This is a genomic window from Streptomyces sp. NBC_01198, from assembly GCF_036010485.1.
Classification (GTDB): domain Bacteria; phylum Actinomycetota; class Actinomycetes; order Streptomycetales; family Streptomycetaceae; genus Actinacidiphila.
Genome location: NZ_CP108568.1, coordinates 5,232,501 through 5,290,171, shown reverse-complemented (window position 1 = coordinate 5,290,171; position 57,671 = coordinate 5,232,501). Strand labels below are relative to the sequence as shown.

Genomic DNA, 57,671 nt, shown 5'->3' with positions numbered 1-57,671 from the left:
GGCGTAGAGCCGGTTCCCGGCGGCGACGGCGTCCGGGCGCGCGGTGGCGTCGAGGCCCTGGACGACGGTGGCGGGGCGCCAGGCGCCGTCGGAGTACGGGAGCTGCAGGACGGCGCCGTCGGCCTTGCGGACGACGAAGGCGTCGAGGGTGCCGCGGGCCCGGGAGACCAGGGCGGGGGCGGCGGTGACCCGGCCGGCGGTGGGGACGACGGCCCAGGCGTTCCAGCGGCTGCCGACCAGCGAGGCGGTGACCAGGTCGCCGCCGACCCTGCCGACCAGGTCGATCCGGCCGGGTTCGGAGGACGCGGCGGCCGGGGCGGCGTCGAAGTGGGTGCGCTCGTCGACCTGCGACCAGGAGTTCCAGTGGCTCCCGGACATCGTCCTGCGGTAGAGCAGGCCGTCGGTGCCGAGCGCGAACAGGTCGATCCGGCCGGCCCTGGCGGAGACCGCGGCCGGGTCGTCGGCGACGTTTATCCCGCTGAGCTTGTGCCAGGGGCCGTAGCCGGAGCGGTCGCGGACGACGTACCAGACGTTCTTGTCCTGGCCGCGGGCGAAGACGTACGTGGCGCCGTCCACGACGAGCGCGCGCGGGCCGCCGACCAGCGGGACGCCGGCCGCGGGGACCCCCTGGAAGGCGGACCAGCGGGGCAGCGCCAGCGGCTGTCCGATACGGCTCTGCGGGGCGTCGGCGCCCCCCGTGGGGGCGGCCGGGGTGGTGGCCCGGTGGGAGGTCGTGGGGTCGGCCCCGGGGTCACCGGCGGGCGGGGCGTCGTCGCGGGAGGTGCCGGGCCCCGGGGAGCCCGAGGAGCCGGCCTGGGAGATGCCCCAGCCGCCGATCCCGGCGACGGCGAGCGCGGCGGCGGCCGCGGCGGCGAACCGGATCCGCCGCTGCCGTATGGCGTCGGAGACCGCGCGGTGCCGGGGGCTGGCGGGCCGCCCGGGCGCGGAGGCGCGGCCCTTGGCGGCGCCGCGGGAGGCGCCGAAGCCGGCCAGCTCCTCGGCGGTGGGCAGCTTGATGCTGGTGTGGGTGTCCCGGCTGGAGTCCGGGGCGGCGCCCCGCACCAGCGGTACGGCGCCGCGCCTGCGGTCGCCGCCCGGCGGCACGGGAGGCGCGGGCGGTGCGGCGGCGGGGGCCGGCTCCGTGCCCGGCTCGGCGTACCCGCCCTCCTCGCCCGCGTCGCCCGGCGCTGCCACGTCCAGCGCGGGCAGTCCGGCCAGCTGCGGCAGCAGGTCGCGCAGCCGGGTGCCCAGCTCCCCTGCGGTGAGCCGGGAGGCGGGGGCCTTGGCCAGGCAGGCGGTGAGGATCCGTTCGAGCTCGGCGGGCAGCCCGGGCAGCGGCTGTACGGCCTCGGTCACGTGCCGGCGCAGCACGGCGCCGGGGTGGCCGCCGCCGAAGGGGGTGAAGCCGCCGAGCAGCTCGTAGAGCACGGTGGCCAGCGCGTAGATGTCCACCGAGGCGCGCGGTGGCAGGCCCTCGATGATCTCCGGGGCCAGGTAGTCCGGGGTGCCGATGATGCGGGTGGCGCGGGTGCGGCGCGGGGAGTCGACCAGGCGGGCGATGCCGAAGTCGGTGAGCAGCGCGGGCGGGGCGCCGCCGGGGCCGGCCGGGGCGGCGGAGTCGAGCAGGACGTTCTCCGGCTTGACGTCGCGGTGGACCACGCCCGCGCCATGGGCGGCGGCGAGGCCGTCGGCGACGTCCGCGGCGATGGCGACGGCGGCCTCGGGGACGAGCCGGCGTTCGCGCTCGAGCCGGGAGCGCAGGTCGGTGCCGCGGACCAGGTCCATCACCAGGGCGAGGTCGCTGCCGTCCACCACCAGGTCGCGGATGCCGACGATGTGCGGGTCGTCCAGCGACAGCAGCGCGGTGCGCTCCTGCACGAAGCGGCCGACCAGGTCCTGGTCGGACGCCAGGTCCTCGCGCAGCAGCTTGATGGCGACCGGTCCTTCGGGGCCGTCACCGAGCCACACCGTCCCCGCGGATCCCCGCCCGAGCACCTGGTGGGCGGTGTAGCGGCTGCCGATCTTCCTGGCCAAGGCTTGCTCCGACTCCTCCGGCGGTCCGTCGCGTGGGCGACAAAGCGTTGCCGACAAAGCTACGCGGATCAGGGGCTGTTCGGGGTACGGGAGACCGGTGAGTGGGCGTTCCGCACGAGAAATCACCCTTCGGAAGTCGACAAATCCCCACAGTGGGCGCCGGAATGGGCAGACGGCGGTGATCGGCCGGTACGTGGGAGGGGCGCGGCACCCCCGGGAGCGAGGGTGCCGCGGCGGGCGCTCCGGCTGTCGCCGCCGGGGCCGTCGCCGGTGGAGCCGGTCAGGCGGTCCAGGCCGATCAGGCCGGTCAAGCCCCTTCAGGTCAGGGGGTGTTGCTCAGGCCGGGGGCGTTGTCGCCCTGGCCGCCGCCGGAGTCGCCGGTGATCGAGGAGATCTTGTCCCACGCCGAGTGCGCCCAACCCGACGTCGCGTGGAACAGGTTGCGGGTGCTGTCGACCCAGTCCGGCAGCGGGGTGGTGTACCAGACGACGACGAAGAGCACCACGATCACCAGGATCACCGTCAGGCAGCCCTTGAGGCAGCCGAGGCCCGGGATCTTGACCGGGTTGGCGCTGCGCCGCCGCGGCTCGTGCGGGCGGGGCGGCTCGGGGGCCGGGGCCGGCGGGCGCTGCTGCGGCTCGTAGCGCTGCGGCTGCGGCTGCTGGTAGCGCGGCTGCTGCGGGGGCGCGGACTGCTGCGGCTGGGGCTGCGGCTGCTGGCGGCCCTGCTGCGGGTAGCCGTAGCCCTGGCCGCCGGCCTGTTGCTGCTGGGGATAGCCGTAGCCCTGGCCGCCCTGCTGCTGCTGCGGGTAGCCGTAGCCCTCCTGGCCCTGGCCGCCGGGGCGGCCCTGCTCCTGCTGGCCCGGCTGGCGGCGGGGGCGGCGGAAGAGCGGGTCCATCTCCGGCGGCAGGTAGCGCGCCTCGGTCTGGTCGTTGCGCTGCCGGGCGGCGCTGAGCTGCGACTCCCAGGGGTGCGGGCCCTGTGGCCGCCCCGACTGCGGGGTGTCGTCGGACACCGGCGGCAGGACGCGGGTGCCGTCGGCGGCGGGCCGGCCCGAGCGGTCGGCGTCCGAGGGCAGCACGCTGGTCGCGGCGTTCGGGTCGTAGGAGCCGCCCTGGCCCGAGGGCAGCACCTGCGTGGGGTCCGCGTCGCCGCTGCCGAGCCCGGCGTCCTGAGCGCCGCCCTGGCCGGTGCCCGGCACCAGCGTCGGGGTCTCGTCGGGGGCGAGCAGCGCGCCGACGCCCAGGGCCGCCTCGGCGGCCGCCGGGGTGGCGTGCACGCCGACGCCGGCCGCGACCACCCGCAGCGCGCGGGCCAGGCTGTCGGCGCTCGGCCGCTGCGCCGGCTCCTTGCGCAGGCAGCGCTCGATGACCGTCCACAGCGGTTCCGGCACGGTGCTTGGGCGGCGCGGCTGCTGGTTGAGATGGGCCTGGAGCACCTCGATGGCGTTCTCGCCCTGGAAGGGCGTCCGGCCGGTGACCAGCTCGTACAGCAGGATCCCGGCGCCGTAGACGTCGACCGCGGAGGTCTGCGGGCGGCCCTGGGCGGACTCCGGCGCCACGTAGGCGGGGGTGCCGACGAATTCGTGGGTCCTGGTGACGCCCGGCGAGTCCGCGAGCCGCGCGATGCCGAAGTCGGTGAGCATCGGGTGCATCCGCTCGGTGCCGTCGTCACCTCTGAGGGTGGCGAGCAGCACGTTGGCGGGCTTCAGGTCCCGGTGCACGACGCCGTCGGCGTGGCTGGCGGCGAGCGCGTCGGCGACGGCCGCGGTCAGCAGCGAGGCGGCCACCGGGGTGAAGGGGCCGTTGTCGCGCAGGTAGCGGTGCAGGTCGGGGCCGTCGATGAGATCCATCACCAGGGCGAGCAGATCGCCCTCGACGACCAGGTCGCGGACGCGCACGATGTGCGGGTGCCGCAGCCGGAGCAGGACGGAGCGCTCGCGCAGGAAGCGCATCACCACGTCGGGGTCGCCGGCCAGCTCTTCCTTGAGCACCTTGACGGCGACCGTGCTGCCCTGCTCGTCACGCACCCGGGCACGCCAGACGGTGCCTGTGGCGCCGCGTCCGAGCGGCTCCTCCAGGAGGTATTTGCTGCCTACCGGCCGCACGTCATGCGCTCCCTGCTCCGTAGTGACCGGGCGTCCCTCGCGGTGCCCGGTTCCGGCCAAGCGTAGTGCCGCGCGGCGGACGGTGGCCGGGCGGCGCCGCCGGGATTCCCGGGTAGGACGCCGCGGGGCGGCCTGTGGTTGCGCGCCCGCAGCGCGGTCACCAGCGGAACGTCCGGTGCCCGATCACGGCACAGGACCGGCGGAAAACGGTCGGGAGACGGTCGGACAACGGGTGGAGAACGGGTGGAAGGCGGTCGGAAACGGCCTCCGTTCCGGGCCGGGGTCGGCGCGGACGGGACCCGGATCCCGCGCGGACGGGGCCCGGTTCGGGCACGGTTCGGGCACGGATGCGGCTTCGGGGCGGCCGGGACACGGGCGCCAGGCGGTCCGCTCCGGCCACTTCCCGCCCGGCGGCGGGCGGCGGGCGGCCGGTGAACGGTCCGCTCGGCGGTACGACAAGATCACCTGAGGTGGTACCGGCGTCAGGATGTCGGTGGCGGGTGGGAGGATGCACCCCGTACGGTCCGGTGGGGGCAGCGGGGGGCGGTCCTGCCGCTCGTGCCTGCGCGCCGCCGGACACCGTCCGGTCCGGTGCGCGGTCGGTAGATGTCGGTAGGTGTCAGTGTCAACGCGCTCTGGCGCGGTCCGGGAGGGGTCTTCCCGCCGCATGCCCGGGCAGAAGGGACCGCGGACGAGATGCAGATCCGGCTGACCGTCCTCGGGCCGCGCAGCGGCCGGGCAGCACGCGGCAGTGACGTGCTCGTCACCGCGCCCGCGGGCACCGTGCTCGGCTCGGTGGCCGGCGCGCTCGCCTCGGCCGCGGGATCCGGGCAGCCGGGCCGCTCCGCCGGGTCCTCGGTGGCCCTCTACGTCGGGCAGGACCGCGTACCGCCCACCGCCGTGCTCGGGGTGCCCCCGCTGGTCGACGGCGCCGTCCTGTCGCTGCACGCGTCCACCGGCCGGCCTGGCGAACCGCACGACCACGGGCAGTACGGCAGTTTCGGGGAGTACGGCCGCCCGTCCGCCGAGGTCGCGCGGCTGCTGGTGGTGGGCGGGCCGGACGCGGGCGGGGTCCACCTGCTGCCCGGCGGCCGGGCCACGATCGGGCGGTCGGCCGACGCGGACGTGCCGCTGGACGACCCGGACGTCTCACGGCTGCACTGCGAGGTGGCCTTCGGCCCGGACGGCGGGCTGACCGTCGCCGATCTGGGCTCCACGAACGGTACGACGCTCAGCGGGCGCGCGGTCGGCGCGCAGCCGGTGCCACTGCCGCCGGGCGCGCTGCTCCATCTGGGTGAGTCCACCCTGCGCCTCGACCCGGCCGGCTCACCCGCCGCCGCGCCGCTGCCCACCACCCCCGACGCCGACGGCCACCTGCGGGTGTCCCTGCGCGACGCCCCGTGGCCCGGACGGCAGGCGCACGACACCGCGACGGTGCCGGCGCAGCGGGACGGGACGGCGGCGGACGACGACGCTTCGGCGGGCGGGCGGTCCCCGGGCCCGGACGGGGGTCCGGGGGACGCCGTCGACGCCTACGGCGGGCCGCAGGCCGGCTCCGGGGCGGCGGGCCGCCCGGACGCACCCGGACACGACGCAGGACGCCCCGGATACGGCCCCGCGGGGCAGCCGGGCGACGCCCACGCCAGGACCGGCACCCCGGGCGGCCCCGGGCACCCGGCGCCGCCCGACGACGCGCCCGCCGCAGCCGGACACCCGGGCGAGGGCGCGGGCACGCGGCGCGACACCGGGGGCGCGGCGGCCCCCGGGCGGGTCGACGGCATCGACGGCACCGCCACCCCCGGGCGGCGGGACACCGGCCAGGCGCGGCGCCCGGGAGCCGGGGCCGGCGGGCGCAACGGCGTCGTCGGCTCGATAGGGGCCTGGGCGCGGCGGCGGCTGAGCGGCGCGGGGCGCGACGAGGGCGAGGAGGCGTTCGCCGGCGGCGAGGCCGAGGCCCTGCGGGAGCGCTGGCCCGACCCGGCGGCCGTCCTGCTCACGGCGCTGGGCCCCGGCAGGCGGCTGTGGGAACGGGCCCCCGGGCACCCGGACGCGCTGACCGTACGGCTCGGCACCGCCGACCTGCCGTCGGAGTACGGCAACCGGCGGCTGGCCGGGGTGCCCTTCACCGTGGACCTGCGCCGGCCCCGCACCTCGGCGCTGACCCTGGTCGGGCCGCGGCCGCGACTGGCCGGGCTGGCCCGCGCGGTGCTCGCCCAGCTGTGCGCGCTGCACTCCCCCACCACCTTGGAGGTCGTGCTGCTCAGCGCGGACCGCGCCAGGCCCGCGGACCAGCGGGCCGAGGAGTGGTCGTGGCTGAACTGGCTGCCGCACCTGCGGCCCGCCCACGGCCAGGACTGCCGGCTGCTGCTGGCCTTCGACCGCGACCAGGCACAGGCCCGTACGGCCGAGCTGGTCCGCAGGATCGAGGAGGGGCCGGCCGCCGCCGGACACCCCGGGCCGTACTCGCTGCTGGTGGTCGACGGCGACCCCGGGTCCGCCGCGCTGCGCGAGACGGTCGCGCGGATCGCGGCCGCCGGACCGGCCGTCGGCATCCATGTGCTGTGCCTGACCGAGCCGGGCGAGCGGCCCGCGGTGGACGACGGGGTGGTGGCCCGGCTGTCGGGGGACGTCGCGACGACGCTGCTGGTCGAGCCCGCCGGACAGCCGCCGGCCGGGGCGGACGGGGGCGGCGCCGACGAGATCGTGCTGGACGCGGTGTCCGGCGCCTGGGCCGAGCATTTCGCGCGGGCGCTGGCCCCGCTGCGGGAGGCCGACGCGGACGCCCCGGGCGCCGGTTCGCGGCACGCGCTGCCCGGCACCGTACGGCTGCTCGACGAGCTGGACCTGGCGCTCGCCACCCCCGCGAAGATCGCCGCGCGCTGGGCGGCCGCGCCCGCCGCGGCGCCGTCGGCGGTCGCCGTGCTCGGCGCCGGGGCCGGCGCGGGTTCCGGCGGGCGGGTGGCGGTCGACCTCGTGGCCGAGGGGCCGCACCTGATGGTCGGCGGGGCGCCGGGCGCGGGCAAGACGGAGCTGCTGCGGTCCGTCGCCGCCGCGCTGGCCGCCGCGGAGCGGCCGGAGCGGCTGACCCTGATCCTGCTGGACGGCGCCGGCCAGGACCGCGGCGAAGGGCTGGCCGTCTGCGCGGACCTGCCCCACGTCAGCGGGCACCTGGTGGCCTCCGACCCCGTCCGGATGCGGGAGTTCGCGCAGGCGCTCAGCGCGGAGCTGAAGCGGCGCGAAGGGGTGCTCGGCGGGCGGGCGTTCGCCGCCTGGCACGCGGACCGGCTCGTCGCGGCGACCGTGCCGCACCAGGGCGGGCGGGCGCCGGCCGCGCCCGCTCCCGAGGCGCCGGGGCTGCCGCGGCTGGTCGTGCTCGTCGACGACTTCGACGCGCTCGTGGCTCCCGCGCTCGGCGCCCCAGGGCGGCCCGCGGCCGGCAGCGTCGTCCGGGCGATCGAGGCGGTCGCCAGGGACGGCGAACGCCTCGGCGTCCACCTGGTGGCCGCCACCGGGCGGCCCGAGCGGACCGCCGGCACCGAGGCGGACGAGCGGGCGCCGCTGCGGGTCGCGTTGCGTATGCCCGACACGGAGTCCGCGGCGCTGCTGGTGAACGTCGAGGATCCGGCGGGCCTCGACGAGTCCGTTCCCGGCCGGGGGTATCTGCGCCGGCCCGGCGGGGCGGTGACGGCCTTCCAGGCCGGCCGGGTCAGCGGGCGCATCCCGCGCACGGCGACCTTGCGGCCGACGGTTGTGGGGCTGGAGTGGGAGCGGATGGGGGATCCGCCGGCCCGCCGCCAGGTCCGCGAGCTCGGCAACGGGCCGACGGATCTTGCACTGCTGGCCAGTGCGTTGCAGCGTGCCGCTGAGGCTGAACCGGCGACGTAGCCTCCACCCCGGGGCCCCCGGGGGGTGCCCCTTCCCCCGACCCGGGACCTTCCCCCGGTGGGTGCCTTGTCGCGCAGTTCCCCGCGCCCCCAGGTGATTGCCCCTTGCGCTGGGCGGTCGCCTGCAGCCCGGCGGGGGCTGAGGGCGCAGTTCCCCGCGCCCCTGGGGGGTTGCCCTTTGCGCAGAGGGTGCGCGTTTTTCAGGGCGCGGGGAACTGCGCGACAAGCCACGACGGCGCGGCAGACAAGCACGCCACCGCAGATGGCACCCACCCCCCACGCAGCCGTGGACGGCGTCGCATGGCCGGCCCGCCGGGCAACGGCATTGGGCGGAGGGAGGTTTGGGGCAAGATCACGGCGTGGTCACATTGCGGGCAGCGACTGGCACCGACCCTTGCCGGAGGCAGTTCAGCGGGCGTAGGACAGGACGCCACGGGACTGAGGGGATGTCAGATGCACAGGTTGAAGGGTAAGACGCAAACCGCCCAGAGCGGCAGCGGCATGCGCCGGACAACGCGCGTGGCGCTCGCCGTCGTGTCGGCGTCGGCGCTCGCGCTGACCGCGGCGGCCTGCGGGGGCGACGACGACGGGGGCAAGAAGGACGCCGCGCCGACCTCCAAGGCGGCGTCTGGCGGCGGTGACGCCCTGCAACTGCCTGACCTGCACGGCCAGAAGCTGGAAGTGGCCGCGGTGTGGACGGGCCCCGAGCAGAAGAACTTCCAGAAGGTGCTCGACGAGTTCGACAAGCGCACCGGCGCGAAGACCACGTTCGTGCCGACCGGCGACAGCCAGTCGACCTTCCTGGGGACGAAGATCCAGGGCGGCGCGCCGCCGGACGTCGCGTTCCTGGCGCAGAACGGCGTGCTGCACCAGTTCGCCGACAAGGGCTGGGTCAAGCCGCTGGGGCCGCAGGCGCAGGCCCAGCTGAGCAAGAACTTCTCCCCGGGCTGGCAGAAGCTCGGCGCGTGGAAGGACAAGCAGTACGGCGTCTACGCCAAGGTCTCGAACAAGTCGATGATCTGGTACAACGCCGCCGCGTTCAGCAACGCGGGCGCCACCGAGCCGAAGACCTGGGCGGACTTCCTGAAGACGGCGGAGACCGTCTTCGAGTCGGGCACCACCCCGGTGTCGATCGGCGGCGCGGACGGCTGGACGCTGACCGACTGGTTCGAGAACATCTACCTGTCGCAGGCGGGCCCGGAGAAGTACGACCAGCTGGCCGCGCACAGCATCAAGTGGACCGACCCGTCGGTGAAGGCGGCGCTCACCACGCTGGCCCAGCTGTTCGGCAACAAGGACCTGATCGCCGGCGGCGCCAAGGGCGCCCTGGGCACCGACTTCCCGAAGTCGGTGACGCAGACCTTCACCGGCAACCCGCCGGCCGCCGCGATGGTCTACGAGGCGGACTTCGTCTCGGCGTTCATCTCGGCCAACACCAAGGCGAAGGTCGGCACGGACGCCAAGGAGTTCGCCTTCCCGGCGGTCGGCGCCGGCAAGGCGCCGGTGGTCTCCGGCGGTGACGTCGCGGTGGTGCTCAAGGACGGCCCCGGCGCGCAGGCGCTGCTGACGTTCATCGCGTCGACGGACGCGGCCAAGATCTGGGCGCAGGGCGGCGGTTACCTCTCGCCGAACAAGTCGCTCGACCTGGCGGCGTATCCCGACGCGGTGCAGCGCGACATCGCCAAGTCGCTGATCGCCGCGGGTGACGACTTCCGGTTCGACATGTCGGACCAGGCGCCGGCGGCCTTCGGTGGCACGAAGGGCGAGGGCGAGTGGAAGGACCTCCAGGACTTCCTCGCCAAGCCGTCCGACGTGGCGGGCGCGCAGGCCAAGCTGGAGGCCGACGCCGCCAAGGCGTACGGGAGCTGAGGCACGTGTCCCCGGCACAGGTGGCTGGTGCCACCGCGGGGGCGGGGGGCGGCGGTTCCGCCGCCGCCGTCCCGCCCCCGCCGGGTCCCGGTAAGGGATCCCGTCGCAGTGTGATGGGCACCCGGCCGTGGGTGGCCGCGGTGTTCCTGCTGCCCGCGCTGGTCCTGCTGGGCGCGCTGGTGGCGTATCCGATCGTCTTCACCGTCAAGCGGAGCCTGTACGACGCGGACGGCAGCGCCTTCATCGGGCTGAAGAACTTCGGCACGGTCTTCACCGACCACGGCATCCTCACGGCGGTGCGCAACAACGTCATCTGGGTGGTGGTCGCGCCCGCCGTGGCGACCGCGCTCGGCCTGGTGTTCGCGGTGCTCACCGAAAGGGTGCGCTGGGGCACGGCGTTCAAGCTGATCGTCTTCATGCCGATGGCGATCTCGATGCTGGCGGCCGGGATCATCTTCCGGCTGGTCTACGAGCAGGACCCCTCGCAGGGGGTGGCGAACGCGGTGGTGGTGGCGGTGCACGACACCTTCACCGACAACGCGGCCTATCCGGGGGCCAGACCGCGGCCCAACGGCGATCTGGCGCCGACCGCGGGCGGCTCCTTCACCTCGAAGTCCGCCGCGAGCGCCGGCACTCCGGCCGACCTGCCGCTGGTCGGCATCCCGCAGAACAAGGTGCCCTCCGGCGCGCAGGACGCGAAGCCCGCGCCCTCGCAGCCGGGTGCGGTGACCGGCACCGTGTGGCTGGACTTCCGGCCCGGCGGCACCGGCAAGCCGGGGGTGATCGACCCCGGTGAGAAGGCGCTGTCCGGGGTGAAGGTGCAGGCGGTCAAGGACGGCAAGGTCATCGCGTCGGCGAAGTCCGCCAAGGACGGCACGTACAAGCTGCCCGCCGAGGCGGTCGGCGCCCAGCTGCGGCTGCCCGGCTCGAACTTCGCCGGGAAGTACGAGGGCATCAACTGGCTCGGCCCGAGCCTGGTGACGCCGTCGATCATCGTGTCCTACATCTGGATGTGGGCCGGTTTCGCGATGGTGCTGATCGCGGCGGGCCTGGCCGGGGTGCCCAGGGAACTGCTGGAGCAGGCCCGGGTGGACGGCGCCAACGAGTGGCAGGTCTTCCGCCGGATCACCGTGCCGCTGCTGGCTCCGGTGCTTGTGGTGGTCACGGTCACGCTGATGATCAACGTGCTCAAGATCTTCGACCTGGTGTACATCATCGCGCCGGGCAGCAGCCAGCAGAACGCCAACGTGCTGGCGCTGCAGCTGTATCTGTCGTCGTTCGGCGGCGGTGACGACCAGGGCGTCGGCAGTGCGATCGGTGTGATCCTGCTGCTGCTGGTGCTGCCAGTCATGATCTTCAACATCCGGCGGCTGCGCAGGGAGGGACGGCGATGAGCGCGGATGTGACCGCGGGCTCCGGTCCGGCGGGGGCCGCGGCCCCCGCCGAGGATTCCGGGCGCCCGGTGACCGTACGGCCCAAGGAGAGCCTGGGCACCCGGCTGGCGGCGCTGGCCGGCGGCGGGGTGGTGCGGGTCGTGCTGCTGGTGGTGGGCCTGTTCTGGCTGCTGCCGACGGTGGGGCTGCTGCTGTCGAGCCTGCGGACGCCGTCCGACATCTCGGCGAGCGGCTGGTGGAAGGTCTTCACCTCGCCCTCGCAGCTGACGGTGACCAACTACCGCACGCTGCTGGACAACCACGCCATCACCGACTCGCTGGTGAACACGGCGCTGATCACCGTCCCGGCGACGCTGCTGGTGGTGGTGATCGGCTCGCTGGCCGGTTACGCCTTCGCCTGGATGGACTTCCCCGGCCGCGACTGGTGGTTCATCGCCGTGGTGGCGATGCTGGTGGTGCCGGTGCAGGTGGCGCTGATCCCGGTGGCGAAGCTGTTCGGCGACATCGGGATCTTCGGTGACATCTCCGGGGTGGTGCTCTTCCACACCGCCTTCGGGCTGCCGTTCGCGATCTTCCTGCTGCGGAACTTCTTCGCGGAGATCCCCCGGGAGCTGCTGGAGGCCGCGCGGCTGGACGGCGCGGGCGAGCTGAGGCTGTTCACCCGGGTGGTGATGCCGCTGGGCGGGCCGGCGATCGCGTCGCTGGGCATCTTCCAGTTCCTGTGGGTGTGGAACGACATGCTGGTCGCGCTGATCTTCGCCGACAGCGACTCGCAGCCGGTCACCGTGGCGCTGCAGCAGCAGGTGCGGCAGTTCGGCAACAACATCGACATCCTGGCGCCCGGCGCCTTCGTGTCGATGGTGATCCCGCTGGTGGTCTTCTTCGCCTTCCAGCGGCAGTTCGTGTCCGGCGTGATGGCGGGCGCGGTGAAGTAGCGGTCCGGTCGCGGACGGCCCGGCGCCACACCGGCGGCGGGGCCCGCGACACGGTGGACACGGCGGGCGGACCCGGCCGCGGAGGGCGTTTACACTGACGCCCCCCGCAGCCGGGAGCCGCCCGTTCCGGGGTCTCCCACCGTTCGAACGGATCCCCATGACGCTCACCCCCACCGCCACCGATCCGGCCGGCGAGGAGCTTCCCGCGCCCACCTCGCTCGCCGAGGTCAAGGGCTGGTTCTTCCCCGTCGACCAGGTGCTCTTCGACTGGTTCCTGACCCGCCAGGACGAGCTGACCGAGCCGGGGGACCTGCTGGAGATCGGCGCGTACATGGGCAAGAGCGCGATCTTCATGGGCAGCTACCTGCGGGACGGCGAGACGTTCACGGTCTGCGACCTGTTCGATTCACCGGCCGAGGACGACGCGAACTCCGCGGAGATGAGGTATTCCTACTCGACGCTCACCCGTCGCTCGTTCGAGTCGAATTACCTGTCCTTCCACGACGAGCTGCCGCAGGTGATCCAGGGCCTGTCATCCCTCGTGCGGGACCGGGTGCAGGCCGCCAGCTGCCGCTTCGCGCACATCGACGGCTCGCACCTCTACGAGCACGTACGCGGCGACATCGAGGACACCAAGGCGCTGCTGCACCCGCACGGCATCGTCGCGCTCGACGACTACCGCTCCGAGCACTGCCCCGGGGTGGCCGCCGCGGTGTGGGAGGCGGTCGCCACGGGCGGGCTCAGCCCGGTGTGCGTGACCGGCACGAAGCTCTACGGCACCTGGGGCGATCCGGCGCCGGTGCGCGAGCAGCTGCTGGAGTTCCTGGCCGGGCGGGAGGACCTGTGGCACGGCGTGGAGGCGGTCGCGGGCAGCGTGCTGGTGCGGGTCAGGGGCATCAGCACCGAGCCGCCGGCCCAGCCGGTCTCCCGGCACCACGTCGAGGAGCCGCCGCCGGTGGAGGAGGTCCCGCAGGTCGTCCTGGTGGAGCAACCGGCGCCCGCCCCCCGGCGGCGCTCCGCGACGCGCCGGCTGGTGCTCAACGTGCTGCCGCCGTTCGTGTCCAAAGGCTTCGTAAGGCTTCGCGGCGCACTGCGCCACCAGGCGTAACCAGCGGGGCGGCCGCGCGTTCGCAGGATATATAGCGTCACATACCGCATTTACCGCGGATGTGGTCGTAGTGTCCCGTGTCCCCGCGTCGAACCTGGATGTGCTGCTGTGCCCCGCTTCAGCGTCATCGTGCCCGTTTACCACGTGCAGGCGTATCTGCACGCCTGTCTGGACTCCGTGCTCGACCAGTCCTTCGGCGACTTCGAACTGATCGTGGTGGACGACTGCTCGCCGGACGGCAGCGGTGAGATCGCCGACGCCTACGCGGCCCGCGACCGCCGGGTCAGCGTCCTGCACCTCGCCGAGAACGTCGGCCTGGGCCGGGCCCGCAACGCCGGTCTCGCCCGGGCCACCGGCGACTACGTGCTCTTCCTGGACAGCGACGACACCTACGCCCCCGGCGCGCTGCAGGCCATCGCGGCCAGGATCGACCGCACGGGCCGCCCCGACCTGCTGATCTTCGACTACGACCGGACGTACTGGAACGGCGAGGCGGAGCGCAACCAGTTCAGCGGGCTGCTCGCCCAGACCGACCCGCAGGTCTTCTCCCTCGACGAGCGCCCCAGCCTGCTGCGGCTGATCATGGTCGCCTGGAACAAGGCCTACCGGCGGGACTTCCTCGCCAGGGTCGGGGTGACCTTCCCGGCCGGCTACTACGAGGACACCCCGTGGACGTACCCGGTGCTGATGGCCGCAGGGACCATCGCGCTGCTCGACCAGGTGTGCGTGCACTACCGGCAGCGCCGCAAGCGGGGCATCCTGCACACCACCAGCCGCCGGCACTTCGAGATCTTCAAGCAGTACGACCTGCTCTTCGCCTTCCTCGACAGCCGCCCCGACCTGGACCGCTGGCGCACCGTCCTCTTCCGCCGGATGCTCGACCACCTCACCACGGTCTTCAACCTGCCCGACCGGCTGCCCCGCTCCTCCCGCCCTGAATACTTCCGCCGCTGCCGCGCGCAGTACCGCAGGCTGCGGCCCGCGGGCTTCCGCTTCGCGCTCGGCCGGCGCAGCGGGGTGCGCTACCTGCTGGTCGCGCTCGGCGCCCGGCGGACCTTCCAGGCCCTCGGCGGCCTGCACCGGCTGCGGCTGCGTACGGTACGCAGAGCCAGGGTCGCGGCCGGGCGGCTGCGGACAACGGCGCTGCACGCGTACTACCTCGCGCAGCGGCGCCGGCCGCTCGACCCCGACCTGGCGGTCTTCTCCGCCTACTGGGACCGCGGCTACGTCTGCAACCCGGCCGCCGTCGAGGGCGCGCTGCGCGACCTCGCCCCGCACATGCGGACCGCCTGGGTCACCACCGAGCAGTACGCGCACACCCTGCCGCCCGGGGTGACCCGGCTGCAACCGGGCTCGGCCGGCTACTGGAAGGCCATGGCCCGCGCGTCCTACCTGGTCAGCAACGTCAACTTCCACCACCGCTACGCCAAGCGGCCCGGCCAGATCAACGTCCAGACCCACCACGGCACCCCGCTCAAGCACATGGGCGTCGACCTGCTCCAGCACCCGGCCGCCGCGTACGGCATGGACTTCGAACGGCTGCTGCGGCACGTCGACCGCTGGGACTACAGCGTCTCGGCCAGCCGGCACTCCAGCCTGGTCTGGGAACGCGCCTACCCGGCGGCCTTCACCTGCCTGGAATACGGCCAGCCGCGCACCGACGTCTTCCACCGGGCCACCCCCGAGGACGTGCTCGCGCTGCGCGACAGCCTCGGCATCCCCCGCACCGCGACGGCGCTCCTCTACGCCCCCACCCACCGCGACTACCAGAGCGGATACCTTCCGGCGCTGGACCTGCCGCGACTCGCGGACGAGCTGGGCCCCGGGATGGTGCTGCTGCTGCGCCCGCACTACTTCTACCCGCCCGGCGAGGCGGCCGGCGCCGCCCACCCGCGCATCATCGACGTCTCCGGGCACCCCTCGGCGGAGGAGCTGTGCCTGGCCTCCGACGGGCTCATCACCGACTACTCGTCGATGATGTTCGACTACGCCGGGCTGGACCGGCCCGTCGTGCTGCACGCGGCGGACTGGGAGACCTACCGGGCCACCCGCGGCGCCTACTTCGACATCACCGCGCACCCGCCGGGGCCCGTCGCCCGCACCCAGGACGAGCTGACCGACATCCTCGCGACCGGCTCCTGGTCAGGGCCGCGCTCGGCCCAGCTCCGGGCGGCCTTCCGGGCGAGATTCTGCCCCTACGACGACGGGCACGCGGCCGAGCGGGTGGTCCGGCGCGTCTTCCTGCGGGAGGACGGCGGGCTGCCGGCCGTCGTCCCCCTTCCCGACCGCCGTCCGGCCGCGTCCCCGCTGCACGGCGGCCCGGTGACGGACCCCCAGCTGCGCTGAGCCCGCCCGCCCCGGTCAGGGCGCCGGGACCGCGGGGACGGCGGCCGTCAGGGCCGAGGGGGCGGGGGCCGGGTGCCGGTCGGAGAGGGGGCGGTAGGGGAGCAGCGGCTCCTCGTGGAGGAAGACGCGGCGGACGACCCGCTCGGCCGCCAGCCCGTCGTCGTAGGAGCAGAACCTCGTGCGGAAGGCACCGCGCAGCGCCTCCGCTTCCGGGCCGTGCCACGCCCCGCCGCGGAAGGCCGCGGCCAGCGAGGCCTCGTCCTGGGCCACCACGCCCGGCGTCTCGCCGGGCCGCCCGGACAGCAGGTCGAAGTAGACGCCCCGGGCCGCCTGGTAGGCCGCCCAGTCCGCCGCGTGCACGACGATCGGCCGGTCGAGGTTGGCGTAGTCGAACATCAGCGACGAGAAGTCGGTGACCAGCGCGTCCGAGGCCAGGCACAGCTCCTCCACGCTCGGGTGCGCGGAGACGTCCACCACCGCCCCGGCCGGATGCAGCGCTTCGAACTGCGGGCTCTGCCCGTAGAAGTAGTGCGCCCGCACCAGCAGCGTGTAGCCGGGCCCGAGCTCGCGGGCGAGACGTTCCAGGTCCAGCGGGAGGACGAACTCCCGCTGGTAGTCGCGGTGGGTGGGCGCGTAGAGGATCGCCGTCGTGCCGTCGGCGAGGCCGAGTGCCCGCCGGGCGCGGCGGACGTCGTCGGGGCCCGAGGTGTAGAAGACGTCGTTGCGCGGGTAGCCGGTGGGCAGCGTGCGGTAGCCGCTGGGGTAGACCCGGTCGAAGACCTCGGCGGAGTGCTGGTTGGAGACCAGCGAGTAGTCCCACTGGTCGGCGTGGTCGAGCAGCCGGCCGAAGCTCATCCCCTTGCCGACCGCGGGCCTGGCTCGCAGGTCCATGCCCATGTGCTTGAGCGGCGTGCCGTGATGGGTCTGCACGTACCTCTGCTCGGGCCGCTTGGTGACCTGCCCGGTGAAGTTCGCGTTGTTGACCAGGAAACCGGCCCTGGCCAGGACGTCCCAGTAGCGGCGCGAGTTGACGACGACATGGTCGACGCCCGGCGGCAGCGCGTCCCGGTCGCGCTTGTTGACGACCCAGACGCCGTGCAGGTGCGGGGCGATCTCCACGGCCTTGCGGTAGATCGCCGCCGGGTTGCAGGAGACCCCGCGGTTCCAGTAGGCGGCGTAGACGACCAGGTCGGGGTCGACGGGACGGCGCAGCCGCAGCCGGTAGTAGCTCTGGTAGAGGGCGCGGGCCAGACCGTTCTTGCGGGCCCTGAGCTTCTTGGCGATCCGCATGGCGAGCGAGCGGGTGCCCAGGGCCGCGCGGTAGCGGCCGTAGGAGCCGGTGCCCGCGGCCCTGACCCAGCGGGCCTCCTTGGGTTCCGGCGCGATCCAGCCGGCCGGGCGGTGGTCGGTGAGCAGCCGGCCCGCCCGGCGGACGAAGTCCGGTGCGGCCTCCGGGTTCAGCCGGTCCTCGCCGACCGCCATCAGCAGCGCGGCCATCTGCCCGTACAGTGCGGCCCTTCCGGCCGCGCCCGGCAGGCCCTTGTCGGCCATGATCTCGCCGTAGCGGTCGAGCACGGCCAGGTGGTGGGCGCCGCGGGTGGTGGTGAGGCTGCCGGAGCGGCGCTTGCGCCAGCGCACGCACACCCGGTCCAGGCACGCGATGCGCGGGGCCGCGGTGAGCACCCGGGTGGCGACGGCGACGTCGGCGTAGGGGGCGTCACCGAAGGCGAAGCCGCCTGAGGTCCAGAACTCCCGGCGGATCGCGCGGTTCCAGGCGGCCGGGTAGCAGGCCAGGCAGTCGGGGAGGTCGGCGGCGGTGAAGACGCGCTCTCCCGCGGCGGCCAGGAAGTCGCCGTCGCCGCTCTCCTGGACGTTCTCCCACACGGTGAAGCGCTCGTGGTCGTAGAGCAGCACGTCGGGGTCGCCGGTGCGGCCGAGCCGGGTGTCCAGGGCGGCCAGCGTGCCGGGCGCCATGAGGTCGTCGGCGTCCAGGAAGAGCAGGTAGTCGCCGGTGGCGCGGGCGGCCCCCGCGTCCCTGGCCGGCCCGGTGCCGCAGGTGCGGTCCAGGCGCACCGGCACGACGCGGGGGTCGGCGGCGGCCAGGTCGGCGATGATCGCGCCGCACGCGTCGGGTGAGGCGTCGTCCACCGCGACCACCTCGACGTCACCGCCGGATTGGTCGAGTACGGACTCCAGGCAGCTGCGCAGGAAACCCTGCGCGCGGTGGGCGGGGACGACGACGCTGAAACGGGGCATGACCATCCTGGACAGATCGGTGGTTACCGGCACGGGATAACGTCCGAGGGTAATTGCCCGGGAACTCTGTGTCGATCCGCGGGGTCGTGTCGCTCGTTCGGCCTACCTTCGGTGACCCCTGCGGACGGGGCGAGTTGAACACACGGCATGGTCTGCCACCGCCGTCCAGAAAGGAGCGTTGTCCCCCATGACGCCCCGCCTGACCGTCGTCGTCCCCGTCTACAACGTCGAGCAGTACCTGGAGGAGTGCCTGCGGTCGATCGCCGCGCAGACGCTGGCAGAGCTTGATGTGGTGATGGTGGACGACGGCTCGACGGATACCAGTGCGGACATCGCGCGGGCGTTCGCCGCCGGCGACCCGCGCTTCCGGCTGGTCTCCCAGGACAACGGCGGCCTCGGCCACGCCCGCAACACCGGGGCGCGCCACGCCGATCCGGCGTCGCCGTACCTGACCTTCATCGACAGCGACGACGTGCTGCCGCCGCGCGCGTACGAGCAGCTGACCGGGCTGCTCGACCGGTCGGGGTCGGACTTCGCCACCGGGAACGTCTACCGGCTGACGACCGCCGGCCGCAGCCAGGCCTGGCAGCACCGGGGGATGACGAGGACGGTCAGCCGCACCCACATCACCCGCGACCTGGGCCTGCTGTCCGACCGGGTGGCCTGGAACAAGGTCTTCCGCCGCACCTTCTGGGACAAGCACGACCTCGCCTTCCCCGAGGGCGTGCTGTACGAGGACACCCCGCTGACCATCCCGGCGCACTTCCTGGCCGACGCCGTCGACGTGCTGCACGAGCACGTGTACTACTGGCGCATCAGGGAGGGCTCGATCACCCGCCGGCGCACCGACGTCCGGGGCGTGCGGGACCGGATCGCGGCCGTGGACGGGGTCTCGCGGTTCCTCGCGGAACCGGCCAACACCCGCTGGAGCAGGCACAAGCGCGACTACGACCGGTCGGTGCTCACCGACGACCTGCTCTACTTCATCGAGGCGCTGCCGATGGCGGGCCCCGAATACCACCAGGTCTTCATGGACCGCGTCGGCGACTACCTCAGCCGCGTCGACCCCACGCTCTACCCGGGGCTGCCGGTGGAGCTGCGGCTGCGCTGGGAGCTGATCCGAGAGGGCAGGCTCGACGACCTGCTGACCGTGCTGCGCCACGAACGGCACGGCGGCCGTACCGTCTTCGACCTGGCCGGGCTGCCGCTGCGCAAGCGGGCCGTCGTCGTCGGCGTCGACGGCTCGCCGGTGAGGCTGTCCCGGGCGGCGACCGCGGCCGGCGCCACCGACCTGCCGGTGGTCGCCCGGCTGCGGGACCTGGAGTGGCGGGACGGCAAGCTGGTGCTCAAGGGCTTCGCCTACATCCGCAACGTCGACGCCCGCACCCGGCGCTCCTCGCTGAAGACCGCGGTCGCCACCTGCGGGCGGCGCAGGCTGCTGCTGCCGGTGCGCACGGTGAAGGTCGCCGACGTCACCGACGAGCAGACGCAGGAACGCCACTGCTACGACTGGTCCGGTTTCGAGATCACCATCGACCCGGCCCGGCTGCGTACCGACGGCGGCTGGAAGGCGGCGCAGTGGCGGCTGGGCATCGTGGTGGCGGGCGGCTCCGCGGTCCGCCCGGCCGCGCTGCGGGCCGCCGAGGCCGGCGCCGGATCCTCGCCGGTGCCCTTCGCGCTGGACGACGACACCCGGCTGGTGCCCTGGTACAAGGACGGCCGGCTGCACCTGTCGGTCGAGCCGGTCACCCGCCGCCTCACCGCCCACCGGCCGTCCGGCGACGGCCTGCTGCGCCTGGACCTCGCGGTCCGCGACCGTACGCTGCCGGTCGCCGCCCGGCTCACCCAGCAGACGACGGGCGCCGCCTTCGACTACCCGCTCGCCGCGGGGGCCGCCTGCGACGGCTGGACGGCGCTGAGCGCCGACGTCGTGCTCGCCGACCTCGGCGGGGCGCGGCCGCCGATGACCGGGCTGCCCAAGGAGGTCGCCCCCGAGACGACCGCGACCTGGACGGCCGAGGTCGTCTTCCCCGACGGCGGCAAGGCCCGGGTCAGCCTGGACCGCGACCTGCCGGCCGGCCGCTACGCGCTGCCGCCCGACGAGCGGCTCGCCGCCCCCGCCGCCCGCGAACTGTCCGTCGAGGGCACAGCGGCGGGCAACCTGGTGCTCCGCGACCGCACCCCGCAGGCCGTCGCCGACCGGGTGTCCTTCACCCCGGACGGCCGCCTACTCGTCGCCGGCCTGCTCCCCGAGCAGGCCGCAGCACCCGGCGCGGGCGTGCGGCTGATGCTGCGGCACGGCACCTACGCCGCCGAGACCGGGGCCGAGGCCGTCACCGACGGGGAGCCAGGCCGGTTCTCCGCGTCCGTCGACGTCGGGGCGCTGCCGCACGCCGGGCGGTGGTATCTGCATCTGCGGGCCGCGGGGGCCGACTCGCCCGTGCGGGTCGCGCCGAGCGCGATGCCCGGGCTGCCGCTCGAGCTCGCGGTGAGCGACGGGGAGCGGCCGGTGCGGCTTGACCGCCGCTTCCACGACCACCTGTTCGTGGCCGCCGGCTCCGCCGTCCCCGCCGCGGACCGCGGGCCGTACCGGCAGCGGCTGCTGCGCGAGCGGCGCTACCCGGTGCTGGCCCGCCGCCAGCTCACCGACACCGTCCTCTACAGCAGCTTCGACGCCCGCCGCTGCGACGACTCGCCGCGCGCCGTGCACGACGAACTGGTGCGGCGCGGGGCCGCGCTCGACCACGTGTGGGTGGTCGCCGACCGGACGACGCCGGTGCCGGCCGCCGCGCGGTCCGTGGTGCTGGGCAGCCACGGCTGGTACGAGGCGCTGGCCCGCAGCCGGCACATCGTCACCAACTCGCACCTGCCGGCCTTCTTCCGCCGCCGGGACGAGCAGCACGTGGTGCAGACCTGGCACGGCACCCCGGTCAAGCGCTTCGGCCAGGAGCTGGCGGGCACCCTGTGCGCCGACCTCACCCACATGTGGCCGCAGCCGCTGCTCGGCGGCCAGTGGACCGTCCTGCTGTCGCCCAACGCGCAGAGCACCCCGGTGCTGCGCCGCGCCCTGGCCTTCGCCGGCGAGGTCGCCGAGACCGGGCTGCCGCGCACCGACCCGCTCAGCGGCGAGGACCGCGACAAGGCCGCCGCGGACGTACGCGACCGGCTGGACCTGCCACCGGGGCGCACGGTCGTGCTCTACGCGCCGACGGTACGCGACGACGAGGCGTACGACGCCGGCCACCAGCGGCTGCACCTGGCCGCCGACCTCGCCGCGCTGGAGGCGGAACTCGGCGACACCCATGTGCTGCTGGTCCGCGCCCACCCGCTGGTCGCCGACACCGTGCCGGCGGCCGGCGGCTTCGTCCGTGACGTGACCGGCCACCCCGACCTGGCCGAACTGCTGCTCGCCGCCGACGTCCTGGTCACCGACTACGCCTCGCTGCTCGCCGACTTCGCCGTCACCGGCCGCCCGGTCCTGCTGTACACCCCCGACCTCACCCACATGCGCGACACCCTGCGCGGCTTCACCTACGACTTCGAGGCGCAGGCGCCCGGGCCGCTGCTGTCGACCACGCCGGAGCTGATCGCCGCGCTGCGCGACCCGGCCGCCGCGGTCGCCCCGCACGGCGCGGCCTACGACGCCTTCCGCGCGGCCTTCTGCCATCTGGACGACGGGCGCGCCGCCTCCCGCGTGGCAGACCTGATTCTGCGCGGACCGCGCATCTGATGAAACGGGGCGGCCCGGCCGGCCGCACGCGGCACCCGACAGCGGAACGACGCAGCAACGCACTTCCCGCAGGACCCCCAGGAGGCCTTCACCGTGCACCTGTCCGTGGTCACCTCGCTCACCGGACTGGCCCTGCTGGCCTGCATCCTGGAGCTGCTGCGCCGGCACCAGCTGCGGGAGAAGTACGCGGCGCTGTGGCTCGCGGTGGGCTCCGCGGTGGTACCACTGGGGCTCTTCCCGCAGATGCTCGACTCGCTGGCGCGCGGCCTCGGCATCGTGTCCGGCGCCAGCCTGGTGCTCTTCGCCGGGATCGTCCTGCTGTTGCTGGTGTGCCTGCACCTGAGCTGGGAGTCCAGCCGGCTGGAGGAGGAGACCCGGACGCTGGCCGAGGAGATCGCGCTGATCAGGACCGCGCTGGAGGAGCAGCACCGACCGCCGACGGTGGCCGCCCGCCGCACGGAGGGCGGCGCCGGATGACGCCGGGCGCGGGCCCCGGCGGCATCGCGGACGTGGGCGCGGGCCCCGGCGGGACGGCGGGCGCGGGCGCGGGCCGGTGGCGGGTGCTGGTGATCGTGCCGGCCTGGAACGAGGCGGACGGCCTGGCCGCGGTGCTCGCGGAGCTGCGGGCCGCGGTCCCGGCCGCCGACGTCCTGGTGGTGGACGACGGCTCGACCGACCGCACCGCCCAGACCGCCCGCGCGACCGGCGCCCGGGTGGCCCGGCTGCCGTACAACCTCGGTGTCGGCGGCGCCATGCGCACCGGCTACCGCTACGCCCTGGACCACGGCTACGACGCCGCCGTACAGGTCGACGCCGACGGCCAGCACGACCCGGGGTACGTCCCCGCGCTGCTGGCCGCGCTCGACACCGCCGACCTGGTGGTCGGCGCGCGGTTCGCGGGCGTGGGCGACTACCGGGTACGCGGCCCGCGCCGCTGGTCGATGCGGATGCTGTCGCTGGTGCTTTCCCGCATGGCGGGCACCCGGCTGACCGACTCCACCTCCGGCTTCCGGGCCTGCAACCGCGACATGATCGCCTTCTTCGCCCGCTGGTATCCGGCGGAGTATCTGGGCGACACCGTCGAGAGCATGGTCGGTGCCCTGCGCCGCGGCTACCAGGTGCGGCAGGTGGCGGTCGCCATGCGGCCGCGCACCACCGGCGCGCCCAGCCAGTCGTCGGCCCGCGCGCTGGTCTACCTGGCCAGGACGGCGCTGGTGCTGCTGCTCGCCCTGACCCGCCGGGTCCCGGCACCGCAGCGCACCGAGGCCGCGGCGGCCGCCCGGGTGCCGGAGCCGGCCGAGCCCGCGGGGGTGGCCCGGTGAACGCGGTCGCCTTCGACGTGATGATCCCGCACTACGGCGACGTGCCGCTGCTGCAGGCCGCGGTCCGCAGCGTGCAGGCGCAGGACGGCGACGACTGGCGTCTGACGGTGGTGGACGACGGGTGCGAGCCGGGGGTGCCCGAGTGGTTCGCGGCGCTCGGCGACCCCCGGGTGAGCTATCTGCGCAACCCGCGCAATCTGGGCGTGACCGGGAACTTCAACCGCTGCGTGGAGCTCACCCGGGCGCCGCACGTCGTCCTGATGGGCTGCGACGACCTGATGCTGCCCGGCTACCTGCGGACCGTGCGGCGGGCGCTGCGGCGCAGCCCCGACGCGGTGATGGTGCAGCCCGGCGTCCAGGTGGTCGACGCGGCCGGGCGGCCCTGCGGCACGCTGGTCGACACGGCGAAGACGCGGATCTACGCGCCGGCCGGCATCCGCTCCGGGCCCGCGCTGCTCGGCGGCGAGGACCTGGCGGTCAGCCTGCTGCGCGGCAACTGGCTGTACTTCCCCTCGGTGTGCTGGCGCACCGACGCGCTGCGGGCCCACCCCTTCCGCGCCGACCTCGGCGTCATCCAGGACCTGGCGGTCGTCGTCGACCTGCTGCTCGACGGCGGCCTGCTCGCCACCGACCCCGAGGTCTGCTTCCGCTACCGCCGCCACGCGGTCAGCGCGTCCGCCGCGCAGGCGGTGACCGGCGCCCGCTTCGACGAGGCCCGTCGCTTCTTCCTCACCACCTCCGCGCGCCTGGCCGCCCACGGCTGGCCGCGCGGCGCCCGTACCGCCCGCCACCACTGGTCGTCCCGGCTGCACGCGCTCACCCTCCTCCCCGCCGCCGCCTCCTCCCCCCGCGCCACGTCCGCCCTCCTCCAGCACGCCTTCGCCCGCCGCGTGCCGCTGGCGGATTCCGCCGCGGCGGCCGCGCCGCACGGCGGCACGCCCGGTACGGGCGGATCCTCGGCTGCCGTCCGGCTGCCGGGGGCCGGCGGGTGAAGGGCGGCCGGGTGGTGCCGCGCGGGACCGGGGCGGTCGGGGTCGGGATGATCGTCAACGCCGCCGGGGCCTACGGGCATCTGGCGCTGTCCGGGCGCGCCCTGGACACCGCGGGGATGGCCGGGCTGGCGGTGGTGTGGGCGGTGGCCTTCTCGGTCGGGATCGGGCTGTTCTTCCCGCTGGAGCAGGAGCTGACCCGTACGGTGGCCGCCCGGGTGGCCGGCGGCGCCGGGACCGGGCCGCTGCTGCGGCGGGGCGTGGCGGTGGCCGCGGGGCTGCTCGCCGGTGCGGTCCTGCTGCTCATGGCGGCCCACCGCCCGCTGGTCCGGCTCGCCTTCGACGGCGACGCCGGGCTGCTATGGCCGCTGGCCGGCGCCCTGTCCGCGCTCGCCGCCGCGCATACGCTGCGCGGCCTGCTGGCCGGCCACGCCCGCTTCACCGCCTACGCCGGACAGCTGACCCTGGACGGCGCCCTCCGCCTCGGCGCGGCCGCCGCCCTGCTGCTCACCGGCTCGCACTCCCCCGCCGCCTTCGCCCTGATCCTCACCGCCTGCCCGCTGCTGGCCTGCCTCCCCTTCCTCCCGGCCGCCCGCCACGCGTGCCGCGCGACCACCGCCGAGCCGGGCCGGTCCGCCCGGGGCGACGGCATCGGCGTGCCGCCCGCCCCGGACGACGGGCGGCACGCCGCCTCCCGCCGGTGGCACGCCGCCCGCAAGGCGTCTCGCCGCCGGGCGACCGTACTCGCGGCAACCACCGCCCACTTCCGCCCCGAAGCCCGGTCCGACCCCTCGCTCGTCCCCGCCGCCGTACCGGCCGCCTCAGGCCCGCACGACGCCGCGACCGTACCGGCCACCGCAGGCCCGGGCGGGCCCGCGACCCTGCCCGCCGCAGCCACCGCCGTACCGGCCACCGCAGGCCCGGGCGGATCTGGGGCCGTGGGCGGGGCGGCCGCCGTCGCGCCCGTCGGGGCCGGGGAGATCGGGCGCGGGCTGGGCGCGCTCGTCGCGGGGGCCGTCTTCGCGCAGGTGCTGGCGAACGCTCCGGTGCTCGGGGCCAAGGGGCTGGCGCCCGGGGACGCGGCGCTGGTGACCGCGCTGTTGTGCGCGCTGACCCTGGTACGCGTGCCGCAGTTCGCGGTCGGCGCGCTGCAGGCGGGCCTGCTGCGGGAGCTGACCGTCCGCCAGCAGCTCGGCGACCGGGCGGGAGTCGCCCGGGGGGTGCGGCGCAGCGCCGGGGGCATGGCGGCGCTCGGGGTGGTGTGCACGGTGCCGGCCGCGCTGGCCGGCCCCTGGGTGACCGAGCACCTGCTCGCGGCGCCGCCGGTGCTGGGGCGGCTGGACTTCGCCGCGCTGGGCCTCGGCACCACCGGCTACCTGGTGGCGTTCCTGCTCGGCAACGGCACCCTCGCGACCGGCGGCCACCGCCGGCAGGCGCTGGCCTGGGCGGCGGGCACGGCCGTGACAGCGGCCGCGGTGGCCCTGCCAGGACCCCCGGGTCCGCGCGTCGAGGCGGCCTACGCGCTCGGCTCCTGGACCGCCGCCGCCCTGCTCGCCGCCCGCCTGATCCGTACGCTCAGACCTGAGACACCCGCGAAAGGCACACCGATGTCCGACACCGCCTCACCCGACTACACCGCCCGCCTGCTGGCCCGGCGGGTGCTGCCGACGCAGGCGCCCTACCGCTGGAATCTGCGCCGGCTGCGCCTCGGCAGGGTGCTGGACGTCGGCTGCGGTGTGGGCCGCAACCTGCGGCACTGCGCCCCCGGCAGCGTCGGCGTGGACCACAACGAGCACTCGGTCGCCGCCGCCCGCGCCCGCGGCCTGACCGCGTACACCCCGGAGGAGTTCGCCGCGACCGACTGCGCTCCCGGTTCCTTCGACAGCCTGCTGTGCGCGCACGTCCTCGAACACCTGGACGCGGCGAAGGCGTCGGCGCTGCTCGCCAGGTATCTGCCCTACGTGCGGCCGGGCGGCCGGGCGGTGCTGATCACCCCGCAGGAGGCCGGCTTCGCCAGCGACGCGACCCACGTGCGCTTCGTCGGCTTCGCGGAGCTGACCGAGGAGGCGCGGGCCGCCGGGCTCGACGTCCGCAGGGCGTACTCCTTCCCGCTGCCGCGCGCGGCCGGACGGCTCTTCCGGCACAACGAGTTCGTGCTGGTCTCCACCGCCCCCCGGCGGCAGGCGTGAAGGCCCTGGTGCTGGCCGGCGGCTCCGGCACCCGGCTGCGCCCGATCACCCACACCTCCGCGAAGCAGCTCGTGCCGGTCGCGAACAAGCCCGTGCTCTTCTACGGGCTAGAGGCGATCGCCGACTGCGGGATCGAGGACGTCGGCATCGTCGTCGGCGACACCGCCGCGGAGATCATGGCGGCGGTCGGCGACGGCTCCGCGCACGGCGTACGCGTCACGTACATCCGGCAGGAGCAGCCGCTCGGGCTGGCCCACGCGGTGCTGATCGCACGGGACTTCCTGGGCGACGAGGACTTCGTGATGTATCTGGGCGACAACTTCATCGTCGGCGGCATCGGCGACCACGTCGCCGCCTTCCGCGCGCACCGCCCCGCCGCGCAGCTGCTGCTGACGCGGGTGCCGAACCCGTCGGACTTCGGCGTGGCGGAGCTGGACGCGCGGGGCCGGGTGACCGGCCTGCAGGAGAAGCCGGCCGTGCCGCGCGGCGACCTGGTCCTGGTCGGCGTCTACCTCTTCTCGGCCGCCGTCCACGACGCGGTCCGCGCGATCAAGCCCTCGGGGCGCGGCGAGCTGGAGATCACCGACGCCATCCAGTGGCTCATCGACCGCGGCATGGACGTCGAATCCACGGTGATCGACGGCTACTGGAAGGACACCGGCAACGTCACCGACATGCTGGAGGTGAACCGCTCGGTGCTGGAGACCGTCGAGCGCGGGGTGCACGGCGACGTCGACGCGGCCAGCGAGCTGGTCGGCCGGGTCAGCGTCGGCGCGGGCGCCAGGATCACCGGGTCGCGCATCGTCGGCCCGGCGATGATCGGCCCCGGCACGGTCGTGGACGGCTGCTACGTCGGCCCGTTCACCTCGATCGGCGCGGACTGCGTGCTGCGGGACAGCGAGATCGAGTTCTCCATCGTGCTGCCCGGCTCCTCCATCCTGGGGGTGCGGCGGATCGAGGCGTCGCTGATCGGCCGCAAGGTCGAGGTGACGCCCGGCCAGCGCACCCCCGCCGCCCACCGGCTCGTACTCGGCGACCACAGCAAGGTGCAGATCTCGTCATGACCGTCACTGACCCCACCCGCGTCCTGGTGACCGGCGGCGCCGGCTTCATCGGCTCGCACTACGTCCGCGCGCTGCTGGCGTCCGACGCCGAGCCGGTCGAGGTGACCGTGCTCGACGCGCTCACCTACGCCGGCTGCCCCGCCAACCTCGACCCGGTGCGCAGCGACCCGCGCTTCTCCTTCGTGCACGGCGACATCCGGGACGCCACGCTGGTCGACCGGCTGCTCGCCCGGCACGACCAGGTGGTGCACCTGGCCGCCGAGACCCATGTGGACCGCTCCATCGCGGGTGCCGCCGACTTCGTCACCACCAACGTGACCGGTACGCACACGCTGCTTGACGCGGCCGTACGGCACGGCGTCGCGGTCTTCGTGCAGGTGTCCACCGACGAGGTCTACGGGTCGATCGAGGCCGGCTCCTGGCCGGAGACCGACCCGCTGCGCCCCAACTCCCCCTATGCCGCCTCCAAGGCGTCCGCCGACCTGCTGGCGCTGGCCCAGCACCGCACCCACGGCCTGGACGTCAGGATCACCCGGTGCTCCAACAACTACGGGCCGCGGCAGTTCCCTGAGAAGCTGATCCCGCTGTTCCTGACCCGGCTGTTCGGGGGCCGCCCGGTGCCGCTGTACGGCGACGGCCGCCAGATGCGCGACTGGCTGCACGTCAGCGACCACGTCCACGGCATCGAGCTGGTGCGGCGTGGCGGCCGGCCCGGCGAGGTCTACAACATCGGCGGCGGCACCGAGCTGACTAACCGCGAGCTGACCGGGCTGCTGCTCGACGCCTGCGGCGCCGGCTGGGACCTGGTCCAGGAGGTGCCCGACCGCAAGGGCCACGACCTGCGGTACTCGGTGGACTGCGGCAAGATCGCCGCCGAGCTGGGGTACGCCCCGCGGGTCGACTTCGCGGCCGGCCTGGCCGCGACCGTGGACTGGTACCGGCGGCACCGCGACTGGTGGGAGCCGTTGCTGCCGGTCCAGGCCGGGGTGGTGGGTCCGCGATGACCTGGCTGGTGACCGGGGCCGGCGGGATGCTGGCCGGCGATCTGCTGCTGCGGCTCGCCGAGGGGGGCGAGGCGGCCGTCGGGGTGGACCGGTGCGCGCTGGACATCACCGACGAGGACGCGGTCCGTGCGGTCTTCGACGACCACGAGCCCTCGGTCGTGGTCAACTGCGCCGCCTGGACCGCGGTGGACGACGCCGAGACGGCCGAGGCCGCCGCGCTGCGGGTCAACGGCGAGGGCCCGCGGCATCTGGCGGCGGCCTGCGCGAAGACCGGCGCCCGGCTGCTGCACGTGTCCACCGACTACGTCTTCGCCGGCGACGCGGCGACCCCGTACCGGGAGACCGACCGCCCCGACCCGCGGACCGCCTACGGCCGCGGCAAGTACGCCGGCGAGCAGGCGGTGCTCGACCTGATGCCCGGCGACGGGTACGTGGTGCGCACCGGGTGGCTCTACGGGGCCGGCGGGCCGAACTTCGTCCGTACGATGATCCGCCTGGAGCGGGAGCGCGACACCGTCGACGTGGTCGGCGACCAGTACGGCCAGCCGACCTGGGCCGCGGACCTGGCGGAACGGCTGGTCGCGCTCGGCGCGGGCGACGCCCCCGCCGGGATCTACCACGGCACCAGCGCGGGCGCGGCCAGCTGGTACGACCTGGCCCGCGAGGTCTTCCGGCTGCTGGGCGCCGACCCCGACCGGGTGCGCCGGGTCGCGACCGCCGCGATGCCGCGGCCCGCGCCCCGGCCCGCCTACAGCGTGCTGGCCCACGACGGCTGGGCCGCGGCGGGCATCGAGCCGATCCGCGACTGGCGTCAGGCGCTGGCCGTGGCCCTCCCCGCGCTGCGCAACCGCTCGTAGTAGGCCGCGCAGTCCGCGTACGCCGGCAGCAGCCCCGCCCGCTCCGCTTCGGCGAGCGACGGGGCCGCCGCGTCCTTCGCCGACAGCAGCGGCGTGCGGTCCGCGGGCCAACCGATGGCAAGCGCCGGGTCAAGCGGGTGCACCGCGCGCTCGCGGCCGGGCGCGTAGCCCTGCGAGCACAGGTAGACGACGGTGGCGTCGTCGGTCAGCGCGAGGAAGGCGTGCCCGAGGCCTTCGGCCAGATAGACCGCCCGGTGCGTCCGGTCGTCCAGCGTGAAGGCCTCGTGCCGCCCGTACGCGGGCGAGCCGGTCCGCACGTCCACCACGACGTCCAGCACCGCGCCGCGCACGCAGGTGACGTACTTCGCCTGCCCGGGCGGCACGTCGGCGAAGTGCACCCCGCGCAGCGTGCCGCGCCGCGACACCGAGCAGTTGGCCTGTGCCAGGTCCAGCGGCTGGTCGGTGGCGCCGGTGAAGTCGGCGCCCCTGAACCACTCGTGGAAGCGCCCGCGCTCGTCGGGGAAGACGGCGGGCTCGTGGACCCAGGCCCCGGGGATGCGGGTTTCGCGCATGAACGTGCCTTTCAGTTTCAGGACAGGAGCCGGACCCGGCCGGCGCGGCTGCCGCGTACGCCCGCTGCGTGGTCTCGCACCACCTGCCGCGGGCGTCTGCTCCAACGCCGGGCGCGGCGGCCGGTCACCCCGCGAACTGCCACGGTCCGCCGAACGGGTGGTGTGCGGAAGCCGCCCGCCGCGCGGGGCGAAACCTTTGCGAGCGGGCGGCGTTGGAATCCGGTGACCACCATCAGCCGCTTCGCCGGTGCCCGTTTCCTCCCGCCGGTCCCGGCGCTGCGCCGCGCCGCGGACCGGGTGCCCGAGCGGGCCCGGCTGCCGCTCGCGGTGGCGCTGCTCTGCGAGGCCGTACTGCTGCTGTGGTGGCTGGCCTTCTATCCCGGGCTGATGAGCTTCGACTCCATCACCTACGTCTGGCAGGTGACCACCGGCCACTGGCGCAGCGACCACGCCGTCGCCTACGACGTCCTGGTGTGGCTGTCGCTGCAGATCACCGGCGGCCTCGCGGCTCTGACGCTGTTGCAGACGGTCGTGCTGGCCGCCTCGCTCGGCTACGTCTGCCACGGGCTGCGCGCGCTCGGGGTGCGCGGCCGGTGGGCGGCCGCCGCGCCGCTGACCGTGGTCCTGGTGCCCTCCACCGGCACGTTCGGCATCTTCGTGTGGAAGGACAGCGCCTACGCCATCGCCGCCGTGCTGGCCTTCGGCGCCTGCGCCCACCTGGCCGTACGGCAGCGCCCGGTCCTGCACTGGTGGCTGCTGGCCGCCGCGATGACCGGGCTGTCGGTCTTCCGCAACAACACCTACCCGGCCGTGGTCACCGCCGGCCTGGTGCTGCTGGTCGCGATGCCGCGCCGCTGGCGCCGGATCGGCGCCGCCACCCTGATCCCGACCGCGCTGGCGCTCGGCCTCAACTTCGGCGTCTACCCGGCGATCGGCATCCAGGAGCCGCGCACCAGCTCCTACTACGCCTTCAACTACGCCGACATCGCGGTCGCCTACCACCGCGCCCCCGGCTCCTTCCGCCGCTCCGACATCGCGGTGATGTCGAAGGTCGCGCCGCTGTCGCACTGGTCGCACGGCGGCTCCAACTGCGGCTGGGTCGACCCGCTGATGGGGCCGCCCTTCGACCGCCCGGCCGCGGAACGGCTCAACGGCAGGCTGCTCGACGTCTGGAGCCACGTGCTCACCAAGCGGCCCGACCTGATGCTGTCGGCCCACCTGTGCCGGGGCCGGATCGCCTGGGCGCTGCCGCGCAACGACACCGACATCTTCGTGCAGCCGGCGGTCATCCCCCCCGACCGATTCGGCTACTCCCGGCCCGGCGGGCTGATGCAGCACAGCCAGTTCCTGCCCGCGCTGCGCACCGACCCGCCGTCCGCCTTCCTGCACCGGGCCGGCGTGTGGGCCTACACCGCGGCCCGCACGCCCGAGCTGACCTGGTTCCTGTGGACCGGCTCGCTGTGGTGCTGGGCCACCTATCTGATCGTGCTGCGGCTGGTGCGGCGCCGGCCGCTGCGGGCCGCGCTCGCCCTGGCCGCGACCACGGCCGGGCTGCAGGTCGCGGTGCTGGTCGCCTCCCCGGCCGGGCTGTTCCGCTACATGGCGGCACCCGTGCTGCTGGGCTTCCTCGCGGCGCCGCTGCTCACCGCGGCCCACCCCGCCGACCGGCCACCGGGCGGCGGGGAGTCCCGCAGATCGGTGCGCCGGGCCGACCGCTCCGCCCCGCCGCGCTCGGGCGCCGCCGCGTGACGGGCGAGGCGCGGGTCGCGCCGTGGACCAGGACCCGCGCGCTGACCTGGCGGCCGACCCCGTACACCCTGGTCGGCACCGGCTTCTGGCTGCTGCTCGCGGTCGTCGCCTGGCACACCCCCATCGCCTCGGACTTCGGCCAGCACGCCTCCGCGGTGCAGCGGGTCAGGGACAACCCGTGGCACCCGGCCAACCCGCTGCTCGACGAGCCGGGCACCGGCAGCCCGTACTTCTCCCCCTACATCGTCATCCTCGGCCTCACCGCCCGGCTGACCGGCGCCGCCGGATGGCAGGTGGTGCGCTGGTGCGGGCCGGTGAACCTCGCGGTGCTGGTGTTCGGCGTCGGCGTCTACGCCAGGACGCTGAGCAGCCGGCGGGCGGCGCCGGTCTTCGCGCTGCTGGCCTTCACCCTGCTGTGGGGGGTGCGGGGCACGGAGTGGAGCGGCTTTTGCGGGGTGTGGTCGCTGACCCGGGGGGCGTCGTATCCCAGCACCTTCGCCGTCGGGTTCGCCTTCCTGCTGTGGACGTGGACCGACCGGCTGGCCCGGCGGGGCGGCGGCCCCTGGGAGTACGCCTGGCTCGGCGCGGCGGCCGGGGTGCTGCTGCTCATCCACCCGATCACCGCGCTGGCGGCGACCGTCGGCATCGCGGCGACCGTCGCCGGGCGCCAGAGCGGCTGGTCCCGGCGGGTGTGCGGGCTGTGGGCGCTGGCCGGTGTCGCGGCGCTGGCGACCGCGGCGGCCTGGCCGTACTTCGACGTCTTCACGCTGGCCGGCGACACCACCGTCGACCATGTGCACCGCCGGCTCTACCTCCACCCCTGGCAGTGGTACGGCCTGGCCCTCACCGGAGTGCCCGCACTGGCCTGGCGGGCCCGGCGGCGGTGGCGGGACCCGCTGGTGCTGATGTTCGCGGCGGACGGCGCCATCGCCGCGTACGGCTGGTTCAGCGGCCACTACACCTACGGCCGGGTCCTCGCCCTGCTGCTGGTGCCGTTGCAGTTCGCGCTCGCGGTGGAGCTGGCCTCGGTCCCGCCCTGGACGCGGTTGCGTGCGGTGCTCGCCCCGCTCTCGGCGGTCGCGCTGTGCTTCGCGCTGGTCGCGCAGATCGGCTCGGTCGTCCCGCAGCGCTGGCTGCCGGTGGCGACCGGCCACCCGCAGCGCTGGCCGGACTACCGCTGGGTCGCCGACCGCGTCCCGGTCGGCGCGGTCGTGCTGACCGACGCCTCGGTCCCGATGCACGTGCTCCCCGCCTACGGGCTCTACCTCGTCGCCCCCACCTGGCCCGACCCCTCCACCCCGGCCGCCGACCGCACCCGCCGCTGGTCCGAGACGGCCGCGTACTTCTCCCCGGCCACCCCCGCCGCCCGCCGCGCCGCCATCGCCCGCCGGTACGGCGCCGGCTGGCTCCTGCTGCCGCCGGCCACCGCCGCCCCCAGCCCGGCGACCCTGGTCGCCACGTCCCCCCGCACCGGCGAACAGCTCTTCCGGCTCACGCACTAGGCGTCACCGGGGGGCCCGGCTCGGGCGGTCGGCGGGCGGGCGGTCGGTCGGCGGGCGGGCGGTCGGTCGGCGGGCGGGCGGGCGGTCGGCACGTTCGGTGCCGGCCGCCGTGGGCGGGCGCCACCGAACGTGCCGCCCGCCCGTACCGCTCGGCTCAGCGATGCGTGCGCAGCAGCGTCCTGAACGTCCGCATCGCCACCGACAGGCTGGCCAGGTCGAACTCCTCGGCCCCCTGGATCTCCTCCAGCGTCGTCCGGGCCCGCCCGATCAGGCCGGCGTTCTGCTCCTCCCAGGCGTGGTAGCGCTGTTCCGGCGTCGCCGCCTCGTCACTGGCCCCGAGCACATCCGCGGTCAGCGCCGCGTGCGCCGCGAAGAGGTCCTCGCGGATCGCGGCCCGGGCCATCGACTGCCAGCGGTCGGCGCGCGGCAGCAGGATGATCCGGTCGAGCAGCTGGGTGATCTGCAGCCGGTCGGCGAGGTCGAAGTAGATCTCGGCGACGTCGAGCGGCTCCTTGCCGCTGCGATGGGCGACCTCCACGATGTCCAACGCGGGGAAGGCGGAGGAGAATCCGGCGACCCGGACGGCCAGATCCCCGGGGACCCCGCCGGAGGTCAGCTCGTCGTGCAGCGTCTCGTACCACTCCAGGTCCGCGCCCCGCAGCAGCTTCGGCAGCTGCGACCAGACCGCCGCCACGCCCTCGGTGAAGTCGTCGATGGTCTCGGCGATCTGCAGCGGCTGCAACCGGTTGTTGAGCAGCCAGCGGGTGGCGCGCTCGACCAGCCGCCGCGAGTGCAGCCGGATCCGGGTCTGCACGGCCGCGTCGACCGTGTTGTCCAGCGCCTCGACCTCGTCCCAGATCGAGCCGAGCCCGAAGATCGTGCGCGCCGCGGTGTGCGCCCTGACGATCTCCTCGGTGGTCGCCCCGATCTCCTCCCGGAAGCGGTGCAGGAAGGTGGTACCGCCGGTGTTGATCGTGTCGTTGACCAGCACGGTGGTGACGATCTCGCGGTGCAGCGCGTGGGCGTTGATCTGCGACGCGAACCGCTCCCGCAGCGGCACCGGGAAGTAGGCGTGCAGCAGCCCGCGCAGATACGGGTCGTCGGGGAGCCCGGTGTGGATCAGCTCCTCGGCCGTGGTGATCTTGGCGTAGGCGAGGATCACCGCCATCTCCGGCTGGCTCAGGCCCTGTCCGGCGCTGAGCCGTTCGCGGATCTGCCGGTCGGTGGGCAGGAACTCCAGTGCCCGGTCCAGGTGCCCGTCACGCACCAGCCGCCGGATGAAGCGCTGGTGGGCGTGCAGCAGGCTGTTGGACTGCGCCATGCTGTTGCCGAGCGCCACATTCTGCGCGTAGTTGTTGCGCAGCACCAGGTTGCCGACCTCGTGGGTCATCTCGGCCAGCAGGCTGTTGCGCTGCTTGACGGTCAGATCGCCCTCGCTCACCACGCTGTTGAGCAGGATCTTGATGTTGACCTCGTGGTCGGAGGCGTCCACCCCGGCGCTGTTGTCGATGGCGTCGGTGTTGATCCGGCCGCCTTCGCCCTCCGGGCCACCGGAGCGCGCGAACTCGATCCGGCCCAGCTGGGTGAAGCCCAGGTTGCCGCCCTCGCCCACCACCTTGGCCCGCAGGTCGGAGCCGTCGATGCGGATCGCGTCGTTGGCCTTGTCGCCGACGTCCAGATTCGTCTCGGTGGAGGCCTTGACGTAGGTGCCGATGCCGCCGTTCCACAGCAGGTCCACCGGGGCCTGCAGGATGGCCTTCATCAGCTCGGCCGGGGTGATCTTGGCCGCGCCCGGCGCGATGCCGAGGGCCGCGCGCACCTGCGCGTTGACCGGGATCGACTTGGCCGTCCTGGGGTAGATCCCGCCGCCGGAGGAGATCAGCGAGGTGTCGTAGTCGGCCCAGCTGCTGCGCGGCAGCTCGAACATCCGCCGCCGCTCGGCGTACGAGGTCGCCGCGTCCGGCTTGGGGTCGAGGAAGATGTGCCGGTGGTCGAAGGCGGCCAGCAGCCGGATGTGCTCGGACAGCAGCATCCCGTTGCCGAACACGTCCCCTGACATGTCGCCGATGCCGACGACGGTGAAGTCCTCTTCCTGGGTGTTGTGGCCCATCTCGCGGAAGTGCCGCTTCACCGACTCCCAGGCGCCGGAGGAGGTGATGGCCATCTTCTTGTGGTCGTAGCCGACCGAGCCGCCGGAGGCGAAGGCGTCGCCGAGCCAGAAGCCGTAGGAGACGGCCACCTCGTTGGCGATGTCGGAGAAGGACGCGGTGCCCTTGTCCGCGGCGACCACCAGATAGGTGTCGTCCTCGTCGTGCCTGACCACGTCACGCGGCGGGACGACCTCGCCGCCCACCAGGTTGTCGGTGATGTCGAGCAGCCCGGAGATGAAGGTCTTGTAGCAGGCGATGCCCTCGGCCAGCCAGGCGTCGCGGTCGGCGGCCGGGTCGGGCAGCCGCTTGCCGACGAAGCCGCCCTTGGCGCCGACCGGCACGATCACCGTGTTCTTCACCATCTGGGCCTTGACCAGGCCGAGCACCTCGGTGCGGAAGTCCTCGCGCCGGTCGGACCAGCGCAGACCGCCGCGGGCCACCTTGCCGAACCGCAGGTGCACGCCCTCCACCCGCGGTGAGTACACCCAGATCTCGTACGCGGGCCGCGGCGCGGGCAGTTCGGCGATCGCCTGCGGGTCGAACTTCATCGACAGATACCGGTGCGGCCGGCCGTCCTGCGCGCGCTGGAAGTAGTTGGTGCGCAGGGTGGCCTTGATCAGGCTCAGGAAGGACCGCAGGATGCGGTCCTCGTCCAGGCTGGCGACCGAGTCGAGCGCGCCGTCCAGCTCCTCCAGGATGCCGTCGGTCAGCTCGCTGCCGGCCCGCTGGTGGTCCGGCGAGAGCCGGGCCTGGAAGAGGTTGACCAGCAGCCGGGTGGTGTGGACGTTCGTGCGGAGGGTGTCCTCCATGTAGTCCTGGCTGAAGGTGGACCCGGCCTGCCGCAGGTATTTGGCGTAGGCGCGCAGCACCATCGCCTGCCGCCAGTCCAGGCCGGCCCGCAGCACCAGCGAGTTGAAGCCGTCGTTCTCTGCCCGGTCGGTCCAGGTGGCGGCGAAGGCCTCCTGGAAGCGCTCGCGGGCGTCGTCGCCCAGGTCGCCCAGCGCCGGGTCGATCCGCAGCCCGAAGTCGTAGACCCAGACCCTGGACCGGTCGGAACGGCGCAGCTCGTAGGGCCGCTCGTCGACCACCTCGACACCGAGCCGCTGCAGCACCGGGAGCACCGCGGACAGCGAGACCGGCGCCCCGGTCCGGTAGATCTTGAACCGCCGCTCCTCGGGCGCGGCCCCGACCGGCTCGTAGAGGCTGAGGGTGAAGTCGTCGGCGCCCAGCTCCTCGAAGTGCTGGAGGTCGGCGACCGCCACCCGGGGCGGGAAGTCGGCGCGGTAGCCGTCGGGGAAGGCCTGCCCGTAGCGGCGGACCAGCTCGGCGGACCGCTCCTCGCCGCACTCGGAGGTCAGCGCCTCGGCGAAGCCGTCGGCCCAGGAGCGGGTGGCGTCCGACAGCCGGCTCTCGATGCGCTCGACGTCCGCGTCGTCCAGGTCCCGCAGCGAGCCCCCGGCGTCGATGCGGATCACGAAGTGCAGGCGGGACAGCACCGATTCGGTGTTCCACGCGGTGAAGTCCGCGCTGTGGCCGCCCAGTTCCTCCTGGAGGATGTTGGTCAGCCGCAGCCGGACCGCGGTGGTGTAGCGGTCCCGCGGCAGGTACACCAGCGCGGAGAAGTAGCGGCCGTACTCGTCCTGCCGCAGGAACAGCCGCAGCTTTCGGCGCTCCTGCAGGTACAGCACGCTGGTGGCGATGGACCGCAGCTCGTCGACCGGGGTCTGGAACAGCTCGTCGCGCGGGTAGGTCTCCAGGATCTGCAGCAGGTCGCGGCCGTCGTGGCTGTCCGCGGAGAAGCCGGCGCCCTCCAGCACCTCCTCGACCTTGCGGCGGACCACCGGCACCCGGCGCACCGACTCGGTGTAGGCGGCCGACGAGAACAGCCCGAGGAAGCGCCGCTCGCCGACCACGTTGCCGTCGGCGTCGAACTTCTTCACCCCGACGTAGTCCAGATACGACGGCCGGTGGACGGTGGAGCGGCTGTTGGCCTTGGTCAGGATGAGCAGTTTGTGCTCCCTGGCCTTCGCCCGGGCGTCGGCGGGCAGCCGGCTGAACGACGGGGAGTTGGGATGCCCCGGGTGCGTGCTGTCGGCCTGCGGGTGCTGCGGGTCGGAACGCAGGATGCCAAGCCCCGTGCCGGGCACGGCGACCAGCACGTCCTCCGGGCTGCCGTCGTCGGCGGTCTCGCTGGTCAGCTCGTACTCGCGAAAGCCCAGGTAGGTGAAGTGGTCGCCGTCGAGCCAGCGCAGCAGTTCCAGGGCCTCACCGGTCTCCTGGGCCGGCAGCGGCGGCGGGTCGGCGGCCAGCTCGTCGGCGATGGACTGCGCGGCCTGCCGCATCTTCGCCCAGTCCTCGACCGACTCCCGCACGTCGGACAGCACCCGGCGCAGGTCGGCGGTGATCTCCTTGAGGTCGGCCCGGTCGGTCTCCCGGTCGATCTCGACGTGGATCCAGGACTCCACCAGCATGTCGTGCGGCAGCGTGCCGTCCCCGCCGGCGTCACCGAGCTCGGGGACGGTGGTCATGACCTCGAGCAGCTTGCCCGTGACGTCCCGGCGGACGGTGAACTGGGGGTGGACCACCACGTGGATGGCCCGGTTGGCCTGGGTCAGCGCGTTGGTCACCGAGTCCACCAGGAAGGGCATGTCGTCGGTGACCACCTCGACGACGGTGTGGCTGCACTGCCAGCCGTTCTCCTCGACGCTCGGGGTGTGCACCCGTACGTTCGCGGTGCCCTGCGGGCGTACCTCGGCGAGCCGGTAGTGGGACAGCGCGGCGCCGAAGATGTCGTCCGGATCACGGTCGACCACGTCTTCAGGTGCGCTGTGCAGGTAGTACCGCTGGAGGAACGCGGTCATCGCCTCTGCGTCGAGGCCCTGCCCCGGCAGTCTCCCCTTCTGGCTGTTCTCACCGACCCGCGCTGCCTGTTCCAGCCGCTCGGCCTTGGTTTCGTCCAGCTTGGTCTGCATGTCCTCTGACTCCTGTCGCGCGCCATTGCGTGACGTCGGTGGATGGCACGACGTACCGCGACGCGGGGTTTCCGCTACGGGACGACGCTATGCCGGAATAGGGGTTCGCCGTGCCCGTCGGCACGATCCTGCCCCGGGAGAACGGATCAACGTTGATCACGGCGTCCAGGCTATCGCCCCGTCCGGGGTGGCTGTCAGGAGACGTCTTCGTACAAATGCACCAGACACCTTTGGCCCGAATGGACAGGAACCGGCCGGGAACGCCCGCGGGAACGTCGCGGCGATCCGTCAGGAAACTATCCGCTCGGCCTGCTCGACGGCCTCGGCGAGGCTGTCCACCACCGGCACTCCCGCGGACTCCAGGGCCGCTCTGCTGTGCGAGCCACCGGTGTAGAGCACCGCGTGCGCGCCCACGTGCGCGGCGGCGGCCGCGTCGTCCAGCGCGTCACCGATCACCACGATCTGGCGCGGGTCGAGGGGGCCGAGCGATTCGAGGTGGCGGACCATCTGGGCTGCCTTGCCCGCAGTCGACATCCCCGTGCGGCCGTCGACCCGCAAGAAGTGCTCGGTGATGCCGTGCGCGGCCACGATCGGCACCAGCTGCTCGTGCGGGGCGAGCGAGCACAGCGACTGGGTCACCCCGGCCGCCCGGCGGGCGGCCAGCAGCTCGGCGGCGCCGTCGGCCAGCCGGCAGGACTCGGCGAGCACCCAGTAGTGCCGGTGGAAGGTCGCGTCCATGACCTCCCACTCGTCGTCGGAGGGCAGCCGCCCGATCAGCCGCTCGTAGAAGCGGGGCACGGGCACGCAGTACAGCTCGCGGTAGCGGTCCAGGGTGATCGGGGGCAGGCCGAGTTCGGCGAAGGAGGCGTTCGTCGCCTCGATCACTGCGTCGATGTCGTGGAAGAGGGTGCCGTTCCAGTCCCACACGAGATGCGTGCTCATGGAAAGAACCGTACTCGCGTGGACCGTCGAGGCGTTCTGCCGCCTGTGGATAACTCCGGTCGCGGTGTGACAGTACGGCGATCGCCCGATCGGCCGTTCAGCTGATCAGATTGGGGATCTCCTGGGTGGCGTACCAGAGGAGTTCGTGGTCCTCGGCGCCGTCCACCGTGAACTGGGCGTCGTCGTCGCCGGCGTCCGCCGCTCCCAGCGCCGAGGCCGCGGCAGCCACGTCCGGCTCGGCGTCGTCGGCGTCCAGATGGACCGCCGCGGCCTCGGACAGCCGCACCGGCTTCCCGAGCCGGACCTCGCCGAGCGCGGCCGGGTCGAGCGCGCGGTCCGGGTCGAACCGGACCTGCGCGTCAGGGACGTCCACCGCGATGACCGTCCGGCGCCGTGCCACATCCGGATGAACCGCGAGCAGCCGCAGCGACGCCTGGGCGGCCCGGTTCAGCGCCGCGTACTCGAGTTCCTCTATGTCGTCGGAGACGTACCACTCGCGCAGGCTCGGCGTGACCGCGAAGGCGTCGAGCGGCACGGGGCCCACCTCGCCCGCCTTGTACGCCTCGGCCAGTCCCGTCAAGGTGGTCGGAATATAGACGCGCATGGCGTGAAGCATACGTGCGCAACCATCCTGATAGGTGAATTCCGCGGCGCCTTCGAACAGCGCCCAGCAGGTTTGCCTGGCTCCCGCGGCCGCCCCTAGAACCGGACTACCAGCCGGTAACGATCTTGGGGAGCCACTCGTGCAGCCACCGCAGCCACCCGCCGCGCCCGCCTCCGGAGCCGCCCCCGACCCGCGGCGCAACCGCCTGCCGGGGCGCGTACCGCCGACCGGACCCGGATCGCCGCGCAGGCCCGGCGGTGCCGGGGCGGCGCCGCCCGGCCGCCGGGACCTGCGGCGTCCGCCCGGCAGGCCGCAGGTGGCCAGGACGCCGGCCGGCGCGGTGGGGCCGATGTCGGCGCACGACTGGTTCGCCGGCCGGCTGCTCGACGTCCTGACCGGGCGCCAGCCGCTGACGATGCTGGCCGGCAAGGTCAGGGACGAGGCGTACCAGCAACTGTGGGAGCTGCACGCGCAGCGGTCCGACTGGCGCCCGCGCGGCAACCGCGGGCGTACCCCTTTCGTGTACCGCTGCCACGCCTATCGGACGTACCGCGGGGCGCTCGAAGTGTGCGCCGTGGTGTGCCTGGACCGGGACGTCTTCCGCGCGCTGGCCTTCCGGCTGGAGTCCGGCGGCGCGCGGGCGGCCTCCGGCTACGGGCCCGAGCGCTGGCACTGCACCGCGGTGGCCGCCAGGTGACCTGGGCGCGGGCCACCACCCCCGCGGCGCCTGCCGCGGGACCCGGGCACGGCGGCATGACGCGGCCGGGGGCCGGACCGCTTCCGGTCCGGCCCCCGGCCGGTGTTCGTCCCCCTCGCGCGCGGCGGGGCTACTTCTTGCGGCGGCGGCCGCCCTTGGCGGCCTTGCGGCGCTCGGCGCGCGTCTGGCCGACCTCGTCGTCCTCGATGACCGCGTCGGCCGGGGCACCCGCGAAGTCGCCCTCGACGACCCCGCCCTCGCCGTCCACCGACGGGGCGGAGAAGTGCAGCCGGTCGGCCCGCTTGGGCGCTTCCAGGCCCTTGGCGCGGATCTCCGGACGGTCCTTGACCAGCGACGGCGGCGCGTCCTGGACGTCGGCGTCGGCCATCACCGGCACCTCCTCGACCTGCTGCTCGACCTGGACCTCCAGGTTGAACAGGTAGCCGACGGACTCCTCCTTGATGCCGTCCATCATGGCGGTGAACATGTCGAAGCCCTCACGCTGGTACTCCACCAGCGGGTCGCGCTGCGCCATCGCGCGCAGCCCGATGCCCTCCTGGAGGTAGTCCATCTCGTAGAGGTGCTCACGCCACTTGCGGTCGAGCACCGAGAGCACCACGCGCCGCTCCAGCTCGCGCATGATGTCCTCGCTGAGCTGCTTCTCGCGCTCCGCGTACTGCTCGTGGATGTCGTCCTTGACGGTCTCCGCGATGAACTCGGCGGTGATTCCGGCGCGGTCGCCCGCCTCGTCCTCCAGCTCCTCGATCGTCACCTTGGCCGGGTAGAGCTGCTTGAACGCGACCCACAGCCGGTCCAGGTCCCAGTCCTCGGCGAAGCCCTCGCGGGTCTCCGCGTCGATGTACGCGTCGATGGTGTCGTCCATGAAGTGCTGCACCTGCTCGTGCAGGTCCTCGCCCTCCAGGACGCGGCGGCGCTCACCGTAGATGACCTCGCGCTGCCGGTTCAGCACCTCGTCGTACTTCAGGACGTTCTTGCGGATCTCGAAGTTCTGCTGCTCGACCTGCGACTGGGCCGAGGCGATGGCGCGGGTGACCATCTTGTTCTCGATCGGCACGTCGTCCGGCACGTTGGCCATGGACATCACGCGCTCGACCATCTGCGCCTTGAACAGCCGCATCAGGTCGTCGCCCAGGGACAGGTAGAAGCGGGACTCGCCCGGGTCGCCCTGGCGGCCGGAGCGGCCGCGCAGCTGGTTGTCGATCCGGCGCGACTCGTGCCGCTCGGTGCCCAGCACGTACAGGCCGCCCAGGTCGACGACCTCCTCGTGCTCGGCCTTGACCGCCTCCTCGGCGCGCTCCAGCGCCGCGGGAAGGGCCGCGGCCCACTCCTCGACGTGCTCCAGCGGGTCCAGGCCGCGCTGCCGCAGCTCCGCCTCCGCCAGGTCGTCGGGATTCCCGCCGAGCTTGATGTCCGTACCGCGGCCCGCCATGTTCGTCGCCACGGTGACGGCGCCCTTGCGGCCGGCCTGCGCCACGATCGACGCCTCACGGTCGTGCTGCTTGGCGTTCAGCACCTCGTGCGGGACGCCGCGCTTGGACAGCTGCGCCGACAGGTACTCGGACTTCTCCACCGATACGGTGCCGACCAGCACCGGCTGGCCCTTCTCGTGCTTCTCCACGATGTCCTCGACCACGGCCGCGAACTTCGCCTCTTCGGTGCGGTAGATCAGGTCCGGCTTGTCCATCCGGGCCAGCGGCCGGTTGGTCGGGATCGGGACGACGCCGAGCTTGTAGATCTGGTGGAACTCGGCGGCCTCGGTCATGGCCGTGCCGGTCATGCCGGACAGCTTGTCGTACAGGCGGAAGAAGTTCTGCAGGGTGATCGTGGCGAGAGTCTGGTTCTCGTCCTTGATGTCCACCCCTTCCTTCGCCTCGATCGCCTGGTGCATTCCCTCGTTGTAGCGGCGGCCGGCGAGGATACGGCCGGTGTGCTCGTCGACGATCATGACTTCGCCGTCCATGACGACGTAGTCCTTGTCGTTCTTGTAGAGCTCCTTGGCCTTGATGGCGTTGTTCAGATAACCGACGAGCGGGGTGTTGACCGACTCGTACAGGTTGTCGATGCCCAGCCAGTCCTCGACCTTGGCGACGCCGGACTCGTGGATGGCGACCGTGCGCTTCTTCTCGTCCACGTCGTAGTCGCCGGTCTCCTCCTTGCCGAGGCTGCCCGCCTCGCCGCGGTTGAGCCGGCGCACCAGGCGTGCGAAGTCGCTGTACCACTTGGTGGCCTGGTCGGCGGGGCCGGAGATGATCAGCGGCGTCCGGGCCTCGTCCACCAGGATCGAGTCGACCTCGTCGACGATCGCGAAGTTGTGGCCGCGCTGGACGAGCTCGTCCTTGGACCACGCCATGTTGTCGCGCAGGTAGTCGAAGCCGAACTCGTTGTTGGTGCCGTACGTGATGTCGCACGCGTACTGCGCCCGGCGCTCGGCCGGCGACATGTTGGCCAGGATGCAGCCGACCTCGAGGCCGAGGAATTTGTGCACCCGGCCCATCCACTCCGAGTCGCGCTCGGCGAGGTAGTCGTTGACGGTGATCAGGTGCACGCCCTTGCCTGACAGCGCGTTCAGATACGCGGGGAGCGTGCCGACCAGCGTCTTGCCCTCACCGGTACGCATCTCGGCGACGTAGCCCAGGTGCAGGGCGGCGCCGCCCATCAGCTGGACGTCGTAGTGCCGCTGGCCCAGGACGCGCCTGGCGGCCTCGCGGACCGTCGCGAACGCCTCGGGCAGCAGGTCGTCGAGGGTCTCGCCGTTCTCGTACCGCTCTTTGTACTCGTCGGTGAGCGCCCGCAGCTCGGCATCGGAAAGGCCCTCGAAGTCCTCTTCGATGGAATTGACCTGGTCCGCGATGCGGTGCAGCTTGCGCAGGATCTTGCCTTCGCCTGCACGCATGAGCTTGTTGATGACGGACACGTAGGCTGGCTCCTTGCCGGTCGGGCCTGGCGCGGTTGCCGCGCGGGGCACAGCGGGGTTTTCTGTCTGCCTCGGCCCTGCTGCAACGGCCATCGTAAGCGAGGAGACCAGCGGGCCGGGAGGCCCGGCGTCGGCAAAACGGTTTTCCCGGGTTCCAGGGCCTCCGCAATACTCGGCCGCAGGTCGTTTGTCCCCGCCTGTGACCCCTGCGGAAGGTGTGCCGAACCATGGAGCCCATCACGTTGACCACCGGGCGGCTGCTGCTGCGCCCGCTGGAATCCGCCGACGTCGACGCGGTGCGGGCCGCGTGCCAGGACCCGGAGATCCCGCGCTGGACGACGGTCCCCTCGCCGTACACCCATGCCCACGCGATCGACTTCGTCGAGCGGATCTCCCCGCAGGGCTGGCGCGACGACACCCTCTACAACTTCGGCGTCTTCACCCTCGACAGCGGCGCCCTGGTCGGCTCGATGGGGCTGGTCAGGCTGGCGCAGCTGCCCGCGCCGGGGCGGCAGGCGGAGCTGGGGTACTGGACGGCGAAGGAGCAGCGCGGCAACGGCTACACGGCCGAGGCGGGCCGCGCGGTGTGCGACTGGGCCTTCACGGCGCTGGGCGCGGAGCGCCTGGAGTGGTTCGCCGAGGCGGGCAACATCGGCTCCCGGGCGGTGGCGCTGAGCATCGGCTTCGTGATGGAGGGCACCGTACGCTCCAAGATCGTGCAGCACGGGACCCGCCGTGACGCGTGGAGCGCCTCCCTGCTGCCCTCGGACTGGGGCCGGGAATCGGCCACCGCCTATCTGGCGCACGAGCCGGGCCGCGCATCGGCCTGACCCCGCGGGACCAGCGGTCCTCGCAGGTCAGGCCCGCTTGTCAGTGGGGCGTCCTAGGCTTGCGGCCATGACAGCGCTGCCGCCGCCCCAGCTCACCCTGTCCGCCGACGAGGCCCGCAGGATCGCCCTGCGGGCCCAGGGGTTCCTCGGCGCCCCCGACCGGCGGGCCGGCGTCCGCGGGGTCCTGCGCGCGCTGGGCGCGGTCCAGCTCGACACGATCTCGGTGCTGGCCCGGTCACACGAGCTGATCCCCTACGCGCGGCTCGGCGCGGTCGGCCGGGAAGCGGTGGAGCAGGCGTATTGGTCGGACGACCACGCCTTCGAGTATTGGTCGCACGCCGCGTGCATCCTGCCCATCGAGGAGTGGCCGCACTTCGCCTTCCGGCGCCGGGCCCGGCGGGCGCGCGGCCACCGCTGGCACGTGCTGGCGGACGCCGAGCGGTCCTGCGCCACCGTGCTGGACCGGCTGCGCGTCGACGGCCCGCTGACGTCCACCGAGCTGGGCGGGGCGAAGAACGGCGGACCGTGGTGGGACTGGTCCGAGACGAAGATCGCCGTCGAGTGGCTGCTGGACACCGGCGAGGTGGTCTGCACCCGGCGGCGCAGCTGGAAGCGGGTCTACGACCTCGCGGAGCGCGCCGTCCCCGACGCGCTGCTGCACGACGACATCGACGACGCGGCCTGCATGCGGCGGCTGGTCGCCCAGGCGGGCACCGCCATGGGAATCGCCACCCGCGCCGACCTGGCCGACTACCACCGGCTCAAGGGTGAGCAGGTCACCGCGGTGCTCGCCGACACCGGCCTGGTCCCGGTGGAGGTCGAGGGCTGGGGCAAGCCGGCCTGGGCCGACCCGGCGGCGCTGGCGAGCGAGCCGCGCGGGCGGCACCGCACGACGCTGCTGTCGCCGTTCGACTCGCTGATCTGGGACCGGCCGCGCACCGAGCGGATCTTCGGCTTCACCCACCGCCTGGAGGCCTACACGCCGAAGCCCAAGCGGATCCACGGCTACTTCGCGATGCCGCTGCTGGCCGGTGGCCGGCTGGTCGGCCGGGTCGACCCGGCCCGGGAGGGCACGACGCTGGTCGCCCGGCAGGTGACGCTGGACGGCCCGAAGGCGGTGCAGCCCGCCGCCGACGCCATCGCGGAGGCGGCCGGCTGGGTCGGCTGCGTGGAGGCCCGGGTGGAGCGGGTGCTCCCGGAGACCCTGCGCGAGCCGCTGGTCACCGCGGTCAAGCGCACCCACGACAGCCGCTGAACCGCAGGAGCCGCCAGAGCGCCCAGCCAGCCGCCCGCGGTCGCGGCGCCGGTGTCGGCACCGGCCCGGGCGTCAGCGGATCTCCAGGATCTTCTCCCGCATCGCGTAGACCACGGCCTCCATCCTGGAGTGCAGCTGCAGCTTCTCCAGGATGTTGCGCACGTGGTTCTTCACCGTGTTCTCGCTGATGAAGAGCTGCTTGGCTATGTCGCGGTTGTTCAGTCCGGTGGCCACCAGCTTGAGCACCTCCAGCTCCCGGTCGGTGAGCTTGGGCGCGGGCACCAGCCGCCGCTCGTCGGTGCGCTGGATCATCGACTTGAACTCGGTCAGCAGCTTGGACGCCATCGACGGGCTGATCTGCGACTGCCCGTCCGCCACCGCGCGGATCGCGGTGGCCACCTCGTCGGTGGAGATCTCCTTGAGCAGATAGCCGGTCGCACCGGCCTTGATCGCCTCGTAGAGGTCGGCTTCCTCATCGCTTATGGTCAGCATGATGATCTTCGCGCTGGGGGCCACCTCCTTGATGGAGGTACAGGCCTCGATGCCGCCCCGGCGCGGCATCCGCACGTCCATCAGCACGATGTCAGGCAGCAGGTCGGCCGCCTTGTCCACCGCTTCCGCCCCGTCCCCGGCCTCGCCGACGACCTGGATGTCCTCCTCCTGCGCGAGCACGATCTCCAGGCCCCGCCGGAACAGCGCGTGGTCGTCGACCACCAGCACCCGGATCGGCTCGACCGGTGCCGGCCCGGCCGGATCCTCCGGTTCCTCGTAGGGGCTGGGTCCGCTCCCTCCGGCAGCCCGGTGCGCGAAATCCGGCATCAGATCCTCCCCCTCAGACCAGAGTTCACCACTTCTGGTCCAGCATTTCACGTCCCGGCGCCGTGGTGCCCCCGGACGAACCCGGGGGCACCACGTGCTTCCGCCCTACCGTCCGGCGGCGAGTCTCAGCGGCGCAGCAGCCCGCCGGCGCCGCCCGGCGCCTCCGACCCCGCCTCGTCCGCGTTGAGGTGGATCACGCCGTAGTCGTAGCCGTGCCGCCGGTAGACCACGCTCGGCTGCTTGGTCTCGGCGTCGACGAACAGGTAGAAGTCGTGACCGACCAGTTCCATCTCGTACAACGCCTGGTCCAGCGCCATCGGCACCGCCGCGTGCGTCTTCTCCCTCACCACCAGCGGGCCGTCGCCGCGCACTTCCATCGTGCCGATCCGCTTGGTCGGCACACCGCCGTCCGCCGACGGGCCACCACCGCCGACCGGCTCGCCCTCGGCGTTCATGTACGCCGCGTCCGGTACGGCCGAGGCAACGTCCGCGGCCGGGATCCGGCCGTTTCCCCTGCGGGTGTGGCGCTTGCTCGCGGCCTTGCGCAGCCGCGCCTCCAGCTTGGCGACCGCGACGTCCAGCGCGGCGTACGGATCGGCGGCCGCCGCCTCCGCCCGAACCACCGGGCCACGGGTGTTGAGCGTGATCTCCACCCGGTCGGAATGGTCCGCCTGCCGCGGGTTGAGCTCCTTGGACACCTCGACGTCCAGGCTGATCACCTTGCCGTCGAGCTTCTGGATCTTGTCAAGCTTCTCGGCCACGTGCTTCCGGAACCGCTCAGGCACCTCGGTCTTGCGGCCCTTGACGACGATGTCCACGCAGAACTCCGTTCCCGGACCGCGCCGGCTGACCGGCAGCGGTCCCTTTCGCTGAGGCCGGCCCGGGTGCCAGTCCCGTCCGGCGCTGCGTTTGCTGCCGCTCCGCGTCCCGGGCTCACCCGGTACCACGAAGCCGCGGCTTTCACCTCCTCCTGCCCCACTGGGAAGATCAACACCCCATAGTGTTCGCTTCCCTCTCCCCCGAACATAGTCCCGGACTGCGGGAGCCGGCATCCCCAGCGGAGCGCTACCTCCATTCGGGTGAAATCGGCCCGCTGTCACCTGCGACGATGTCGTCGGACGTGGGTTTCGATGTCCTCCGGTCCCGCCACCACCGCCGCTCCCGCCACCCTCCCGCCCGCCACCGTGACCGCCTCCGCCGCCACGCTCAGTGACGTTCCGGTGGTCATCAGGTCGTCGACCAGCACCACCGGCGCCGCCGCGAGCAGCGCCACACAGGCACCAGCCGCCTCCACCGCACCGGACAGATTCGCCAGCCGGCCCGCGCCGTCCAGGCCGGACTGGTCGGCGACCGCCCGCCCCTGCCGCAGTGCGGTCAGCGCCCGGGCCGGCGTCCCCTGCCGGCGCAGCACCGCGGCCGCGGCACGGGCCATCCGCGCCGTGGCGTCATGGCCCCGCCTGGCCACTGCCCGCCGCGCGGAGGGCACCGGGACCAGCAGCACCGTCCCGGCGACGCCCAGCGGCCCTACAGCCGCGGCAAGGGCCGTTCCCAGCGGGCGGGCCAGGCCCAGCACGCCCCTTTCCTTGTGTGCCAGCAGCACGGCCCGCACCTCGTCGCCGTACCGCCCCGCCGCGTAGACCGGTGGCAGCCCGGCCGGCTCCGGCACGGGACGCACCCGCCGCACCGAGGACGCCCCGCCCAGCAGCCCCCGGCACCGCTCGCACAGTTCCGTCCGCGGATGCCCGCAGCCGGCGCAGTCCGCCGGCAGCACCAGTCCGGCGACCTCTCGCCACCAGCCCCGCATGCATTCACTCTGGCCGCTGCCGGTGTCCGGCTGCCAGTCACTCGTTCGGGGGCTGTGGACAACTCCGAGCAGGCACCTGACAACCGCCGGGCGGGCCTGACCGCCGGCCAGGCCCGGCCGGCGGTCAGCCCGGGTAGACCGGGCTGCTGCCCTTGGGGCTGGCCCTCTTCCAGTTCGACTCGTCGGGCAGCCAGTACACGTAGCCGTTGTAGGACGCCAGCAGCGGCCTGGTCTGGTCCTCGGAGGCCGCCACCGACGCCGCCTCGCCGATGCTCTCCAGCGGGGGAAGCGCGGACCCGTCGGTGTTCACGTACTGGATCTGCTGCCCGCCGCCGCGCTCGCGGTCGCTGCCCAGCACCACCAGCCGGCTGGCGCCCGCCCACGACACCGAGCTGACCGTCTCCCCTGTCGGAGTGAGATCGTGCAGCCCCGTCACGGTGAACTTCGGCTTGTCCTGCGTGCCGGCCCGGTCGATCAGCCCGAGCTGCAGCGTCTTGACGCCCTTCTCGTCGACCACCAGGACGATCCGCACCCCGTCGGAGGCGACCTGCAGCGATTCCACCCGCTCGTCCAGCTTCGGCACCTGCACCTCGGCGGGCGCCCCCGTGCCGTTGCGCAGCACGTACAGCTTGGAGACCGCCGGATTGCGGTCGGCCACCCACAGGTCGTCGAAACCGTCCCAGCTCGGCGCGCTCAGGCCGTCCTTCGGGTCCTGCGCGGAACTGGTCAGCTGCGAGACCTGGAACGGCTCGTCGTTCTCCAGGGAGCCGACCACCAGCCGCCGCCCGTCGGTCTTGACCCCCGCGGCCACCTGCCCGTCGCGGCGCACCGCGACCGACGCCAGGTCCGCCTTGGCGGACCCGAACGGCCCGCGCACCGGATTCGCCGCCCCGTCGTCCGTCGGCATCTCGTACAGCTGGTGCTGCTCGGACCCGATGAAGTACGGCCCGGCCGCCGAACCGATCAAATTCGCCGGCCCGTACTCCCGCGCCTGGACGCTCGACAGCGTGCAGGCCGTCGCTCCGTCGGCGCGCTGGACGTCCACCGACTCCAGCGTCACGGATGCCTGCCCCTGCACGGTGGCGATGAGCTGCGCGGCCAGCCGCCGGCACTGCTCCGACCCCAGCCGGTCCGCCGGCTTGTTCAGCCGCACCTTGAGGTGCTGCGAATCGTCGAGCGTGACGCCCTGGCCCGGGCCCTTGCCGTAGATCTGCAGACCGGAGGGGGCCGCCGAGGTGACAGCGGGCGCCAGCCAGTCCGTCGGACCGCCGAGCAGTGCCGACACGGTGGAGGCCAGCGAGTCGGTCTGCTGGCTGCGCAGATACACCGGGTCGGCGACCAGCGTCTGATGCCGCTTTCCCGACCGCTCGGCGTCCGAACCCAGCTTGGCGAAGTAGTACATGTTCACCGAGCGGTATATCCGCTGGAAGTCGGGCTCGGACAGGATCAGTCCGTCGGGCAGCCGGGCGATCCGCCACTCGGTGCCCTGCTTGACCAGCCGCACCGTGGTGCGGAAGTCGCCCTGGTCGGGCTGGTAGGCGTGCTTGACGTCCACCAGCGCCACCTTGGTGCCCGACACCCCGACCGTGGCCGTCGTCGCCTTGGGATCGGTGTCGGTGCCGTCGTCGCTCTGCGGACCGTTGGACAGCACGCTGATGCCCGCGAACGGATTCCAGTGGTCCTTGAAATCCGTACTCAGGTACTTCTTGGCCGTGGCGAAGTCGGATTCGCCGCTGGTGGTGGCCTCCAGGAAACCGCTGACGATCTCCGAGGCGCTCTCGCCCGGGTGCGGCGGGATGCCGAACACCCGCACCTGCGCGTCGCCGTCCGTCAGGTGCCCGTTGTCGACCTTGCGGACCTCGCCGCTGCTCGGCATGGACGCGCATCCGGCCAGCAGCAGGGCAGCGCCCAGCGGCAGCGCGCCGACCTTGAGCACGCGCAGGGCGCGGCCCCCCTTGGCACGCATCAGGCCTCGTCCTCCCGAGTCGCTTCCCTGCGCTCCACCACCCGCGCCCCGTTGCCCGGCAGTGCGGCGGGATCCGCCGTCGCCGGGCGCGCCGGAGCCACGCTGGGCATCGGCGGTATGAGCGGCGGGCGCGACCGCCCCGCGTCCGTCCCGTGCCCGTTGCCCGCCGCGCCGGAAGCGCCGAACCCGCTCCCCGCTCGCGGTGCGGGCACGCTCGCCAGGGCCGCCTGCGACGCGATCAGACCGCGGTTGCGGCGTGAATCGTCAGGTTCCAGCGCGATGGGGGACCCGCGCAGGCTGTCGCCGGCCGTGCGCGGCAGCGTCATGCGGAACTGCGATCCGCCGCCCGCCTCGCCCCACGCCTGGAGCCAGCCACCGTGCAGCCGCGCGTCCTCCACGGCGATCGACAGCCCCAGGCCCGTGCCGCCGGTGGTACGCGCCCGCGCCGGGTCGGCCCGCCAGAAGCGGTTGAACACCCGGGTCGCCTCGCCGGGCTTGAGCCCGACACCGTAGTCCCGGACCGCCACGGCGACCGCACCGTCGGCGGTCGCCAGCCGCACGACCACATCCCGGCCCTCGCCGTGCTCGATCGCGTTGACCACCAGATTGCGCAGCACCCGCTCGACCCGGCGCGGGTCGGCCTCGGCGATGACCGGCTGGGCGTCGCCGCGTATCACCACGCGGCTGCCCTTGCGCTCCGCCAGCGGCTCCGCCGCGTCGACCACGCGCCGGACGACCTCGCGCAGGTCTATCGGCTCCGCCGACAGCTCGGCCGCGCCCGCGTCGAACCTGCTGATCTCCAGCAGGTCCGACAGCAGCGACTCGAAGCGGTCCAGCTGGTTCTGCAGCAGTTCGGCCGAGCGGGACGTCACCGGATCGAAGTCGGTGCGCGCGTCATGGATGACGTCCGCGGCCATCCGTACCGTCGTCAGCGGGGTCCGCAGCTCGTGCGAGACGTCGGAGACGAAGCGGCGCTGCATCCTCGACAGGTCCTCCAGCTGCTGGATCTTGACCTGGAGGCTCTGCGCCATCTTGTTGAACGACTCGCCGAGCCGCGCGATGTCGTCCTCACCGGAGACCTGCATGCGTTCCTGCAGCCGGCCCGCCGCGAAGCGCTCGGCGATCCCGGCGGCCATCCGAACCGGCGTGACCACCTGCCGGGTCACCAGCCAGGCGATGGCGCCCAGCAGCACCACCACGAAGATGCCGGCCGTCGCCAGAGTGCCCTTGACCAGGCCGAGGGTCTTCTCCTCCTGGTCGAAGGGGAACAGGTAGTACAGCTGATACGCGTTGCCGTTGGGGTCCGTGAGGCGTTTGCCGACCGCGAGCGCGGGCCGTGGCTGGGTGCCGTTGTCGAACCTGAGCATCGTGTACTGCTTGAGGGGGCCGGTGTGCGTCTCGACCGCGTCGCTGAGGGCCTTGGGAATGCTGGCCGTGGGCGAGGCATGATTCGAACCGCGGGCTCCGCGGGGGTCGACGCTGGACCCGCCGAAGTCGCCCGCGCCCGTGTCGGCGGCCGGGCTCAGCGTGGCGATCCAGTACACACCCGCGCCACCGCTCTGGAACTGGGCGACCAGGTTGTTGAGCCAGGTGCCCGAGTCGACGGGGTCGGGAGTCGACCCCGTCCCCGAGCTGTCCTGCGCCTGGCTGCCCGGGCTCGCCATGTTCAAGGCGACGGAGAAGCCGCCGGTGGCCTGATTCTCCGCCGCCTTCTCCTTGGCGTCGAGCAGGCCGTTCCGCACCTGGCCGATGACCACGAATCCGAGCAGCAGCACCACGCCCACCGACATCAGCAAGGTGAAGGCGACCACCCGCAGCTGGAGATTGCGCCGCCACAGCCGGGCTGCCGGCTGCAGCGGACGCCGTGCCCAGCGCGCGCACGAGCGGATCACCGGCTGCAGACCGCGCATGGGGTCCGCGAGCCGGCTCTCCAGCCGCTCACGCTCGTACGACGCGCACATCTCAGCCCGGTCCCGCCTTGTAACCGACCCCGCGGACGGTCACCACGATCTCCGGGCGCTCCGGGTCCTGCTCGACCTTGGAGCGCAGCCTCTGCACATGTACGTTCACCAGCCGGGTGTCCGCCGCGTGCCGATAGCCCCACACCTGCTCCAGCAGCACCTCACGGGTGAACACCTGCCACGGCTTGCGGGCGAGCGCGACCAGCAGGTCGAACTCCAGCGGCGTGAGCGCGATCGGCTGGCCGTCACGCTTCACCGAGTGGCCGGCCACGTCGATCACCAGATCGCCTATGGTCAGCTGCTCCGGCGTGGGCTCCTCGGCCCGCCGCAGGCGCGCCCGAACCCGGGCCACCAGCTCCTTGGGCTTGAACGGCTTGATGACGTAGTCGTCAGCGCCCGACTCCAGGCCGACCACCACGTCCACCGTGTCGCTCTTCGCCGTGAGCATGACGATCGGCACGCCTGATTCGGCCCTGATCTGCCGGCAGACGTCGATACCGTCCCGCCCGGGCAGCATCAGATCGAGCAGCACCAGATCCGGCTTGGCCTCCCGAAAAGCGGCCAGCGCCTTGTCACCGTCCGCGCAGAACGACGGCTCGAAACCTTCTCCGCGCAGCACGATGCCAAGCATCTCTGACAGCGCAGTGTCGTCGTCGACGACCAGGACACGTCCCTTCATACCGACCATCATCCCATTTGCATATCGATACTGGTGACCTTTCGTGATCAAGGTCACGCTATGCGACTATTGTCCATGGTTGTGCACGGTTGCGCTGCCCCCCAGTTGCAGCCTGTGGAAAACGTGTGGACCGCTCCGCTCACCACGCTCCACGGAGCGTCACCGAGCGTCCTTCTGTGCGCAGACCGCCGCGAGGCTCTCGGCAGTCACCGGTGACACCACACCGTTCTCCGTGACGATCGCGGTGATCAGCTCCGGCGGTGTGACATCGAATGCCGGATTATAGGCCTGCGTACCGAGCGGTGAGGGAGCCAGATCCGTCACCTCGCTCCCAGGCCGCTGCTCCACCTCAATCGCGGCCCCATCAGGGGTGCCCTGATCGACCGACGTCGTCGGCGCGACCACGACGAACGGCACGTGGTGATAACGGGCGAGCACCGCCAGCGGATAGCTTCCCACCTTGTTCGCCGTCGACCCGTCGGCCGCGATCCGGTCCGCCCCGATCAGCACCGCGTCCACCTCGCCCGCCGTGAACAGCGACCCCGCGGCGTTGTCGGCCAGCAGCGTGTACGGCATCCCCGCCCGCGCCGCCTCCCACGCCGTCAGCCGGGAGCCCTGGAAGAGCGGACGGGTCTCGTCCACCCACAACCGCCGCAGCTCCCCTGCCCGGTGCACCGCCTTGACCACGCCTAGCGCGGTCCCTTCTCCGCCGGACACCAGCGCGCCGGTGTTGCAGTGCGTCAAGATCCGGTAGCCGCCGCCCGGCGCCAACTCCGTGAGCAGCTGCACACCGTACGCCGCCATCGCCGTACTCGCGGCCGCGTCCTCGGCATGCAGGCTCCGCGCCTCCGCGAGCGCGGCGGCCGCCCCCTGACCGTGGCCCGCCGAGCGGAACGCGGCCAGTGCGCGCCGCACCCCGTAGCCGAGGTTCACCGCTGTCGGCCTGGCATGCGCGAGCACCCCGGCAGCGTCGTCCACGTCGTAACCGCGGGCCGCGGCCAGCGCGATCCCGTACGCCCCCGCGAGGCCGAGCAGCGGCGCGCCCCGGACGGCGAGGGAACGTATCGCCTGCACGAGCGCCGGCACGTCCGTGCAGACCAGCTCCACCTCCTCGTGCGGCAGCCGCGTCTGGTCGAGCAGCACCAGGACAGGTCCGTCCGGCGGCTCCTCCCAACGCAGCGCAACGACCGTGCCATGACCGGATTTCGCGAGGTGATCACCCATCCACCCAGTCTGCCCTGCCAGGGCCGACCTGCGGCAGCCCGTGACACGATGGCGATGAGTACCGGCAGCACATACGAAAGGGCAGCCTCCGATGACCAACACTCCGGGCTGGGCCTCGCCCGGATCCTCCGGCTCACCAGAGCCGGACAGCGGCGACAGCCCCCAGGACACGCCCCCAGCACCCACAGGCGAGGAGACCGGCAGCGAGCAGGACGGGACTGCCGCGCAGAAGCCGCCCGCAGTACCGCCGGTGACCGGCGTCTGGTCGCAGCAGCAGCCCCCGCCCGGCCAGTGGCACACGCCCTCGGCCGAGGACCCGCGGGCGACCGCCGCCCTGCCCCCCGAACCCGCCACAGCGCCCACAGCAGCGCGTCCCGACGCGCCCGCGCCGTCCGAGGCACCCGCGCCGGCACCGGAGGCCACAGGCCGCCCCGGCGGCTGGGGTCAGCAGTGGACGTCCCCGCCGCCACAGGACGGCGGCCCGCGCTGGGGTCCGACGGCGGGTCAGTACGACGCCGCCCAGCCCCCGTACGCCACCAAGCCGCCCGCGCCGCAGCCCGGCGTCATCCCGCTGCGCCCGTTGGACGTGGGAGAGATCCTCCAGGGCGCCGTCTCCACCCTGCGGCAGCACTGGCGGGCCGCGATGCTGATGGCCTTCGTGGTGGGGCTTCTGACGGAGAGCGTCAACGCCCTGATCAGTGGACTCCTTATTGATGACACCCGAATTGATGACCTCAACCGGAACTCCGACCCGAGCGTCCACGACATCCTGCACGCGCTCAGCGGCAGTGCCTCGGCATCGCTGCTGCTCGTCGTGACCAGCATGGTCGGGGTGATCCTCACCGCCGGCCTGCTCACCGTCGTCATCAGCCGCGCGGTGCTCGGCCGGCCGACGACTGTCGCGACGGTCTGGCAGGACGTCCGCCCGCGGCTGGCGCAGCTCGTCGGCCTCGCGCTGCTGCTGCCGATCGCGCTCTGCCTGATCATCGCAGTGCCTGCCGCACCCGGTCTGCTGATCGCCCTGGCCGGCGGCGAAGGGGGCGGCGCCTCCATCGCCTCGCTCGGACTGCTGTTCGGAGTCGTCGTCTCGATCTGGCAGTGGAATCTCTGGAGCCTCACCGCCCCTGCGCTCATGCTCGAAAAGCAGGGCGTCAAAGCAGCGTTGAAGCGCTCGGTGAAACTCGTCAACGGCGCGTGGTGGCGGGTCCTCGGCATCCAGATGCTCATGCTGTTCCTCGCAGCACTCGCGTCCTTCGTCATCCAGCTGCCCTTCGTGCTGATCGCGGACGCGGTGGGCGGCGACAACGTGAGCAGCGTCTTCTCCGCGAGCACGGACAGCAGTTGGACCACCATCATCATCGTCGCCATCGGCGGCGTGATCAGCTCCGCCCTGACCCTGCCGGTCAGCGCCGGCGCCGTCTCCCTGCTGTACATCGACCAGCGCATCCGCCGTGAAGCCCTCGACATCGACCTCGGGCGCGCGGCGAGGGTCCCCGGATACGAAGCCCAGGAAACGGTGGGCGCCGACCACTGACGGACCGGGTAAACGCAGAAAAGCGTCGGCCCCCGTGCATTGCACGGGGGCCGACGCTTTATCAAAGATTGTTCGGCGGTGTCCTACTCTCCCACAGGGTCCCCCCTGCAGTACCATCGGCGCTGAAAGGCTTAGCTTCCGGGTTCGGAATGTAACCGGGCGTTTCCCTAACGCTATGACCACCGAAACACCATGAAACACACACCACACCACCCGACCACCCCGCCAGGGGGTGTGGGTGTGTGGTGGCTGGTTGTTTCAGAACCACACAGTGGACGCGAGCAACTGAGGACAAGCCCTCGGCCTATTAGTACCGGTCAGCTCCACCCCTTACAGGGCTTCCACATCCGGCCTATCAACCCAGTCGTCTACTGGGAGCCTTACCCCATCAAGTGGGTGGGAGCCCTCATCTCGAAGCAGGCTTCCCGCTTAGATGCTTTCAGCGGTTATCCCTCCCGAACGTAGCCAACCAGCCATGCCCTTGGCAGGACAACTGGCACACCAGAGGTTCGTCCGTCCCGGTCCTCTCGTACTAGGGACAGCCCTTCTCAAGACTCCTACGCGCGCAGCGGATAGGGACCGAACTGTCTCACGACGTTCTAAACCCAGCTCGCGTACCGCTTTAATGGGCGAACAGCCCAACCCTTGGGACCGACTCCAGCCCCAGGATGCGACGAGCCGACATCGAGGTGCCAAACCATCCCGTCGATATGGACTCTTGGGGAAGATCAGCCTGTTATCCCCGGGGTACCTTTTATCCGTTGAGCGACGGCGCTTCCACAAGCCACCGCCGGATCACTAGTCCCTACTTTCGTACCTGCTCGACCCGTCAGTCTCACAGTCAAGCTCCCTTGTGCACTTACACTCAACACCTGATTGCCAACCAGGCTGAGGGAACCTTTGGGCGCCTCCGTTACCCTTTAGGAGGCAACCGCCCCAGTTAAACTACCCACCAGACACTGTCCCTGATCCGGATCACGGACCGAGGTTAGACATCCAGCACGACCAGAGTGGTATTTCAACGACGACTCCCCCCAAGCTGGCGCTTGAAGTTCACAGTCTCCCACCTATCCTACACAAGCCGAACCGAACACCAATATCAAGCTATAGTAAAGGTCCCGGGGTCTTTCCGTCCTGCTGCGCGAAACGAGCATCTTTACTCGTAGTGCAATTTCACCGGGCCTATGGTTGAGACAGTCGAGAAGTCGTTACGCCATTCGTGCAGGTCGGAACTTACCCGACAAGGAATTTCGCTACCTTAGGATGGTTATAGTTACCACCGCCGTTTACTGGCGCTTAAGTTCTCAGCTTCGCCACACCGAAATGTGACTAACCGGTCCCCTTAACGTTCCAGCACCGGGCAGGCGTCAGTCCGTATACATCGCCTTACGGCTTCGCACGGACCTGTGTTTTTAGTAAACAGTCGCTTCTCGCTGGTCTCTGCGGCCACACCCAGCTCACCGAGTAAATCGGATCACCAGACATGGCCCCCCTTCTCCCGAAGTTACGGGGGCATTTTGCCGAGTTCCTTAACCATAGTTCACCCGAACGCCTCGGTATTCTCTACCTGACCACCTGAGTCGGTTTAGGGTACGGGCCGCCATAAAACTCGCTAGAGGCTTTTCTCGACAGCATAGGATCATCCACTTCACCACAATCGGCTCGGCATCAGGTCTCAGACACATGTGCGACGGATTTACCTACCGCACGTCCTACACCCTTACCCCGGGACAACCACCGCCCGGGCTGGACTACCTTCCTGCGTCACCCCATCACTTACCTACTACAAGTCTGGTCCGTCGGCTCCACCACTCCCCCTCACTCCGAAGAGATCAGAGGCGGCTTCACGGACTTAGCATCGCCTGGTTCAGCACTGGGCGCTTTACAGCGGGTACCGGAATATCAACCGGTTGTCCATCGACTACGCCTGTCGGCCTCGCCTTAGGTCCCGACTTACCCTGGGCAGATCAGCTTGACCCAGGAACCCTTAGTCAATCGGCGCAAGAGTTTCCCACTCTTGTATCGCTACTCATGCCTGCATTCTCACTCGTGAACCGTCCACCACTGCCTTCCGGCGCGGCTTCACCCGGCACACGACGCTCCCCTACCCATCCGTACAGGCGTTAGCCCTATATGTACGAATGACACGACTTCGGCGGTACGCTTGAGCCCCGCTACATTGTCGGCGCGGAATCACTTGACCAGTGAGCTATTACGCACTCTTTCAAGGATGGCTGCTTCTAAGCCAACCTCCTGGTTGTCTCTGCGACTCCACATCCTTTCCCACTTAGCGTACGCTTAGGGGCCTTAGTCGATGCTCTGGGCTGTTTCCCTCTCGACCATGGAGCTTATCCCCCACAGTCTCACTGCCGCGCTCTCACTTACCGG

Annotated in this window: 34 protein-coding genes, 2 rRNA genes and 1 pseudogene (1 of these 37 only partly in view); 20 read left to right on the top strand and 17 right to left on the bottom strand. The window is 72.7% G+C overall.

Annotation, left to right across the window (positions count from 1 at the left end; genetic code table 11):
• Window positions 1–756 precede the first annotated feature (756 nt).
• Together OG702_RS23555 and OG702_RS23550 are read right to left on the bottom strand one after the other, a co-directional pair.
• A pseudogene (locus OG702_RS23555) lies at window positions 757–2,034 on the bottom strand (serine/threonine-protein kinase); the annotation flags it as partial.
• A gap of 322 nt (window positions 2,035–2,356) precedes the next feature.
• Window positions 2,357–4,141 (bottom strand): serine/threonine-protein kinase, encoded by a 1,785-nt coding sequence (locus OG702_RS23550; RefSeq protein ID WP_327290915.1) that lies wholly within the window; start codon window positions 4,139–4,141, stop codon window positions 2,357–2,359.
• A gap of 696 nt (window positions 4,142–4,837) precedes the next feature.
• On the opposite strand from OG702_RS23550, the gene OG702_RS23545 reads away from it, so the two are divergent.
• The 6 genes from OG702_RS23545 (at window position 4,838) to OG702_RS23520 (ending at window position 15,677) form a co-directional block, all read left to right on the top strand.
• Window positions 4,838–8,026, top strand: coding sequence for an FtsK/SpoIIIE domain-containing protein (locus OG702_RS23545; RefSeq protein WP_327290914.1), 3,189 nt, complete (start codon window positions 4,838–4,840; stop codon window positions 8,024–8,026).
• Between the two features lie 500 nt (window positions 8,027–8,526).
• Window positions 8,527–9,894, top strand: a complete 1,368-nt coding sequence (locus OG702_RS23540; RefSeq protein WP_327293339.1) for an ABC transporter substrate-binding protein — start codon at window positions 8,527–8,529, stop codon at window positions 9,892–9,894.
• A 113-nt stretch (window positions 9,895–10,007) separates the two neighbouring features.
• On the top strand, window positions 10,008–11,288 hold the full coding sequence (locus tag OG702_RS23535) for a carbohydrate ABC transporter permease (protein WP_327290913.1): 1,281 nt from the start codon (window positions 10,008–10,010) through the stop codon (window positions 11,286–11,288).
• Window positions 11,285–12,223 (top strand): carbohydrate ABC transporter permease, encoded by a 939-nt coding sequence (locus OG702_RS23530; RefSeq protein ID WP_327290912.1) that lies wholly within the window; start codon window positions 11,285–11,287, stop codon window positions 12,221–12,223. Before OG702_RS23535 ends, OG702_RS23530 begins: the two co-directional genes overlap by 4 nt.
• Window positions 12,224–12,380: 157 nt before the next feature.
• Window positions 12,381–13,331 carry a class I SAM-dependent methyltransferase gene (locus OG702_RS23525; protein WP_327290911.1) on the top strand — a complete coding sequence of 317 codons (951 nt, stop codon included), beginning with the start codon at window positions 12,381–12,383 and terminating at the stop codon, window positions 13,329–13,331.
• A gap of 108 nt (window positions 13,332–13,439) precedes the next feature.
• On the top strand, window positions 13,440–15,677 hold the full coding sequence (locus OG702_RS23520) for a bifunctional glycosyltransferase/CDP-glycerol:glycerophosphate glycerophosphotransferase (protein ID WP_327290910.1): 2,238 nt from the start codon (window positions 13,440–13,442) through the stop codon (window positions 15,675–15,677).
• Window positions 15,678–15,692: 15 nt separating this feature from the next.
• Here OG702_RS23520 and OG702_RS23515 read toward each other — a convergent pair whose 3' ends face one another.
• Entirely contained in the window at window positions 15,693–17,933 is a 2,241-nt protein-coding gene (locus OG702_RS23515; RefSeq protein ID WP_327290909.1) for a bifunctional glycosyltransferase/CDP-glycerol:glycerophosphate glycerophosphotransferase, read from the bottom strand.
• A 187-nt stretch (window positions 17,934–18,120) separates the two neighbouring features.
• Here OG702_RS23515 and OG702_RS23510 point away from each other — a divergent pair, with 187 nt between their 5' ends.
• The 8 genes from OG702_RS23510 (at window position 18,121) to rfbD (ending at window position 29,088) form a co-directional block, all read left to right on the top strand.
• Entirely contained in the window at window positions 18,121–21,663 is a 3,543-nt protein-coding gene (locus OG702_RS23510; protein ID WP_327290908.1) for a CDP-glycerol glycerophosphotransferase family protein, read from the top strand.
• Between the two features lie 93 nt (window positions 21,664–21,756).
• Window positions 21,757–22,140 (top strand): DUF2304 domain-containing protein, encoded by a 384-nt coding sequence (locus OG702_RS23505; RefSeq protein ID WP_327290907.1) that lies wholly within the window; start codon window positions 21,757–21,759, stop codon window positions 22,138–22,140.
• Window positions 22,137–22,985, top strand: a complete 849-nt coding sequence (locus OG702_RS23500; protein ID WP_327290906.1) for a glycosyltransferase family 2 protein — start codon at window positions 22,137–22,139, stop codon at window positions 22,983–22,985. The genes OG702_RS23505 and OG702_RS23500 overlap by 4 nt, the downstream gene beginning before the upstream one ends.
• Window positions 22,982–23,977: a glycosyltransferase family 2 protein gene (locus OG702_RS23495; protein WP_327290905.1), complete on the top strand. Its 996-nt coding sequence runs from the start codon at window positions 22,982–22,984 to the stop codon at window positions 23,975–23,977. The genes OG702_RS23500 and OG702_RS23495 overlap by 4 nt, the downstream gene beginning before the upstream one ends.
• A gap of 11 nt (window positions 23,978–23,988) precedes the next feature.
• The gene (locus OG702_RS23490; RefSeq protein ID WP_327290904.1) at window positions 23,989–26,163 is read left to right on the top strand and encodes a class I SAM-dependent methyltransferase; all 2,175 of its coding nucleotides are present in this window, start codon (window positions 23,989–23,991) and stop codon (window positions 26,161–26,163) included.
• Entirely contained in the window at window positions 26,160–27,227 is a 1,068-nt protein-coding gene (locus tag OG702_RS23485) for a glucose-1-phosphate thymidylyltransferase (protein WP_327290903.1), read from the top strand. Before OG702_RS23490 ends, OG702_RS23485 begins: the two co-directional genes overlap by 4 nt.
• Complete coding sequence (gene rfbB / locus OG702_RS23480) at window positions 27,224–28,231, top strand: dTDP-glucose 4,6-dehydratase (protein WP_327290902.1); 1,008 nt, start codon at window positions 27,224–27,226, stop codon at window positions 28,229–28,231. Before OG702_RS23485 ends, rfbB begins: the two co-directional genes overlap by 4 nt.
• Window positions 28,228–29,088 (top strand): dTDP-4-dehydrorhamnose reductase, encoded by an 861-nt coding sequence (rfbD, locus tag OG702_RS23475; RefSeq protein WP_327290901.1) that lies wholly within the window; start codon window positions 28,228–28,230, stop codon window positions 29,086–29,088. Before rfbB ends, rfbD begins: the two co-directional genes overlap by 4 nt.
• Here rfbD and OG702_RS23470 read toward each other — a convergent pair.
• Window positions 29,043–29,660, bottom strand: a complete 618-nt coding sequence (locus OG702_RS23470) for a dTDP-4-dehydrorhamnose 3,5-epimerase family protein (RefSeq protein WP_327290900.1) — start codon at window positions 29,658–29,660, stop codon at window positions 29,043–29,045. The two genes, rfbD and OG702_RS23470, sit on opposite strands and share 46 nt — an antisense overlap.
• A gap of 222 nt (window positions 29,661–29,882) precedes the next feature.
• On the opposite strand from OG702_RS23470, the gene OG702_RS23465 reads away from it, so the two are divergent.
• Both OG702_RS23465 and OG702_RS23460 read left to right on the top strand, forming a co-directional pair.
• Entirely contained in the window at window positions 29,883–31,409 is a 1,527-nt protein-coding gene (locus OG702_RS23465; RefSeq protein ID WP_327290899.1) for a DUF6020 family protein, read from the top strand.
• Window positions 31,406–32,911: a hypothetical protein gene (locus OG702_RS23460; RefSeq protein ID WP_327290898.1), complete on the top strand. Its 1,506-nt coding sequence runs from the start codon at window positions 31,406–31,408 to the stop codon at window positions 32,909–32,911. Before OG702_RS23465 ends, OG702_RS23460 begins: the two co-directional genes overlap by 4 nt.
• Before the next feature lie 154 nt (window positions 32,912–33,065).
• On the opposite strand, the gene OG702_RS23455 is transcribed toward OG702_RS23460, so the two are convergent.
• From OG702_RS23455 to OG702_RS23445, 3 genes are all read right to left on the bottom strand, one after another.
• Window positions 33,066–38,033, bottom strand: coding sequence for an NAD-glutamate dehydrogenase (locus OG702_RS23455; protein ID WP_327290897.1), 4,968 nt, complete (start codon window positions 38,031–38,033; stop codon window positions 33,066–33,068).
• Between the two features lie 288 nt (window positions 38,034–38,321).
• On the bottom strand, window positions 38,322–38,975 hold the full coding sequence (locus OG702_RS23450) for an HAD family hydrolase (protein ID WP_327290896.1): 654 nt from the start codon (window positions 38,973–38,975) through the stop codon (window positions 38,322–38,324).
• Window positions 38,976–39,072: 97 nt separating this feature from the next.
• Window positions 39,073–39,579: a DUF6912 family protein gene (locus tag OG702_RS23445; protein ID WP_327290895.1), complete on the bottom strand. Its 507-nt coding sequence runs from the start codon at window positions 39,577–39,579 to the stop codon at window positions 39,073–39,075.
• 139 nt (window positions 39,580–39,718) lie between these two features.
• Between OG702_RS23445 and OG702_RS23440 the strand changes: the two genes are divergently transcribed.
• Window positions 39,719–40,276, top strand: coding sequence for an Rv3235 family protein (locus OG702_RS23440; RefSeq protein ID WP_327290894.1), 558 nt, complete (start codon window positions 39,719–39,721; stop codon window positions 40,274–40,276).
• A 130-nt stretch (window positions 40,277–40,406) separates the two neighbouring features.
• Here OG702_RS23440 and secA read toward each other — a convergent pair whose 3' ends face one another.
• A complete protein-coding gene (secA, locus tag OG702_RS23435) occupies window positions 40,407–43,211 on the bottom strand; it encodes a preprotein translocase subunit SecA (RefSeq protein ID WP_327290893.1) in 2,805 nt (934 codons plus the stop codon).
• Between the two features lie 227 nt (window positions 43,212–43,438).
• On the opposite strand from secA, the gene OG702_RS23430 reads away from it, so the two are divergent.
• Window positions 43,439–44,041, top strand: a complete 603-nt coding sequence (locus OG702_RS23430; RefSeq protein WP_327290892.1) for a GNAT family N-acetyltransferase — start codon at window positions 43,439–43,441, stop codon at window positions 44,039–44,041.
• Between the two features lie 67 nt (window positions 44,042–44,108).
• Window positions 44,109–45,296: a winged helix-turn-helix domain-containing protein gene (locus tag OG702_RS23425; protein WP_327290891.1), complete on the top strand. Its 1,188-nt coding sequence runs from the start codon at window positions 44,109–44,111 to the stop codon at window positions 45,294–45,296.
• A gap of 72 nt (window positions 45,297–45,368) precedes the next feature.
• Here OG702_RS23425 and OG702_RS23420 read toward each other — a convergent pair whose 3' ends face one another.
• The 7 genes from OG702_RS23420 to mtnA form a co-directional block, all read right to left on the bottom strand.
• Window positions 45,369–46,115 (bottom strand): response regulator, encoded by a 747-nt coding sequence (locus OG702_RS23420; protein WP_442814518.1) that lies wholly within the window; start codon window positions 46,113–46,115, stop codon window positions 45,369–45,371.
• Window positions 46,116–46,240: 125 nt separating this feature from the next.
• On the bottom strand, window positions 46,241–46,933 hold the full coding sequence (gene hpf, locus OG702_RS23415) for a ribosome hibernation-promoting factor, HPF/YfiA family (RefSeq protein ID WP_327290890.1): 693 nt from the start codon (window positions 46,931–46,933) through the stop codon (window positions 46,241–46,243).
• Window positions 46,934–47,211: 278 nt separating this feature from the next.
• Window positions 47,212–47,919, bottom strand: coding sequence for a ComF family protein (locus OG702_RS23410; protein WP_327290889.1), 708 nt, complete (start codon window positions 47,917–47,919; stop codon window positions 47,212–47,214).
• Window positions 47,920–48,043: 124 nt separating this feature from the next.
• Window positions 48,044–49,885, bottom strand: coding sequence for an LpqB family beta-propeller domain-containing protein (locus OG702_RS23405; protein WP_327290888.1), 1,842 nt, complete (start codon window positions 49,883–49,885; stop codon window positions 48,044–48,046).
• Window positions 49,885–51,846 (bottom strand): MtrAB system histidine kinase MtrB, encoded by a 1,962-nt coding sequence (mtrB, locus tag OG702_RS23400; protein ID WP_327290887.1) that lies wholly within the window; start codon window positions 51,844–51,846, stop codon window positions 49,885–49,887. The genes OG702_RS23405 and mtrB overlap by 1 nt, the downstream gene beginning before the upstream one ends.
• 1 nt (window position 51,847) lies before the next feature.
• A complete protein-coding gene (mtrA, locus tag OG702_RS23395; protein ID WP_106966605.1) occupies window positions 51,848–52,537 on the bottom strand; it encodes an MtrAB system response regulator MtrA in 690 nt (229 codons plus the stop codon).
• A 147-nt stretch (window positions 52,538–52,684) separates the two neighbouring features.
• Window positions 52,685–53,749 (bottom strand): S-methyl-5-thioribose-1-phosphate isomerase, encoded by a 1,065-nt coding sequence (gene mtnA, locus OG702_RS23390; protein WP_327290886.1) that lies wholly within the window; start codon window positions 53,747–53,749, stop codon window positions 52,685–52,687.
• Window positions 53,750–53,840: 91 nt separating this feature from the next.
• On the opposite strand from mtnA, the gene OG702_RS23385 reads away from it, so the two are divergent.
• The gene (locus OG702_RS23385; protein WP_327290885.1) at window positions 53,841–55,283 is read left to right on the top strand and encodes a hypothetical protein; all 1,443 of its coding nucleotides are present in this window, start codon (window positions 53,841–53,843) and stop codon (window positions 55,281–55,283) included.
• Window positions 55,284–55,353: 70 nt separating this feature from the next.
• Here OG702_RS23385 and rrf read toward each other — a convergent pair.
• Window positions 55,354–55,470, bottom strand: a 5S ribosomal RNA gene (gene rrf, locus OG702_RS23380).
• Window positions 55,471–55,570: 100 nt separating this feature from the next.
• Window positions 55,571–57,671 (bottom strand): 23S ribosomal RNA (locus OG702_RS23375); it runs 1,024 nt beyond the window's last position.

Coding starts and splice junctions, on each gene's coding strand:
- OG702_RS23545 (WP_327290914.1), top strand. CDS start 4,838: ATGCAGATCCGGCTGACCGTCCTCGGGCCGCGCAGCGGCCGGGCAGCA.
- OG702_RS23540 (WP_327293339.1), top strand. CDS start 8,527: ATGCGCCGGACAACGCGCGTGGCGCTCGCCGTCGTGTCGGCGTCGGCG.
- OG702_RS23535 (WP_327290913.1), top strand. CDS start 10,008: ATGGGCACCCGGCCGTGGGTGGCCGCGGTGTTCCTGCTGCCCGCGCTG.
- OG702_RS23530 (WP_327290912.1), top strand. CDS start 11,285: ATGAGCGCGGATGTGACCGCGGGCTCCGGTCCGGCGGGGGCCGCGGCC.
- OG702_RS23525 (WP_327290911.1), top strand. CDS start 12,381: ATGACGCTCACCCCCACCGCCACCGATCCGGCCGGCGAGGAGCTTCCC.
- OG702_RS23515 (WP_327290909.1), bottom strand. CDS start 17,933: ATGCCCCGTTTCAGCGTCGTCGTCCCCGCCCACCGCGCGCAGGGTTTC.
- OG702_RS23510 (WP_327290908.1), top strand. CDS start 18,121: ATGACGCCCCGCCTGACCGTCGTCGTCCCCGTCTACAACGTCGAGCAG.
- OG702_RS23500 (WP_327290906.1), top strand. CDS start 22,137: ATGACGCCGGGCGCGGGCCCCGGCGGCATCGCGGACGTGGGCGCGGGC.
- rfbB (WP_327290902.1), top strand. CDS start 27,224: ATGACCGTCACTGACCCCACCCGCGTCCTGGTGACCGGCGGCGCCGGC.
- rfbD (WP_327290901.1), top strand. CDS start 28,228: ATGACCTGGCTGGTGACCGGGGCCGGCGGGATGCTGGCCGGCGATCTG.
- OG702_RS23470 (WP_327290900.1), bottom strand. CDS start 29,660: ATGCGCGAAACCCGCATCCCCGGGGCCTGGGTCCACGAGCCCGCCGTC.
- OG702_RS23455 (WP_327290897.1), bottom strand. CDS start 38,033: ATGCAGACCAAGCTGGACGAAACCAAGGCCGAGCGGCTGGAACAGGCA.
- OG702_RS23450 (WP_327290896.1), bottom strand. CDS start 38,975: ATGAGCACGCATCTCGTGTGGGACTGGAACGGCACCCTCTTCCACGAC.
- OG702_RS23445 (WP_327290895.1), bottom strand. CDS start 39,579: ATGCGCGTCTATATTCCGACCACCTTGACGGGACTGGCCGAGGCGTAC.
- OG702_RS23430 (WP_327290892.1), top strand. CDS start 43,439: ATGGAGCCCATCACGTTGACCACCGGGCGGCTGCTGCTGCGCCCGCTG.
- OG702_RS23425 (WP_327290891.1), top strand. CDS start 44,109: ATGACAGCGCTGCCGCCGCCCCAGCTCACCCTGTCCGCCGACGAGGCC.
- OG702_RS23420 (WP_442814518.1), bottom strand. CDS start 46,115: ATGCCGGATTTCGCGCACCGGGCTGCCGGAGGGAGCGGACCCAGCCCC.
- OG702_RS23410 (WP_327290889.1), bottom strand. CDS start 47,919: ATGCGGGGCTGGTGGCGAGAGGTCGCCGGACTGGTGCTGCCGGCGGAC.
- OG702_RS23405 (WP_327290888.1), bottom strand. CDS start 49,885: ATGCGTGCCAAGGGGGGCCGCGCCCTGCGCGTGCTCAAGGTCGGCGCG.
- mtrB (WP_327290887.1), bottom strand. CDS start 51,846: ATGTGCGCGTCGTACGAGCGTGAGCGGCTGGAGAGCCGGCTCGCGGAC.
- mtrA (WP_106966605.1), bottom strand. CDS start 52,537: ATGATGGTCGGTATGAAGGGACGTGTCCTGGTCGTCGACGACGACACT.
- mtnA (WP_327290886.1), bottom strand. CDS start 53,749: ATGGGTGATCACCTCGCGAAATCCGGTCATGGCACGGTCGTTGCGCTG.
- OG702_RS23385 (WP_327290885.1), top strand. CDS start 53,841: ATGACCAACACTCCGGGCTGGGCCTCGCCCGGATCCTCCGGCTCACCA.